This is a genomic window from Dictyobacter sp. Z7_2, assembly GCF_057551105.1.
The window spans coordinates 173,014-230,684 of the sequence record NZ_BAAJPE010000002.1; the positions used below are offsets into that span (position 1 = coordinate 173,014).

The 57,671-nt window shown below is 46.9% G+C and carries 45 protein-coding genes, 1 rRNA gene and 1 riboswitch (1 of these 47 running past the window's edge); of the genes, 26 read left to right on the plus strand and 20 right to left on the minus strand.

The genetic code is table 11. From position 1 onward, the window contains the following. Positions 1-11: 11 nt before the first annotated feature. Positions 12-890 (minus strand): ABC transporter permease, encoded by an 879-nt coding sequence (locus tag AC27N8_RS14305; protein ID WP_487068056.1) that lies wholly within the window; start codon positions 888-890, stop codon positions 12-14. Between the two features lie 194 nt (positions 891-1,084). Then, a riboswitch (FMN riboswitch) is annotated at positions 1,085-1,250 on the minus strand. Between the two features lie 156 nt (positions 1,251-1,406). Then, on the minus strand, positions 1,407-1,769 hold the full coding sequence (locus AC27N8_RS14310; RefSeq protein ID WP_487068057.1) for a DoxX family protein: 363 nt from the start codon (positions 1,767-1,769) through the stop codon (positions 1,407-1,409). 300 nt (positions 1,770-2,069) lie between these two features. On the opposite strand from AC27N8_RS14310, the gene cofE reads away from it, so the two are divergent. From cofE to AC27N8_RS14345, 7 genes are all read left to right on the plus strand, one after another. After that, positions 2,070-2,828: a coenzyme F420-0:L-glutamate ligase gene (gene cofE / locus AC27N8_RS14315; protein WP_487068058.1), complete on the plus strand. Its 759-nt coding sequence runs from the start codon at positions 2,070-2,072 to the stop codon at positions 2,826-2,828. A gap of 24 nt (positions 2,829-2,852) precedes the next feature. Then, a complete protein-coding gene (locus AC27N8_RS14320; RefSeq protein WP_487068059.1) occupies positions 2,853-3,539 on the plus strand; it encodes a nitroreductase family protein in 687 nt (228 codons plus the stop codon). Positions 3,540-3,548: 9 nt separating this feature from the next. Beyond that, positions 3,549-4,481, plus strand: coding sequence for a 2-phospho-L-lactate transferase (cofD, locus tag AC27N8_RS14325; protein ID WP_487068060.1), 933 nt, complete (start codon positions 3,549-3,551; stop codon positions 4,479-4,481). A gap of 74 nt (positions 4,482-4,555) precedes the next feature. Continuing rightward, positions 4,556-5,200: a 2-phospho-L-lactate guanylyltransferase gene (gene cofC, locus AC27N8_RS14330; protein WP_487068061.1), complete on the plus strand. Its 645-nt coding sequence runs from the start codon at positions 4,556-4,558 to the stop codon at positions 5,198-5,200. Between the two features lie 521 nt (positions 5,201-5,721). Further along, complete coding sequence (gene glnA, locus AC27N8_RS14335; RefSeq protein WP_487068062.1) at positions 5,722-7,155, plus strand: type I glutamate--ammonia ligase; 1,434 nt, start codon at positions 5,722-5,724, stop codon at positions 7,153-7,155. A 172-nt stretch (positions 7,156-7,327) separates the two neighbouring features. Next, positions 7,328-8,356, plus strand: coding sequence for a GTP 3',8-cyclase MoaA (gene moaA, locus AC27N8_RS14340; protein ID WP_487068063.1), 1,029 nt, complete (start codon positions 7,328-7,330; stop codon positions 8,354-8,356). Positions 8,357-8,599: 243 nt separating this feature from the next. Then, the gene (locus AC27N8_RS14345) at positions 8,600-8,827 is read left to right on the plus strand and encodes a helix-turn-helix domain-containing protein (protein ID WP_487068064.1); all 228 of its coding nucleotides are present in this window, start codon (positions 8,600-8,602) and stop codon (positions 8,825-8,827) included. 100 nt (positions 8,828-8,927) lie between these two features. Here AC27N8_RS14345 and AC27N8_RS14350 read toward each other — a convergent pair whose 3' ends face one another. Then, positions 8,928-9,470: a hypothetical protein gene (locus AC27N8_RS14350; RefSeq protein ID WP_487068065.1), complete on the minus strand. Its 543-nt coding sequence runs from the start codon at positions 9,468-9,470 to the stop codon at positions 8,928-8,930. Between the two features lie 227 nt (positions 9,471-9,697). Here AC27N8_RS14350 and AC27N8_RS14355 point away from each other — a divergent pair, with 227 nt between their 5' ends. Then, on the plus strand, positions 9,698-10,864 hold the full coding sequence (locus AC27N8_RS14355) for an aminotransferase class V-fold PLP-dependent enzyme (protein ID WP_487068066.1): 1,167 nt from the start codon (positions 9,698-9,700) through the stop codon (positions 10,862-10,864). Between the two features lie 61 nt (positions 10,865-10,925). Here the strand turns inward: AC27N8_RS14355 and rrf are convergent. The 3 genes from rrf to AC27N8_RS14370 all read right to left on the minus strand — a co-directional run bounded on the left by rrf (position 10,926) and on the right by AC27N8_RS14370 (position 16,043). Further along, positions 10,926-11,042 (minus strand): 5S ribosomal RNA (gene rrf, locus AC27N8_RS14360). Between the two features lie 109 nt (positions 11,043-11,151). Beyond that, complete coding sequence (locus AC27N8_RS14365; RefSeq protein WP_487068067.1) at positions 11,152-14,997, minus strand: AAA family ATPase; 3,846 nt, start codon at positions 14,995-14,997, stop codon at positions 11,152-11,154. Between the two features lie 89 nt (positions 14,998-15,086). Beyond that, positions 15,087-16,043 (minus strand): methionyl-tRNA formyltransferase, encoded by a 957-nt coding sequence (locus tag AC27N8_RS14370; RefSeq protein WP_487068068.1) that lies wholly within the window; start codon positions 16,041-16,043, stop codon positions 15,087-15,089. Between the two features lie 314 nt (positions 16,044-16,357). Here AC27N8_RS14370 and AC27N8_RS14375 point away from each other — a divergent pair, with 314 nt between their 5' ends. The 6 genes from AC27N8_RS14375 to AC27N8_RS14400 all read left to right on the plus strand — a co-directional run bounded on the left by AC27N8_RS14375 (position 16,358) and on the right by AC27N8_RS14400 (position 21,030). Then, positions 16,358-16,681: an oxidative damage protection protein gene (locus AC27N8_RS14375; protein ID WP_487068069.1), complete on the plus strand. Its 324-nt coding sequence runs from the start codon at positions 16,358-16,360 to the stop codon at positions 16,679-16,681. After that, positions 16,678-18,111: a CUAEP/CCAEP-tail radical SAM (seleno)protein gene (locus tag AC27N8_RS14380; RefSeq protein ID WP_487074695.1), complete on the plus strand. Its 1,434-nt coding sequence runs from the start codon at positions 16,678-16,680 to the stop codon at positions 18,109-18,111. Before AC27N8_RS14375 ends, AC27N8_RS14380 begins: the two co-directional genes overlap by 4 nt. Positions 18,112-18,255: 144 nt before the next feature. Next, positions 18,256-18,735, plus strand: coding sequence for a YbaK/EbsC family protein (locus tag AC27N8_RS14385; RefSeq protein ID WP_487068070.1), 480 nt, complete (start codon positions 18,256-18,258; stop codon positions 18,733-18,735). 52 nt (positions 18,736-18,787) lie between these two features. Then, positions 18,788-19,264 carry a flavin reductase family protein gene (locus AC27N8_RS14390; RefSeq protein ID WP_487068071.1) on the plus strand — a complete coding sequence of 159 codons (477 nt, stop codon included), beginning with the start codon at positions 18,788-18,790 and terminating at the stop codon, positions 19,262-19,264. 154 nt (positions 19,265-19,418) lie between these two features. Next, positions 19,419-20,060: an HIT family protein gene (locus AC27N8_RS14395; RefSeq protein ID WP_487068072.1), complete on the plus strand. Its 642-nt coding sequence runs from the start codon at positions 19,419-19,421 to the stop codon at positions 20,058-20,060. 118 nt (positions 20,061-20,178) lie between these two features. Beyond that, complete coding sequence (locus tag AC27N8_RS14400) at positions 20,179-21,030, plus strand: 3-hydroxyacyl-CoA dehydrogenase family protein (RefSeq protein WP_487068073.1); 852 nt, start codon at positions 20,179-20,181, stop codon at positions 21,028-21,030. A gap of 104 nt (positions 21,031-21,134) precedes the next feature. Here the strand turns inward: AC27N8_RS14400 and AC27N8_RS14405 are convergent, their stop codons facing one another. From AC27N8_RS14405 to AC27N8_RS14415, 3 genes are all read right to left on the minus strand, one after another. Continuing rightward, positions 21,135-21,926, minus strand: a complete 792-nt coding sequence (locus tag AC27N8_RS14405) for a hypothetical protein (RefSeq protein ID WP_487068074.1) — start codon at positions 21,924-21,926, stop codon at positions 21,135-21,137. A gap of 183 nt (positions 21,927-22,109) precedes the next feature. Further along, the gene (gene map / locus AC27N8_RS14410; protein ID WP_487068075.1) at positions 22,110-22,898 is read right to left on the minus strand and encodes a type I methionyl aminopeptidase; all 789 of its coding nucleotides are present in this window, start codon (positions 22,896-22,898) and stop codon (positions 22,110-22,112) included. 32 nt (positions 22,899-22,930) lie between these two features. Further along, on the minus strand, positions 22,931-23,248 hold the full coding sequence (locus AC27N8_RS14415; protein WP_487068076.1) for a helix-turn-helix domain-containing protein: 318 nt from the start codon (positions 23,246-23,248) through the stop codon (positions 22,931-22,933). 315 nt (positions 23,249-23,563) lie between these two features. Here AC27N8_RS14415 and AC27N8_RS14420 point away from each other — a divergent pair, with 315 nt between their 5' ends. Next, positions 23,564-23,854, plus strand: coding sequence for a MoaD/ThiS family protein (locus tag AC27N8_RS14420; RefSeq protein WP_487068077.1), 291 nt, complete (start codon positions 23,564-23,566; stop codon positions 23,852-23,854). A 248-nt stretch (positions 23,855-24,102) separates the two neighbouring features. On the opposite strand, the gene AC27N8_RS14425 is transcribed toward AC27N8_RS14420, so the two are convergent. Then, positions 24,103-26,184, minus strand: coding sequence for a protein kinase domain-containing protein (locus AC27N8_RS14425; protein WP_487068078.1), 2,082 nt, complete (start codon positions 26,182-26,184; stop codon positions 24,103-24,105). Between the two features lie 194 nt (positions 26,185-26,378). Between AC27N8_RS14425 and AC27N8_RS14430 the strand changes: the two genes are divergently transcribed. The 5 genes from AC27N8_RS14430 to AC27N8_RS14450 all read left to right on the plus strand — a co-directional run bounded on the left by AC27N8_RS14430 (position 26,379) and on the right by AC27N8_RS14450 (position 31,496). Then, entirely contained in the window at positions 26,379-27,302 is a 924-nt protein-coding gene (locus AC27N8_RS14430) for a hypothetical protein (protein WP_487068079.1), read from the plus strand. A 252-nt stretch (positions 27,303-27,554) separates the two neighbouring features. After that, on the plus strand, positions 27,555-28,349 hold the full coding sequence (locus AC27N8_RS14435; protein WP_487068080.1) for an ABC transporter permease: 795 nt from the start codon (positions 27,555-27,557) through the stop codon (positions 28,347-28,349). Between the two features lie 5 nt (positions 28,350-28,354). Continuing rightward, a complete protein-coding gene (locus AC27N8_RS14440; protein WP_487068081.1) occupies positions 28,355-29,179 on the plus strand; it encodes an ABC transporter permease in 825 nt (274 codons plus the stop codon). Positions 29,180-29,230: 51 nt separating this feature from the next. Continuing rightward, positions 29,231-30,286 (plus strand): ABC transporter ATP-binding protein, encoded by a 1,056-nt coding sequence (locus tag AC27N8_RS14445; protein WP_487068082.1) that lies wholly within the window; start codon positions 29,231-29,233, stop codon positions 30,284-30,286. Positions 30,287-30,413: 127 nt separating this feature from the next. Then, entirely contained in the window at positions 30,414-31,496 is a 1,083-nt protein-coding gene (locus AC27N8_RS14450; protein WP_487068083.1) for a hypothetical protein, read from the plus strand. 109 nt (positions 31,497-31,605) lie between these two features. Here the strand turns inward: AC27N8_RS14450 and AC27N8_RS14455 are convergent, their stop codons facing one another. Continuing rightward, positions 31,606-32,976 (minus strand): ABC transporter ATP-binding protein, encoded by a 1,371-nt coding sequence (locus AC27N8_RS14455; protein WP_487068084.1) that lies wholly within the window; start codon positions 32,974-32,976, stop codon positions 31,606-31,608. A gap of 11 nt (positions 32,977-32,987) precedes the next feature. Next, entirely contained in the window at positions 32,988-34,085 is a 1,098-nt protein-coding gene (locus tag AC27N8_RS14460) for a FecCD family ABC transporter permease (RefSeq protein ID WP_487068085.1), read from the minus strand. A 465-nt stretch (positions 34,086-34,550) separates the two neighbouring features. Here AC27N8_RS14460 and AC27N8_RS14465 point away from each other — a divergent pair, with 465 nt between their 5' ends. Further along, positions 34,551-35,177: a flavin reductase family protein gene (locus AC27N8_RS14465; RefSeq protein WP_487068086.1), complete on the plus strand. Its 627-nt coding sequence runs from the start codon at positions 34,551-34,553 to the stop codon at positions 35,175-35,177. 73 nt (positions 35,178-35,250) lie between these two features. Then, on the plus strand, positions 35,251-35,775 hold the full coding sequence (locus AC27N8_RS14470; protein WP_487068087.1) for a uracil-DNA glycosylase family protein: 525 nt from the start codon (positions 35,251-35,253) through the stop codon (positions 35,773-35,775). Between the two features lie 115 nt (positions 35,776-35,890). Here the strand turns inward: AC27N8_RS14470 and AC27N8_RS14475 are convergent, their stop codons facing one another. Both AC27N8_RS14475 and recD2 read right to left on the minus strand, forming a co-directional pair. Next, entirely contained in the window at positions 35,891-36,310 is a 420-nt protein-coding gene (locus AC27N8_RS14475; RefSeq protein WP_487068088.1) for an iron-sulfur cluster assembly scaffold protein, read from the minus strand. A gap of 66 nt (positions 36,311-36,376) precedes the next feature. Further along, on the minus strand, positions 36,377-38,692 hold the full coding sequence (gene recD2 / locus AC27N8_RS14480; RefSeq protein ID WP_487068089.1) for an SF1B family DNA helicase RecD2: 2,316 nt from the start codon (positions 38,690-38,692) through the stop codon (positions 36,377-36,379). A gap of 408 nt (positions 38,693-39,100) precedes the next feature. Here recD2 and AC27N8_RS14485 point away from each other — a divergent pair, with 408 nt between their 5' ends. Further along, positions 39,101-43,651, plus strand: coding sequence for a DUF6788 family protein (locus tag AC27N8_RS14485; RefSeq protein ID WP_487068090.1), 4,551 nt, complete (start codon positions 39,101-39,103; stop codon positions 43,649-43,651). Here the strand turns inward: AC27N8_RS14485 and AC27N8_RS14490 are convergent. The 3 genes from AC27N8_RS14490 to AC27N8_RS14500 all read right to left on the minus strand — a co-directional run bounded on the left by AC27N8_RS14490 (position 43,640) and on the right by AC27N8_RS14500 (position 47,424). After that, positions 43,640-45,259 (minus strand): hypothetical protein, encoded by a 1,620-nt coding sequence (locus tag AC27N8_RS14490; RefSeq protein ID WP_487068091.1) that lies wholly within the window; start codon positions 45,257-45,259, stop codon positions 43,640-43,642. The genes AC27N8_RS14485 and AC27N8_RS14490 overlap by 12 nt on opposite strands. Then, positions 45,256-45,843: an RNA polymerase sigma factor gene (locus tag AC27N8_RS14495; RefSeq protein ID WP_487068092.1), complete on the minus strand. Its 588-nt coding sequence runs from the start codon at positions 45,841-45,843 to the stop codon at positions 45,256-45,258. Before AC27N8_RS14495 ends, AC27N8_RS14490 begins: the two co-directional genes overlap by 4 nt. Positions 45,844-46,755: 912 nt before the next feature. Next, a complete protein-coding gene (locus AC27N8_RS14500; protein ID WP_487068093.1) occupies positions 46,756-47,424 on the minus strand; it encodes a Chromate resistance protein ChrB in 669 nt (222 codons plus the stop codon). A gap of 337 nt (positions 47,425-47,761) precedes the next feature. Between AC27N8_RS14500 and acs the strand changes: the two genes are divergently transcribed. The 3 genes from acs (at position 47,762) to AC27N8_RS14515 (ending at position 53,115) form a co-directional block, all read left to right on the plus strand. Continuing rightward, a complete protein-coding gene (gene acs / locus AC27N8_RS14505; protein WP_487068094.1) occupies positions 47,762-49,702 on the plus strand; it encodes an acetate--CoA ligase in 1,941 nt (646 codons plus the stop codon). Positions 49,703-50,019: 317 nt separating this feature from the next. Continuing rightward, positions 50,020-52,098, plus strand: a complete 2,079-nt coding sequence (locus tag AC27N8_RS14510; RefSeq protein WP_487068095.1) for an arginine--tRNA ligase — start codon at positions 50,020-50,022, stop codon at positions 52,096-52,098. Positions 52,099-52,248: 150 nt separating this feature from the next. Next, on the plus strand, positions 52,249-53,115 hold the full coding sequence (locus AC27N8_RS14515; RefSeq protein WP_487068096.1) for an LLM class F420-dependent oxidoreductase: 867 nt from the start codon (positions 52,249-52,251) through the stop codon (positions 53,113-53,115). A 607-nt stretch (positions 53,116-53,722) separates the two neighbouring features. Here the strand turns inward: AC27N8_RS14515 and pyrF are convergent. From pyrF to carB, 3 genes are all read right to left on the minus strand, one after another. Then, positions 53,723-54,586 carry an orotidine-5'-phosphate decarboxylase gene (gene pyrF / locus AC27N8_RS14520; RefSeq protein ID WP_487068097.1) on the minus strand — a complete coding sequence of 288 codons (864 nt, stop codon included), beginning with the start codon at positions 54,584-54,586 and terminating at the stop codon, positions 53,723-53,725. Between the two features lie 66 nt (positions 54,587-54,652). Beyond that, positions 54,653-55,321 (minus strand): phosphoribosyltransferase family protein, encoded by a 669-nt coding sequence (locus tag AC27N8_RS14525; RefSeq protein ID WP_487068098.1) that lies wholly within the window; start codon positions 55,319-55,321, stop codon positions 54,653-54,655. A 44-nt stretch (positions 55,322-55,365) separates the two neighbouring features. Beyond that, positions 55,366-57,671, minus strand: the 3' portion of a protein-coding gene (gene carB / locus AC27N8_RS14530; protein ID WP_487068099.1) for a carbamoyl-phosphate synthase (glutamine-hydrolyzing) large subunit. The gene runs 901 nt beyond the window's last position; only the last 2,306 of its 3,207 coding nucleotides appear in the window; its start codon lies off the right edge, out of view; the stop codon is at positions 55,366-55,368.

Genomic DNA, 57,671 nt, shown 5'->3' on the forward strand with positions numbered 1-57,671 from the left:
TCTCCATATCTTTAATATACCACTTCCGCCAATTTAACCAGCAGCCAGGTTGCACTGTAATAAAGTGAGGCCAGTACACCTAGCACAAGCACTGTCGCAAACATAAATGGCATATTATATTCATGTAATGCTATTTGTAGGAGAGCACCCAACCCTCTATCAGGGCTACAGAAGAACTCTCCCACCAGGGCACCGGTAATCGATAGCGTCAGACCGGTGCGTACAGCTGCGAGAATAGAGGGTAATGCAAGAGGGAATTCGATATAAGACAAAAGCGACCAACCAGATGCGCCCTCAAGGCGTGCTGCATCCAACAACTCGCGCTCAATCGTCTGCACCCCTAAAACAGTATTAATCATCATTGGAAACAATACTACCAGCATACAAATGATCACTACAGGTAGCACGCCCAGACCAACCCAGAGATAAAGGAATGGTGCCAGTACAATAGCAGGGATTGCTTGTCCGGCCGATAGATACGGCTGTAATGTATGTGCTAACAAACGCGACTTAGCAATCCCATAGCCAAGAGGCAAAGCCACGCATACAGCCAGGAGAAAGCCCAGCAGGCTTTCCTGTATCGTAATACCGATATGCACCCAATAGAGACCACTACTAAAACCATCGATCAAGCTGGCAAACACATCCTTAGGCCCTGGCAAGATAAAAGCATTGATACTACCTGAGGCAGTTGCCACATACCAGAGTAGCAAGATAATAAGTCCAAGTATAAATGGTGGAAGAAAAGAAAACGCTGGCGTAAAGGTCTTCCTATTACTACGCTGAGTAGATAGCAACAAGCTTTCGTTAGTGGTTGACACATCCTGTTCAAAACGATTTTTGCGCACAGAGAGTTGTGCACTATCATTCCTTGAAGTAGTTGCGTTCATAGAAATCATATCCCTCGGTCATAGCCAATACTGGCATACACTCATACAGACGAAAGAGCGGTAAAAGAGTGATGTCAATTTAACTAACCCAGGGGGACAAGTAAGGGAGATGTGATCAGATCATCATTGCATAGCGAGCTGATTCCATATGCAACAGTGCCGCTGATATTACTATCATCGGCTATGGTCCATAGTATAACCTTCTCCCATCCGGACTGTACCGTCGGCTTCGGAATCACACCGAATCTGTCGCATCATCAGTCAAGAAATAACTGCTGATAGACTCGCGGGCTTGATACATCTTTCACAAATCTGTACCATACCGCCGGTCGGGAATTTCACCCTGCCCCGAAGGTCTCTTTGTGTAAGTATGTCACATCCATATACTGTTATGCAAGGACATGAATCAAGTTATTACAGCTCAAAAAAGCCCATTTGTATCCCATCCTTCTCTTTACTGAAGCTATACAAATGAGCCTGCAACATTTTTATTTCTACATCTTCATCTATCTGATTTTAGTTATTCCTTTCGGACAGCACAAGCAAAAAGCCGCCAAGCGAAGCAAGATTCTTAAAAAATTGCACTGATTGAGTCCGACGAGCTTTGGCTTCTTTTTCTTTCCAAAAAGGATGTCCAATAATTGTTGTCGTAGTCACGGAACCAGTCAGGAGAGCAGCAGACAATCTCGGTAACACGCTGGATGCCAGCGTTGAGCCAGCAATCAACATCACTGCCGCATTCAAAATTGCCAATTGCCTTGGATAAGGTAAACCTTTAGCCTCAACCACTTCCGTCACGTGATCAGGATTAATGAATACTCCAAATCCTCCATAAATGCACAAAGAACCTAAAAATAGGTGCCCAAGGGTTTTAAACATGACAGCTCATTCCTTTCAAATCAAATCACTCATGCCTACGATAATATGAGTAAATTGAATAGCCATTTACTCATTGCCATATCATGACAGACATATTTCATTTTCACCCTGAGCCTCTTCAGGCCTGAATGAAGTCTTCATAGCAATGACGTTACAAGATTGAGCAATGTATACAAATGTAGAGACACGCAGCCAGGTATGATGGCTGATAGTTCGCTTAAGCAACAGACAAGCATCCAAGACCCATCTGGTCTGGCAGGATCTCGTCTAAAAAGATATAATACTCTCACGAGGAGGACTATGAGCACTGAACTACGCATTATTCCCATCACTGGTATTGGAGAGATTGATCCGGACACTGATCTTGGCGATCTTATCTACGCGGCACTCCAACACCAGCAGCTTACATTACAGCCAGGTGATGTGTTGGTCGTGACACAAAAAATTATCTCCAAAGCGGAGAAACGTGTCGTCAATTTGAACACAATTGAACCTTCGGAGTTCGCGAAAGCGTTCGCTGAACGTAATGATAAAGATGCTCGCCATGTTGAAGTGGTCTTGCGCGAAAGCAAACGTATTGTACGCATGGACCACGGTGTACTTATCAGTGAAACCCAGCATGGGTTTATCTGCGCCAATGCAGGGGTTGATGAATCTAATGTCGAAGGTGGAGAATTTTTGACGCTTCTCCCTGACGATTCCGATCAATCCGCACGGACAATTCGTACACGCTTACAACACTTAAGCCAGGAAGAAGACATTGCCATCATCGTTTCCGATACCTGGGGACGCGCCTGGCGCAATGGTCAGGTAAACATGGCCATCGGCGTCGCAGGCATGGAAGCGTTGGCTGACTATCGAGGACAGCATGATGCCTATGGTTACGAACTACGCGCCAGTATTATTGCAGTTGCAGACGAACTATCTTCAGCCGCCGAACTTGTCATGGGCAAAATTGATCGCGTCCCTGTGGCTCTAATCCGTGGATATCGCTACATACAGGGAGAGGGCACCGTCAATACATTGACACGTGATAGTTCCACTGATATGTTCCGCTAGTCTCAATAGGTTCACAAAAAATCCATGACAGAACCCAACCACACAGACAAAAAAGAACGGACAGCCTCCGTAGGAGAGACGCGTCAAGCGACAACGCTCCAACGTGTCGCCGATCTCAGTACCTTGATGAGCAGTCGTCGTAGTGTGCGTCAATTCCAAGAGACGCCGGTTCCGCGCGAATTCATCATGCAGATACTCGAAGCCGCCCGTTGGGCACCATCACCGCATGGTCGTCAGCCCTGGCGCTTTGTGGTCCTGACACAACCGGGACCGAAAAAACAACTTGCAGATGCCATGGGGCAAACCTGGCAACAAAACCTGGAGCTGGATGGAGAATCGTCCGATATTGTTGCCATCCGCCTGGAAAAATCTCGCCAGCGCATTCTCCACGCACCAGCCCTGATCATGCCTTGTCTCTACCTGGGTGACCTGGATCAATATCCAGATGCTCAGCGCCAGGAAGATGAAAGGACTATGGCCATACAAAGCATTGGTGCAGCCATTCAAAATATGTTGTTGACAGCTTATGATCTAGGACTAGATACAGGTTGGATGTGTGCTCCACTCTTCTGTCCTGAAATTGCATGTGCAGCACTCGATCTCGATACTCAACTTATCCCCCAGGCACTCATTCCTGTCGGCTATGCAGCAGCAGATCCGAAACGGCGCGCTCGCCTTCCTTTAGACAGTTTAATAGTTCGTTTTGATTGAGGTAAATATATGATTGTTGTTCTAGCCGGTGGTGTCGGCGCTGCACGTTTCTTACAAGGACTTGTCCAGGTAGTCCCACAGGAGGAGATTACAGTCATTGCCAATACAGGTGATGATCGTCTCTTTTATGGACTAAACGTTTCTCCAGATTCCGATATTGTCATATACACCCTGGCCGGCGTTGTTGATGAAAAAAATGGTTGGGGCATCCGCAATGATACAACCTATACAATGCAACAATTAACAAGCTATGGGAATGAAGATTGGTTTTTGCTCGGCGACAAAGATCTGGCCACCCATATTCATCGGACAGCCCGACTCCGTGAAGGAAAAACGCTCAGTGAGGTCACCGACGAGCTACGCCAACATTTTGGTTTGAAACTGCGCATCTTACCTATGAGCGATCAGCCCATCGCCACGCACATTCAAACGCCAGCAGGGCTGTTCCATTTTGAGGAATACATGATAAAGCGCCATTGTTCTGATGAAGTGCAAGGAGTTGTTTTTGTTGGAGCACAAGAAGCCAAACCAGCGCCAGAGGTCTTAGACGCACTTAAAAATGCTGATGCCATTTTATTGGCTCCGAGTAATCCAGTCGTCAGTATCGGAAGTATTTTAGCTGTGCCTGGTATTCATGATGTCTTACACGAAGCCAGCGGCATGATCGTCGCCGTCAGTCCTATCGTTGGGGGGGCACCTATCAAAGGACCTGCTGATAAGCTTATGCGTGGACTACATATGGATGTTTCAGCTGTGGGTGTAGCTCGTCACTATCGAGATTTCTTAGATGTGATGGTTATCGATGAGCAAGATGCACATTTAGCCGAAGCAATTGAAGATCTGGGAATTCCAACTTCTATCACGAACACGATTATGCGGGATGATGAAGCCAAAGCTGCTTTGGCACGCCATGTCCTGAGAGCTGCGGGATTACCATACTAATACACCATAGCCATCAGCATAGACAAAAACAACGTCAAAACGCTCTCACTTTGTTCAAAACACAGGAAATTATAGTGAAATATATCGCACTTGTCCCGGTCAAATCGCTTGACGAAGCCAAAAGTCGCCTCGCGACTCATCTAACATCCGAGCAGCGTGCCACTCTTATGCTTGACATGCTTCACCATGTCCTGTTGACATTGCAAAATAGCCACATTTTTGACCATGTATCTGTTGTCAGTGCTGATGAGCGCGTCTTGCAACATGCACAAAAATGGGGAGCCTGTGCTCTACTCGAAGAGGCCAAGGGACACAATCCAGCCCTTACAGCAGCGGCTACGCATGAATTACAGCAGGGAGCAACGGCTCTACTAACTATTTCAGCAGACTTACCCCTGCTTCAGCTCTCCGACCTTGAGAGTTTATATGGTGAATCTAAACATAATGACGTAATTATTGCGCCCTCACAAGATGGAAGTGGAACAAATGCCCTGTTAACACGTCCACCTTTAGCGCTTCCATATCGCTTTGGTATCAACAGCCGCTATCATCATCAGAGTGAAGCGGAAAGCAGACATCTTACCCATACATTCTACAAAAGTATTGGTCTGGCCTTAGACATTGACACTATCGATGATATCACGGCCTTCCAACATTACAATGAAAATAATGAAAATCGCGAGCACAACACAACCTGTTACACATCTTGTTATCTCTAATACATGTTTTTCGGACAAAAAGTTGCAGGCTAATCATAGATAAAATGTGTCCATTTCTTTGCTGCCCATTAGCAATTCAATAGTTACAAATTTGCTAATGGTCCGTTTCAATATCACTTTTCACCTCAAAGAAATTTCGCTGATGTTTTTAGAGGCCTAAACAATTTTTATCGCTTTTCATATCACACGGATGATTATATCTTATGTTCAGTATGCACATTATTTTCAGGTAAGGTTGATCTTTCTTAAATAATCGCATGCTAAATATGGCTTGAAAAAACAACGCCTGCCAGCACAAATTGTGCAGTATGCACAATAGACTGGAGGTAACTTTCGGATAAACTGTCTGTAGTATACTCCTCTATAAGCGTCATATTATAAGGGTAGATAGAAGTGGTCTCATTAAAGCCATATCCATACCTTGGTGCATTGCCAAAATCGCTTAAGGCATTACCGGGCAACGCCTGCCGCTACTTCCTGCAACGATGCGAGGATACCATGTTAAGAGGAGAATAACACACATGACCCCAGAGGAAGTCCTAAAGTTAGCCAAAGAGAATGGAGTCAAGATTGTAGACTTCAAATTTTCTGATCTACCCGGTACCTGGCAGCATTTTAGCGTGCCTGTACACGTATTATCAGAGGATTTATTTTCAGAAGGGCTGCCATTTGATGGTTCCAGCGTGCGCGGTTTCCAGTCCATTAATGAAAGCGATATGCTGGTCATTCCTGATGCGACAACCGCGTTTCTTGACCCATTCACAGCGGTGCCCACACTCAGCCTCACATGTGATATCGCTCATCCTGGCCCTGCCGGTAAACAAGTCCCTTACAGCCGTGACCCTCGCTACGTCGCCAAAAAGGCTGAAGCATATCTCAAGAGTACCGGTATCGCCGATACAGCTTTTTTCGGCCCGGAAGCTGAATTCTACATCTTCGACAACGTCCGTTATACCTCCAAAGACAATATCCAATATGCCGAGGTGGATTCCGTCGAAGCACAATGGAACAGTCAAGGTAAAGATTCTGCCGCCAATATGGGACATTTAATGAATGTCAAAGGTGGTTATTTCCCAGTCGCACCAAGCGATACTTATCAAGATCTTCGTTCTGAGATGGTACTCAACCTTGAAGCTCTTGGCATTAAAGTTGAAGCCCACCACCATGAAGTCGGCGCTGCTGGTCAGTGCGAAATCGACTATCAATTCGGAACCTTACTTGATACCGCTGACAAGCTTCTGCTTTTCAAATATGTCATCAAAAACACTGCTCGTAAGTATGGCAAATCGGTAACCTTCATGCCTAAGCCTGTATATGGTGATAATGGTTCCGGCATGCATACTCACTCAAGCTTGTGGAAAGGCGAGAAGCCTCTGTTCTACGAAGCCGGTGGCTATGCGAACCTATCGAAGCTGGCTCGCTACTACATCGGCGGTATCCTGACACACGCCCCGGCGATCCTGGCGATTGCGGCTCCTTCGACGAACAGCTACAAGCGTTTGGTTCCTGGTTTCGAAGCCCCAGTTAATCTGGTCTTCTCGCAGGGTAACCGTAGCGCGGCTGTCCGCATACCTCGCACAGAGAGCTCGAAGGCCACACGTGCAGAGTTCCGTTCACCCGATCCTACAGCCAATCCTTATCTGCTCTTCGCAGCACTGCTGATGGCTGGTCTCGACGGTATCCGCAACGAGATTGACCCTGGCCAGCACGGCTATGGTCCCGTCGACAAAGACCTGTTCAGCATGACACCAGAAGAGCTGAGCGAGATTAGCTCAGTTCCTAGCTCATTAGATGAGGCTCTCAAAGCTCTAGAGAACGATCACGCCTTCTTACTTGAAGGTGATGTCTTTACCTCTGACCTGCTTGAGAAGTACGTTGAACTCAAACGTGAACAGTCTGACCAGGTTCGCCTGCGTCCTGCCCCCATTGAGTTCTCACTGTACTACGATGCATAATTTCGCCATCCATTAAACACAAGAGGCTCTGAATACACAAGTACTCAGAGCCTCTTCCTTTTTTCGCAACTATACATGTATCTCATCCTTAATACTTCGCCCTACCCAAACGTCATAAGCATAGGATAAAACAATTATCATAAAAAGTGATATATTAGAGATGTCAGCATGTTTGTTTAAAGCAATTCATAGAGAGGCACTGAAGATGGATTTACTTGTAGATAGTTATGGTCGGCGTATCAAAAGCATGCGCATCTCAATTACAGACAAATGTAATTTTCGTTGCACTTATTGTATGCCTGCTGAAGGACTTCCCTGGCTAAAAAAGTCTGAGATTCTTTCTTATGAAGAAATTGTGCGCGTGGCACGTGTTGCCGCCAGCATCGGAATTGAGCAGTTGCGTTTAACTGGCGGTGAGCCTCTTGTAAGAAGAGATGTCCCTGCACTTGTCGAACAACTCAAAGCCATTGAAGGCATACGCAGCCTAAGCCTGACAACAAACGGGATTATGCTGAAACACCAGGCCAAGGCTTTAGCAGAGGCGGGACTTACCCGTATCAATGTCAGCCTCGACTCGTTATTACGCGAGAAATTTGCGCAGCTCACACGGCGCGATCAACTTGAGCATGTCCTGGAAGGCCTGGAAGAACTCGAAAAACACCCTTCGATTCATCCAATCAAGATCAACGCAGTTGCAATGCGCAATTCTACTGAAGATGAAGTGCTTTCGTTCGCTGATCTGGCACGCCGCAAAGCCTACGTTGTACGCTGGATCGAATTCATGCCGCTCGATGCTGATCAGATCTGGCGCAAAGAAGATATCCTTACTGGAGCCGAGATCAAAGCAATTATAGAAACAAAATACGGTGAATTGCAACAAATAAAGACTGGCGATCCATCTGAAACTGCACGTCGCTACACATTTAGTGATGGTATTGGCGAGGTTGGCTTTATCAATCCCGTAAGTGAACCCTTCTGTTCTTCCTGCGACCGTATCCGCATCACGGCTGACGGCCAACTCAGAACATGTCTTTTCGGTACAGAAGAGACCGATCTGCGCTCAGTTTTGCGCTCATCGACTGATGATGAAATCTTGATTCAAACAATTCGCCAGGCAGTTTGGAACAAAGAGTTAAAACATTACATTGGGGATAAAAGATTTAAAAGAGCAAGTAGGAGCATGTCTAGGATAGGTGGATAAATTAAGTAAACGATTAACACTCCATATCCTTTACATATACAAGTGATACGTTCCGTTTCTCACTTCTCCCATTAATACAGTGTAACCACCTGTAAAAAAATGTTACAAAAAAAGGGTAAGATCGTCATTATAGTCAAATAGACAAAATATATATTCTCTGAAATTCAATTTTGTCTCACATTACTAAAATCGTAATAGATATTTATGCGGCCTGACTAGAATTCGGGCCAGAAAGAGGACATTGTGGCAAACGAGGAAGCGGACTTACTCACAGTCGGCGAGGTTGCAAAACAACTGCGAGTCGATGATACAACGGTACGCCGTTGGATTAAAAGTGGTGTACTTGAAGCCATCTCACTCCCTCATAGTGGCATACGTCAGGCTTACCGAATTCGCCGTTCCACCTTAGAAGCTCTGCTTGCGTCTCCCCCGCCCCTACCTGATGACACAAGCGACGAAGAAACAGAATAAGTTTTTAGCTTCCGCACTGCTAGAGCATTTGCTGTCACTGGCAGAACGGAGGCTATTTACTGTCTTCTGTGACTTCTTCATTCTTGACATGAGCATAATACTATGAGTATAGTTCACCTCTATAAAGTTGCATTCCATCCACTACTTCATGTTGAACAGCCGTCAACGCATACTTCCCCGCCAGATAGCTCGATGCTTTATTAGCTAGCGGAAGAAGAGCCTCAAAATAGCAGCCAAGACCTGCACGTTCTGCTTCAAATTCAAACTCGGCAGCGAGAAAGCGAGCACGATTTAAAGCCCCTCCCAGGAGAGCTAATCCCGCACGTCTTCCGCGCTGATCAGGATGAACCGCTCCCTGACAGAGTAAATGATAGCCTCCAGCATCTTGTTGACATTGTAAAACTGTATACCCAACGATCTCCCCTTCTACTCCCTCCAAAGTCCCCCCCTGTCCCCAGGTGAGCATCTCATCATCATCGTCGGTCATCACAAAAACATTATCGCCACTTGCAGACACAGGATCGAGCAACCAGGAAGAGAAATCTTCCATGCTCATCTGAGGACACTGATCAGCCACCGCTGCCGCCTGTTGAATCAAAAAAAGAGCTGAAATATCTCCAACACGAAAGTTGCGGATACGCATACGTTTTTTCCACCTCTCGTCATATAAAAGAAACTCAATCGCTATCCATTCTATAAAGGATATTACAGCTCTACCTTATCACAGATGAGAAAGAGAGCATCATATCATTATATGCAAACCCATACACTCATAAGCTATACTATTAGCATATCTTTGTTTAAAGCTGCAACCACTACGTTGACAATTGCTTTTTACAGACGCATCTAAACTAGAGGAGTTCTTAGATCTTGGTTACACTGACACATCTTACCGATATTCGTCAAACATTACCCGTCACAGCCACACAAATTTATTTAAACAACGGCACCTTTGGCCCTTTATCAAGCGACGTGATTCAGGCCATGCAAACACGCCTACAAGATGAATGGCTACATGGCCGCTTAGGAGCAACGGCAGGCTTTCCCAGCATGTTAGCCATCGCATCCCAGACGCGCCAACAAATTGCCAAATTACTGCATGCTCACGAAAATGAAATTACTTTAACCTTCAGCACAACCCATGGACTCAACATTGTCAGCAATGGGATTGACTGGCAAGCTGGTGACGAAGTCATCATCACCGATCATGAGCATTTTGGTGCCTTCGCCCCACTTTATCAACTAAGGGATCGCATAGGCATCGTCATCAAGATAGCTGAACTGGGCGAGCAAGCCAACCGTCCTTTACGCCCGGCGATAGAAGCCCTGCTAACATCCCGCACCAAATTGATCGTACTTTCGCATGTCACCTGGACCACAGGAACGGTGTTAGACATACAATCTATCGGCAGGCTCGGTCAGGAACATCACGTACCAGTCCTTGTAGATGGAGCTCAATCGGCCGGAGCCATCGATGTCGACGTACACGAACTTGATATCGACTTCTACTCCATCCCTATGCAGAAATGGCTGTGTGGGCCAGACGGCTCCGGAGCACTCTACGTACGTGAATCTGCACGTTCCATCATCGCTCCAACATTTGTAGGATTTCCTTCAATCATCTTTGGCGAAGGCTGGAAACTCCAGGAGAATGCCAAGCGCTTCGAGGCAGGAGGGCCATCAACTTCCACCATGGTTGGTCAACATGCAGCATTACAATGGCTGGAAAATACAGTTACGCATGATTGGATGTTCCAACGCATTTCAGAACTCCATACGTATGCATACCACGCCCTCGAGACGATTGACGGTATCATCATACTAACGCCTGAGCCAGGAGCCAGTGGGATACTCGCATTTAAGATACCAGGGCTAAACGAGGAAGAGATTGTCAAGCGTTTGCAACAAGAATACGCGATCTATATTCGCAGTATTCCAGAAACAAAAGCACTACGTCTCTGTACTGGTTTTTATAATACTGAGGAAGAAATTGACAAATTTATCCATGCGTTCACAAGCATCATTGCTACTGCATAGAAAACAATAAATAAGAAAGGGGAGATAAAACACAACAAAAAAAGGCTTGCGTGGGCAGGTGAGACGGCGACTTCCTATTTTCCCACGCAGTTGCCCACGTAGTATCATCGGGGAGGAAGAGCTTAACTACCGTGTTCGGGATGGGAACGGGTGTGCCCTCTTCGCTAACGTCACCAGCTCGCCTGCACATGCAAGCGGTTTCTTCAACGAGGCTCATGATACTACAGGACGTAGTTCTTGTCAATACCTTTATCCAACGAATGGAACTTTTACTCACGTGTAGCTATTTATCGGCTAGTTGCAGCCACCTCATCAAGGCGTAGTGATAATAAACGAGAGGCGCTTTCACGCATAGTAACGCCATAAATAGCCTGAGCGGCAGTCATCGTCACACGATTATGGGTAATTACAATAAATTGTGTACGTTGGGCCAAGCGTTTTAAAATATCGCAGAAACGCGTAACATTTGACTCATCCAGAGCAGCATCCACCTCATCAAGCAGACAAAACGGTGGAGGATTAATTTCAAGCAGAGCGAAAAGTAAAGCGGCTGAAACGAGTGCTCGTTCGCCACCCGAAAGCAGCGAGAGGTCTTGAACTTTCTTGCCAGGAGGCTGCACAATGACGTCTACTCCGCCAGGCATACCTGAGGGCACAGCAGCATCGTCATCACTGCTACGAGCATTGACGAGCTCCAGGCGGGCCGTGCCTCCATTAAAAAGTGTCGTAAAATGATCGCGGAAGTGCGTATTGATAGCATAAAAAGTTTCTTCAAACTGCTTTGCCATGGTAATATCAAGTTGACCAATAATAACGTGCAATTGATGAGCTGCCTGATCGAGATCACCAATCTGATTGGAGAGAAACTCATAACGCGTTTTGGTCTCCTCATACAACTGAGGAGCCTGAGCATCGCAACCTCCGATAGCTTTCAGCCGCCCCCGCAACGCATCGATACGGCGACGATACTTGCGTAGCTGTGCCTCCTCTTCTTCAGAAAGCTGCTCGTTGCCTTCAACTACAGAGCTCCACCCATCTCTTTCTCTGGTATTCACATGTTGCTCATCCAATTGTGGCTTCTGAAGAGTCTGGGCGACACGTCCATTAGAGGCTACATGTATAGCCCGAATTTCAACCGTCTCATCCAGATTACTCTGATACTGCTGAGTCAACTCGCTTGGATCTGCAATATTCAGCTCTTCCTGCAATTGAGCCAGTAACGTTTCGACAGCATCTCGTGCTTTCTGCCGCTCTAGCAACGAACGACGATAGACAGTCTCCTGCTCTTTCACCACTTGCTGAATATTGCTACGTTGTTGCTCCTGGACTGTGATATGTTGATCCACATCGGATAAAGTGTGCTCAATAGTTAAGAGTTCTGTAGCGAGAGCTTGAGCCCGCTGGCGCTCCTGTTCGAGTTGTCCCTGCTGATGAGCAGTGGTATCCAAAAGAGACTGATGCTTTTGCGCAGCATCTTTCCCACGAGCAACCTGCTGTTGAATCTGATCCTTCATCTCCTGGACTTGCTGCTGCACGCTCAAAAGCTGTTGACGTAGCGATCTTGCCTCCTGACGCTTGACAGCCAAAACTGTACGTGCCCGACCTAGTTGATCTTGTTGCTGACGATAAGTGCTCGCACGCTCCTCCATATCAGCTTGAAGCTCTTCCACCCTCTCTGACATCTCACGTTGAGACTTTTCATGTGCGCGAATATGCTCCTGCGTACGTGCAACCTCCAATTCAAGCTCGGAGACATCGGTAGCTAGTTGTTGCTCCATAGCAGAGGATAAACGTATCTCAGTCTGCACGTGTTCAAGTTCGCGTTGCAAGCCGCGTATTTTTTTATGTGTTTCATTGATCACACCGGTAACTTTCTGCAATGCTTTATCGGCGCCATTGAGCTCAACGCGCTGCCCCTCCAGTTTGCGCTGTGTGGTACTCATCATGACATGAAGCTGCTCTATCATGCCATTGATCTCTTCGAGATGCTGAGGAAGTTCACGCAATTCCCGCTCATGGGCCAGCAGACCTTGCTGAGAACCACCTTTCCCTCCCAAACCAGTCAACCACCCATCGACATGCAGAACCTCTCCATTTAGCGTGACAATAGACCGTAGAGGGAGGTCGCTCTCTGAAGAGAGGCTTAGCTCCACAGCCCAATGAAATAATTGCTGGGCTGCGGCGAGATCTTGAGCAAGCACAATGCCCTGAAGCATACGATAGAATAACGGCATGTAACGAGGCTCGCACTGAATATATTTCCAGGCAAATCCAGAGATCCGCTCTCGAAGAGCTGGCTCAGTATCCAAAAAGCGTTGCAGCCCGCCTTCTTCAACCTGACCTTGCAGCGTACGTACCTCACGCGTATCGTCGTCCTCGTCATAGCGATCCAGCCAGACAAGCATCACACTACCCGTATGAGTTTGCTGCAAATACGCCAGACCGCGTTGCGCGTCCTCCAACGTCTGAACAACCACTGCCTGCATAAATAGTCCCAGAGCCGCCTCAAGAGCCTTTTCCATACTATCGGGCACCATCCCTAATTGAGGTACTGGACCCAGAATACCCGAGACTTTATCTCCTGGAGCACGTAGGAGCGCTCGTACACCATCGCTATAACCACTGAGGCTCTGGCGCCAGTTCTTAAGCATATTCAGACGATCAGCGGTTGTACGCTTACGTCTATCGGCCTCAGACAAAGTCACATTCATGCGTTCTATCTCTTGTTGAGAGTCAGCCATAAGCTTAGCAATACTCTGCTTCTGCTGTGTCAGCTGCCGCTCTTCATCATGGAGAGTCTCTAACCTGACATTCTCTTCTGACAACTGGTTCTTAAGCGTACCGACAGCCTGTTGTGCTTTCACTAACGCATCATGTCGTAACGCCAGTGCATCACGCCGCTCACTCAATTGCTTTTGTATGCGCCCTAACTCTAGCTGAGTCGTCGATAGACGAGCCTGGACCTGAACGAGGTCATACTGTGCACCACGTAGGCGACGCTCATCTAACTCATATTCTTTCTGAGCTCTAGCAACCTGAGTCTCCAATTCAGCCAGACTCGCTGCGCTATCATCAACAGATTCATCAGCGAGCTCACATTGCTCCTCCTGATCAATAGCTTGCTTTTCGAGAGCAATAGAGCGTTCGCGTAAAAGTCGTTCCGCATGTTGAAAATCCTGACATTGCCGCTCTAAACCGATCACGCGCTCATCATTCACCGCGAGCTCACGCTCAAGTCGCTGGACCCGATTAGCAGCCTCAGAGCAAGCCATACGAGACTCAGCAATACGCGTTTGCACATGGGCTCGCTGCTCGCGTAGAGTATCAGCCTGTCTTTGAATTGTCTGAAGAGCCAGTTCTCCCTGACGTACTTTGCGAGCCTGTTCCTGCTCAATTGCCTCAGTTTGTCCAAGATGGCCCTGCAAACGACGCCACTGCAACCCATACCACAACAGAAGCACTTCATGTAATTCATTGTTCAATTGTAAAACTTCTACCGCTCTCTGTGCTTGCTCGGCCAGAGGCACCAGACGAGGTTCAATTTCGCTTACGATATCCCGAAGTCGTTCAGTATTTTGCTCGGTCTGCTTGAGTCGATTTTCGGCATCGGCACGTTGCACTTGAAACGGTCGAATGCCAGCCGCATCTTCAAAAAGTGTCCGCCGTTCCTCAGCACGCAAACTCAGAGCTGCATCGATCAGCCCCTGTCCTACGACGGTATATGAATCATGTCCAATACGTGCCTGTGCTAGCAAGAGAAGTACATCTTTTAAACGTACTTTCTGCTTATTGATGAGATACTCATTTTCCCCTGAGCGATAACTACGTCGCGTTACCATAATCTCGTTATAGTCCGATGGAACCCAACCGGTACTATTATCCAGAGTAAGCGAGACTTCTGCCATACCGAGAGAAGCTTTTCCTTGCCCACCAGCAAAAATAATATCATCGCTTTTCTTGCCACGGAGTTGTCGCATGCTCTGCTCACCGAGTACCCAGCGCATAGAGTCAGCCACATTAGATTTTCCCGCCCCATTTGGTCCAACTACCGCAGTGATACCCGAACTAAATTCAAGCAATGTCCGTGCAGCAAAACTCTTAAATCCCAGCATTTCTAAACGTTTGAGATACACAACCTGACTTCATCCTCTTCGTGAAACATCTAACACAATGCACATCCTCGTCACAATGCTGATAACAATCTTCCAACCAGGCTTATTCATTACAGTATAACGCGCACACATCCATCACGGCATTCGACGCACCCCATCCTATGACTATCTTGCTGTATATCACCAATTGCTTCAGCCTGACCATAAAGGCTATAAGAAACAGCGTCGGCTGCCAACAGATATCGATCACTGGAGAGAATTTCTACTGGTCGCTCGCTACTCGCCACTCCACGAATAAATGTGTATAGATGACGGGCAGTCCATTCATGCGCTTGCACTACATAATCATCATCGGTTGGATAAGCATGATAGGTACTCATCATCTCGTCTTGAGGCTGTGGGACAATCTTTCTACAATAGAAATCTAGCACGGTACGCGCCAATAATCGCCCACCAGCATCGGCACAACGTTTCTCCAATTCCGCATAACGTATTCCTTCTGGAATGGGAAGTACTTCCTGCGCCAGAACAGGCCCGCTATCCAATTTGTCAGTCATTATATGGATTGTCACCCCTGTCAATTCATGCCCAAAACGAAAAGTCCAAAAGAGCGGCTGCGGTCCACGGTTATCAGGCAACAGCGAAGGATGTACATTCAGACAACCTGAGGTAGGCAAAGCTAACAACGATGGTGGAATACGTTTAGAAAAGCAAGCCACACAGATGATATCTGGTTGATAGCTTGAAAGCTGTGCCAGCGCCTCAGCAGCACCCAGCTTACGCACAGCCCAGACAGGAATATGATGCTCCCATGCCAGCGCGGTAAGAGATGTTGAAGGAATTCTTTTCATGGGCAATGAGCGAGCGAGCAGTTTGGGAGGCATCATTGGTAAGATCGTATGTGAAACTTGATTTCCGAACAACGCCGTTTCAGACATCGGAATAACAACAGCGCACACATTGATGTTACACTGCAACAAAGCTTGCAATGAAGGTAACGAAAAATCGCACTCCATACCAAAGAATATTACGCGTGGCCTATCCAATATGTCGGAAGTGTCTACCATTTGTTCTTTCTCATTCTACTCATCAACTATCACAATTCTGGTAAAGTTATATACATACAATGCGTACAAAAAATAATCAATCTCAGAAGTAGAATGCGACCCATTTCCCCGCCATCCTGATAGTTCGAAAAACCTACAAGCACAGTGTCATTCAACAGGAATGCAAGAGTGCCTCCCAACATAGTACAATAAGAAGGCGGATGTGAAGATGCGTCACGAATAATTTGAATCGATATCCATATCATAGTATTCCATCAATGCAATACTTGATGCTTCATTTATGAAGAACATTCATCAACAGGGAGAGATCACACATGCCAAGAACAGTTTACTGTGTCAAGTTACAACGAGAGTTGCCTGGATTAGAGAAGCCACCTTTTCCTGGAAAATTAGGACAGCGTATCTTTGAACAAATCTCCAAACAGGCCTACGATATGTGGCCCGCGCAACAGGTTTTGATCATTAATCATTATGGATTGAATATGGCTGATCCTGAATCTCGTCGCATTTTACGCGAACAAATGGAAGATTTTTTCTTTGGTGCCGATGCGGCCATGCCTTCTGGCTGGAGTCCTGAGACTGCCGGTGCTGGCTCCGGCCCACGAAGCAAAGGGGGAGGCGCACCACGAAGGAAATAAAGAACCGCGGAGACATTCTACTTATCTCCTGCTACGAACTGGGACATCAACCATTCCATCTCGCATCATTGTCGGCCATGCTCCAGCAAGCCGGCTATACACCTGTATGTGTCGACACCTCGCTTGACGATCTCCTGGATCAGGATATTTATCAGGCGCATTTTGTAGCCATCTCAGTGCCTATGCATACAGCGATGCGCCTGGGTGAGCAGATCGCTCGCCGAATTCGCGAACTCAATCCAGATGCGCATATCTGCCTCTATGGACTTTACGCGCTCCTTAACGCAGATCATCTATTGCAGGACACAATTGACTCAGCAATTGGTGGCGAATATGAGGTGCCACTATGCCAATTAATTGCCGCATTAGAAAAAGATCGAGGCGAAGATATCCCTGGTGTTCACACACGTACTCATCAGAGTGGTCCCTGGATACAGCGAACGCCTTTCGTCGTACCAGAACGCAGCCACCTCCCCGAGCTTGAGCGCTATGCCCATCTCGAATGGGGAACAGACTCACGTGTCGTAGGCTATACAGAAGCCACTCGTGGCTGTAAGCATACATGCGTTCACTGTCCAATTACCCCCATCTATCACGGACGCTTTTTCGCCGTTCCAGCCGAGATTGTACTCGCAGATATCAGAACACAGGTAGCTCGCGGAGCTCAGCACATTACTTTTGGTGATCCCGACTTCTGGAATGGACCCACCCATGCCATGCGCATTACGCGAGCCATGCACCAGGAATTCCCGGAGCTCACATTCGATGCCACAATCAAGATCGAGCATTTGCTCAAGCACCGCGACCTGCTTCCCGAGCTCAAAGAACTGGGCTGCATCTTTGTCGTCTCAGCCGTCGAATCGCTCAATGATACTGTCCTTGAGCAGCTTGCAAAAAACCATACAGCTAATGACATAGCTGAAGCATTTACAGAGATGGAACGCGTAGGCATCGCATTACGACCATCATTGCTCCCCTTTACACCCTGGGAAACACTCTCGAGTTACATCGATCTACTCAATTTTTTTGAGGAGCATCATCTCATTGAGCACATTGATCCGGTCCATCTCTCCATCCGCCTGCTGATCCCACCTGGATCGGCACACCTGAGCACGCCAGACAGCGACAAATGGATCGGAGAACTGGATACAACAGCGTTCGGATACCGTTGGGAGCATCCCGATCCTTGTATGGATCAATTACAGACTCAAGTCGCTACATTAGTTGAACAAGCTGACCTGATGAATACAGATGCCATCATGACCTTTTTTCAGATCAAAGCACGTGCGCTAGCCATGCAGGGACAAAAATTCTCTGCCTTTCGGGCGATGCGTCAGTATGGTGAGCGAAAAGAGTTGCCTCATTTATCTGAATCCTGGTTCTGTTGCGCTGAACCAACGAGTCGTCAGTTATGTGCCAAGCGAGGATAAGCCAACAAACAGCTCCAAATCTTGATAAGACAGGTGCGTGTTGTCAATTGCAAGTGCAAGGATAGGGCCTATGCTACAATAAAAATATTAAAGCCATGCGCTACCCGGTCTGCTTTATTCAAGATAACAGGAGGATACATCTTTATGGCGCAAGAAATGAAGGGCAAGGCTCAATTTGTACAAACGACCCTCCAGAATATGGGGTATACATCGCAGGTAGTTCAACTCGATGAATCTACCAGGACAGCCAAAGAGGCAGCAAAGGCCATTGGCTGCCAGGTATCACAAATCGTAAAGTCGCTTGTATTCAAAACACAACTGACCGAACAACCCATTCTCGTAGTAGCTAGCGGTTCGAATCGCGTTAATGAAAAACGCCTGAGTGAACTGATGGGACAAGCTATCGAAAAAGCTAATCCTGATTTTGTGCGGAAACACACTGGTTTCGCAATTGGAGGTGTCGCCCCACTCGGACACGTAGAGACAATCACTACATTCATTGACCAGGATCTTTTAAAATACGACCAGATCTGGGCAGCCGCAGGTACACCATTTGCTGTCTTTCAACTCACACCTCAAGAGCTTCAGGCAATGACAAAAGGACAAGTTGTCTCCATTGTCTAACGAGATAAGCGATCACAAGGGACTATCTCAGATAAAGGAAGGAAGGAAATATATGGATCAAGCAGTCAAAAAGCAAGCGCTACGCACATTCACATATGGCCTTTATATTGTTATGAGTAAAGAGGGTCAGGACATTAACGCCTTCACAGCCAACTGGCTTACGCAGGTCTCATTTGAGCCTCCACTTATAGCACTTTCCATCGAGAACGACGCAAAATCCCTGACCATGATTCAACGCAGTCACCTCTTCACCATCAATACATTATCGACAGAGCAGCGCGACCTGGCCGGAAAACTTGGCAGATCTTATCATAAGCATCCAGACAAGCTTTCGGGGGTGAATTATACCCTGGAGCAGAACTCCTATCCTATATTGCAAGATGCCCTCTCCTGGGTCGCCTGTGAGGTCCGTAGCAGTGTACTAACGGGAGACTCGACACTGCTCATCGCCGAAGTTATCGATGCAGGTCTGCTTTCTGAAGGAGAAGCTTTAACCATGAAAGAAGCTGGCTTCCGCCACGCCGGCTGATCACTCAAGATTAAAGTCGGTCACGGCCATATCTGCCATCAAAAATAGAGCATAGAGCTCTCTATCATAGACCGGGTTAAAAGCTATCTTGTATCCAGTCAGAAATACCATTATACTCAAGAGAAAACAACTGCAACAATAAGGAGTCATCCACATGCAACGTCAGAGCAGCGTCTCTACGGATGCGATAACCTTTGATCCCGAATGTGCCTTCTGCCAGATTGACGCCACAACGCACCTTGTGATGAAAGAAACAGCTCATTTTCGCCTCGTCGCCGACCATGCGCCGCTCCTTGCCGGACATATGCTTATCATTCCCCGGCAACACTATGCTTGTTATGGAGAGGTGCCCGCTCATCTCGATGAGGAACTGGCTTCATTAAAACGTGAAGTCATGCATTTCTTTCAGCGTTACTACGCACCATCAGTCTACTGGGAACATGGAGTCTTCCATCAAACAGTCTTTCACGCCCATCTCCATTGCTTCCCCATTGGACCTACCGTATATCCAGACGGAGAGGTCAAACATGGACAAGAGATTTTCAGTCAGGAAGAGATTCGCCAACAGTATAGCCAACGTGGCCATTACTTCTACCTGGAAGACGCACGGCATGCATTTCTCTTCCCTCCCGATGATGGCGTATATGCAGAGGTCGTCAGGACCTTGCTAGGGCCAAGTGTCTCCATTCACAGCACATTTACACGCTGGCGCACATCATCAGAAAGGCAGATAGACGGAAAGCCACTTATAGCATCTTTACTACAACACTGGCGGGAGTTCCAAAGGGAAAAATAATCATAAATTCGCCTACACGACCGACTTAAGAGGTACTTCATACAACACAAAGCATAAGAACACCTGGCCCAAGAGAGATATCATTTTCAATAGCATATTCACGAGGAGAAGAGCATCAATGGAAATTCGCAAAGTTGGCGTTATCGGATGCGGTCTGATGGGGGGCGGCATTGCTCAAACCTGTGCTCAAGCCGGTTATGAGACGGTCGTACGAGAGATCAACCAGCCATTACTCGATAAGGGATTGGCTCGCATCTATGCAGCCTGGGATAAGATGGAACGCCAGGAGAAAATCACGCATCAAAAGGGGATTGAGTATCACGAACATCTGCATGGCACAGTAGTTTTTGAGGATCTGGCAGATTGCGACCTGATTATCGAAGCTGTGATTGAGAATATGGAAGAGAAGCTCCAACTCTATCCTGCCCTTGACCGCCTACTCAAGCCAGAAGCCCTGTTACTTAGCAACACCTCCTCACTAAACATTACTCAGATGGGAGCAGTTACCAGGCGTCCAGACAAAGTTGCGGGACTCCACTTCTTCAACCCGGCTCCAGTCATGCAACTCGTTGAAATTATCCGCACCATCTCAACTTCCGAAGAGACACTGGCAACCGTTCGACAATTTGCACAATCGCTGGGCAAGAAGCCAGTGATAGCCAAAGATACAGCGGGCTTTATTGTCAACTTTCTACTCATTCCCTATTTAATCTCTGCCATCAGAATGCTCGAAAACGGCATGGCAACCCGTGATGATATCGACACCGCCATGAAGCTAGGATGTGGATATCCCATGGGACCTTTTACGCTGTTGGACTATGTAGGACTTGATACCACACTCTGGGCCGCAGACGCCATCTATCACGAATACAGAGATCCGCTTTACGCCGCCCCACCGCTCCTACGTCGCATGGTTCAATCTGGACAATATGGCAGGAAAAGCGGCAAAGGGTTTTACGATTATCAATAAAGAACGTGTAGTTATCAAACAGAGGAAATCTAGCAGAAGTAAGGAATAGTAGCCAGAAGAGATACGAAAGAAGGGACATGAAATATTATCACGTCCCTTTCTCATTAATCAGCGATGGCCTGGCGAGGTGGAATAGATCTGCGTGTATTGTAACTACGACGATCTCCCACATAGCGTTGAGGGGTAGGTCTGACTTCATCAGGATGATATGAGCCAGCAGCATCAGTATTTACACCTGGGAAATATGGTCCATAGTTATAATGGCCGGTCTCAGCAGGAGACAGTGGACCATTGGCAAACATGGGTACACCCTTCACTTGAGGGACTCCATAATCGGGTGCAGCATCATACAAATCGGCGGGCAAACGATCAAGATTGCGCTTCAGCAACTCTACCTCGCTCACCTTCAGGTGCACGACGTTATTATTCACCTCATCTTCAATAAAATGAAGAGGCACATAAAAAACCTTGAGCGTCAGGCCTCCACGATCAGCCAGGATATAGCGTCCCAGACGTGCCTGGATGGTTCCCAATGATACTCCATCCTTATCCAGAACATCTTGTCCAATCTGAAATTTCGCCATCGCTCCTGCTAATTGCGGAGAAGGAATATAAGTTTCCTTGGGTGCTGCCATCGGATCTTCTAGTGCCCATCCCATAATTCCAACAATGATGAAAATGGCACCAATGATCGTCAGATATGGAGCATCCGGAACGAACAACAAACCAATCACCGTCACCAGTATGGCAGCACTGAGAATGACAGGCCACAGACTGGGATTGGGTAGATGAATATGATGTTCCTCCTCAGCAACCACCTCCTCCTCATAATCCGAGTTGGACAGATCCACTCTATCATTTAAAGCGGGATTAGCACGTTGAAGAGAACTATCCATAAAGTATTTCCTCGTAAGAATGTAGTACGATCTGTGAGGACGAGTTTTCCTAATAAATTGTCCTGTGCATAAGATAGCACAACTCACAAAGTTTGACCAGAGCAATGTTCCGCGCCAGATGTTTTCTCAATCGCGCCGGCACCATTGCTCATGCCCACTCACCTGATTAGCACAGATGAAATACTAGATAACAGTCAGAAGCTCTGGCTCTCCATCGGTAATGGCCAGACTATGTTCATATTGAGCCGAACGCTTCCCATCAGCCGTCACAATCGTCCAGCGATCGCTAAGCGTCTTGGCCTCATAAACACCAACATTAATCATCGGCTCAATTGTAAAGACCATTCCTTTTTGCAGACGCAATCCCGTATGAGGCTTCCCAAAATGAGGTACGTTAGGATCTTCATGTAATGAGCGCCCGACGCCATGACCAACCAGATCGCGTACAACTGAAAATCCTTCAGACTCTGCGTACGTCTGGATAGCCGCTCCAATGTCTCCCAGGCGGTTATTAACACGTGCCTGCGCAATACCAAGATCCATACTTTTACGTGTAACATCCATCAGACGCTGCGATTCCTCATCCACCTCACCCACACCATACGTCATGCAAGAATCACCCACCCAACCATTCAACGTCACACCGATATCCACTCCAATAATATCGCCATTTTGCAAGATCGTTTTTGTGCTTGGAATGCCGTGGCAAATAACTTCGTTGACTGATGCACAGATCGTTCCAGGAAATGGTGGAATTGCTGGCCGCCCGCGGCCTCCGGGATGGGCTCCATACCCTTTATAAATCGGAATTGCATTCTTACTACGAATATAATCTTCCGCAATCTGATCAAGTTCAGCCGTCGACACGCCAGGCTTGACGTAGGGACGAAGCACTTCAAACGTCTGAGCTACTAGCCGCCCAGCCTCGCGTAACATATCAATTTCTTTACGTGATTTTAAAAGAACAGCCATAAAATCCTCTTCTTATTCATTGATTGCACTGATCACGCTAACGATTCTTTGGGAGAGACACTTACAGGATATGTATGATACTCCAGCGCGATGTCATGCTCTGGAATATCTTCCCATGTGAGAAGATCGTCGGTTGTGACTCGAAAATAACGATTAAAATAGGTGAGAAGATGATCAATCGTTGTGTAATCTATGCGCTGGCTTTTTCCCGTATGCAAAGCAGCCAGGACGCTTAACGATACGCCACTCTCATAAGCAAGGCGACGCAAACTTAATATCGGTTCGCCTCGTGTAGCTCGCTCCACATTCGCTTTAGCAAGCATCAGGCGTAGTTTGCAGGAAATTGTCAAGATCAACACCTCACGTTTTTGGTTTTTTCATTTCAACGTAGCTAAACTTCATTATAGTAGTGTCCGTTGTTGGATGTCAACACAATGTATGGCCTTATACATACAAAAGGTTCAGTACTCATTGCAGAGATCATCGTCGTGTGCAAAAAGGGAGCGTGACATACTTTTATCAAAATCGCGCTGGCCGAACACTTGCAATCTGATAAACTTCCTCGTATACTTGCACACAGCTATAGAATATGTGTATGTACATTTGTTCTTTTGCCAAAAACTCCCGCGAAAAAGCTATTCAGACAGATGCATGGAGAGGTGTATATGAGTGATGGCACAACAACCGCAACCTTACGTTTACCTTCAACGTTGAGTGCATATAGCGGTGGGAAGAGCCAGATTACCTTACAGGCTGAAACGGTGGAACAATTGTTATCTGCTTTAAAGCAAGAGCATCCTCTTGTCTGGGAGCGACTATGCACGGAGCAAGGCACAATTCGTGAACATGTGCGTATTTTTGTTAATAATCAATTGATCCATGGTGATGAGGGCTTAAAAACACCGCTGGAACCAGGACAAGAAGTGATCGTCCTCCCAACCACTTTTAATCTGTAGCAACCTGATGCTTGCTTATTCATAGATGACAGGCATTAACCCATCCTACTTGCGCTACTTTATATCCATCCTTGCAGAAAACGACCTTACTTAATCTATCTCTTTCTGACATCTCTAAAACGCTGTCAGCAGTTTTGTGTGGATAGCAGGATACATCAGGCCTCGGACTACACGAATCCGACTACCCACACAAAACTGATCGCACGATGACGCCAACGGGCCGGAAAACTACACAGGTACATTCCACCTTACTTTAGCTGGAGCGCATGCATTTCACCTGTACTAACAGTAATCAGGTTATTCTCAATCGAAGGACGATTGATTCTACCTTTGCCAACCTTCGCCACAAACAGGATATGACCATTTTTCAGATCAAGCCCATAAAGCTCTCGCCCAAAGGTGCTGACACAGACAATATTATCCCCTACCACGGGAGCCGATTCAATTTCATGTTTCAGATGCGCCACCCAGAGGATCTTACCGGTCGCAGCATCAATCGCATGGAGTTTCGTATTCGCTGAATCTCCCACAAAGCCACCATGAGATCCGATATAAGCCACGCCATTCTTCAGGACCAAATCACCTGAAACGTGTTTATCAAGCTGAATTGACCAACGAATCTCCTGGCTCTTCATATTAATAGAATACAACTCGTCCTCAACTGAGCAAATACAATTGATACCATCAACCGTCGTCTCAGCAGCATGAACATCGCCCATATCAGTAAACGTATCCAACTTTTGCCCGGTCAGGGCATCTAATTCATAACAATAGCCACGATCAGTTGTCAAATACATCGTCCCGCTAGCGATTACAGGTCGGCTAGACATGCCAGCTTTAATCGTCACACTCCAGCACTCACGCCCCGTATCGGCATCAAGAGCGTAAATGCCATGCTCGGGATAAGCATAGACGATATCATTGGCAATCGTAGGTCTGACTTTGATATATTCTTCGGTGGGAAACGACCAGCGTACTTGTCCAGTAGCCGCCTCAACCGCATAGACCTCGCCAGGTCGATTAATATTTCCCGTACAGACATAGACCACCCCGTTAGAAACGACGGGAGCATCATAAATTCCATAGGCTGTATTTACCGCCCAGATTTGTTGTCCCGTGGTCGCATCCAGGGCACGCAGCTGGTTCGCTTCTTTATTGGGATTATCAACCACCGTGGTATAAGTGCCAGCATAGACAATATCATTCAGAAGCGTTGGTTCTGAATAATAGGTATGATCAAAACCCGTCGCCACAGACCAGACTAGCAATGTATGGATGCTGCTACCACCTCCGGTAATCGGTCCAACCTTCCCACCGGTAGTAGATGCCGTGCGTTGCGTCCGATGAGGATCAGTCACCTGGCTGGCTCTTTTGATACGAGGTATAACACGTGCCGGGACCTCAGGATCAACATCCCATAAGTCGGTATCTGGAGCCTCGCTGGATCGAATTTCTGGTACAGGTTTTTCAGAGAGTGGCGGAAGTGGAGTACTAACGGTGATTGGTAAGCCTGCCGCCGTACGCAAGGCTTGCACAAAATCAGCCACGCTCTCATAACGATCATCGCGCTCTTTAGAAAGCGCCTTTAAAATGACCGCCTCAATCGAGGCTGGAATATCTGGATTCAGTTCACGCGGTTCAACTGGAGGTTCATAAATGTGCTTGTAACCAATAGTGTAAGGATCGTCGGCTGTAAAGAGTTGTTGTCCTGTCAACAATTCATAGGTGATGCAAGCTAAAGCATACTGATCGCTCTTCTTGCTCACCTTCCCTTTGAATTGTTCTGGGGACATATAAGGAGGCGTCCCAATCTCATCAACGCGCCGCGTCTTTTGCAGTTGGATAGCGATACCAAAATCAGCCAATAGAGCATCTCCGGCTGCATTAAACAAAATGTTTGCCGGCTTGAGATCGCGATGCACAATATCGAGATCGTGAGCATGCTGCAAGGCCAGACCAACTTGATTCAGCAAATGCATTGCGTCCATCAAATTCATCGTGCTATTACCAAACTTATCCAGGCGATCACGTAAGGAGCCACCAGGAGCATATTCCGCCACAAAAAAGGGATAGTTTTCGTAGAGGTTCGCATCTACGACCGGAAGAATATTGGGATGAGTCAATTTATCGAGAATCACGGCTTCCTGAAAAAAACGATCTATCTCCTCTTGCGTATTCAATGTCGTATTCAAGACTTTGACTGCAACAGGGGGTTTATGCTCCAGCAGAAAGTGTTTTCCCAGGTAGACACTGCCAAAAGCCCCGTGACCCAATACATCCACGAGGATATAACTACCCAGTTGGCTACCTAATAATTTATCGTTCACCATGCGCATCCTTTGCGTAGAGAGGCCTTATAGTAATGTACCATCTCAAATTATATACGATTTGCTAGCAATACATAAGGGGGCAAAGTAGAATAAAGTAACAAGACGTTGACACCTCGCTATGCTGTTCCTATACTAGGAACCAATATCAATACATACTATAAGATATGTGCAGAAGAAGGGAATGGTACTATCCGATGGCCTTCACGCAAGATGAATTACAATCACTCAACATGATTATAGAACAAAAACTATCGACACAACGTCATGATTTAGAACAAAGCTTTGAACAACGCACACAAACGTTGAAAAACGATTTCGAGCAACATGTTACGACGCTTCAACATGATCTGCTCGACACAATATCTACGCGCATGAACGACCGACATGCACAGACAATAGATATACTTCTGCGACGCATCGATGCGCAGCAGACCCAAACCATCCAGATGCTTGAGCAAAAAATCGAAAGACAGCATCAGCAGCCATCACAGGGCTACAAAGACACGCTTGAGAGTGCACTGGCAAAACAATTACAAGCTTTTGAAGCAATGATCAATCAACGCATCCCTCAATCGGGACTCCAAAATGATCTTACCTTAGCTTATACGGCTGATGGACAATCCGAGTTTGAAGCCATCGAGGTACAGACGGAAATCCCCTGGGAAGAACTGGCTGAAATGGTTGATCGTGCCCTTGAAGAGCGTCTGATTACGCTGAAAGATTCTTTTATCTCTTCCTTACAAACAATCGAGCAGGAAATCCTCCAGCAGATGCACACACTTCATACGACACTGGTTCAAATATCCTCCACATTTCACAGCGGCCCCGCTGCCATAGCAACCATCGAAACGCCTGCGATAGCCACAACCCAGGACGTACTCCACAGCATTGATCGTATTGAACATCTGATAGAATCCATGCAAGTAGCCATGACCTCCAATACGTCAATCATATCCAATCGTCTGTACCATCATCAGCAGCTCCCGCTAGAGCGTGCGCATCCGACCAATATTTCGCAGCCATCAGAATCATTATCGACGATAAAACCACCCACTACCTACTCAGAGGATATATATACGCAAGGATTATCATCAGATAACTCAGAACATGAAGAATAAAGATCGTTCTGGCCTATTTCTCATATATCGCCCAATCATAGCCCGCAAAGATATTGACGAAATTCTGCTTCCACGTTATACTACTCTTCCGTTCTACAACGACTGATCTTTCCAATATCATGCCTGCTGAACTAGCACGCACTATGCAACTTCTTTATTTATGCTAGCCTTGTAATTATTTGCCCAATCTGACCAGGACCCTTTTTGGTTGTCCTGGTCTTTTGTGCTGCTCTTTAGCGACAGGAGATGAAAGTGCTACGTTTCTATTTTGAAGTGGCGCGTATAGCATTTCGACGACAATTAATCTATCGCTGGTCAAATCTAGCGGGACTCTGCACGAATATCTTTTTTGCCTCAATTTTCAGCTACGTGATCATTGCCCTTTATCACACGCGACCCAGCGTGGCTGGCTACGATGTACAAGATACACTACGCTACACGTGGATGATGCAAGCCATCATTATGTTTATTCTGCCTTTCGGATGGAATGATCTCATGCAGACAATCCGAACCGGGGATGTCGTTGCGGACTTAAGTAAACCCTATGATTTCTACTGGTACTGGTTCAGCCGTGAGATGGGGAGCAACGCCTACTATATCCTCTTTCGGGGCCTACCTACCTATCTGGCGGGAATGCTCTTGTTTGGATTGGGCATACCACTATCATGGCAATCATGGGCCATCTTTTGCCTGACCTTGCCCGCAGGTGCCATTTTGGGCATTGCCTATCGTATTTTATACAACATCGTCGCGTTCTGGATCATCGAAGCCCGCGCAATGACTACGCTTGCCCTGGTAATTGCACAATTTCTCACGGGCTCCTACATACCGTTACCACTTCTTCCTCTATGGCTGCGTAACATTGTTGACTGGTTGCCCTTTCATAATTTCATGGATCTACCTGTAGCATCAGTTTTAGGTAAAGTACCTGGTAATACAGTATGGTTTGAATGCACGCGTCAGATTATCTGGTTATTCCTTTTGACCCTCCTGGTAAAACAAGTAACCAATATAGCCCGGCAGCGCGTAATCGCTCAGGGAGGTTAACACTCATGTTACGTAGTTTACGTAGTGACTTACATCTCTACTGGCTCTTAATAAGCATCCAGTTCAAAGCTCAAACCCAATACAAAGCGAACCTGCTGATTGATATCGTGACATATTTTGGCGTCACAGCGCTGGAGTTTAGTGCCTTGCTACTCTTTTTCATACCTTTCCCCTCGATTCTTGGTTGGCATGTGGGCGAGGTAGCGTTATTATCGGCCATTATGTCCATTAGCTTTGGAGTATCAGAATTAGTCGGAGCTGGGATAGATAATTTTCCTCTGCTCATTATGCAAGGAGAATTCGATCGTGTTTTATTGCGGCCGGTGAATTCTTTTCTGCAAGTGATTGGCAGTGATTTTCGCCTACGTCGCCTGGGCCGTATTACGCAAGGGATACTCGGCTTTTTGCTCGCGCTGCATTTCCTTGCTCCGACACCCATCCATTGGACGCTGGCGAAGGTACTCATTTTAGGAATTGGCATTCTCAGCGGAGCCGTCATTTTTACATCTATCCTCTTACTCGGAGCCACTGTCTGCTTCTGGACGATTGAAACCACCGAGCTTACAAATATTCTTACCTACGGCGGACGTGAGATGCTCAGCTATCCACTCACAATTTATCATCAAATATTGCAAAGGTTCTTCCTTTTTGTGGTCCCAATAGCCTTTGGCTCTTATGTCCCAACCTGCTATATCCTGGATCGTCCGCTGCCTTTCGGCCTACCAAACGAGCTGGCGTTTGCGGCCCCATTGGCAGCTCTTCTCTTCGCCTTTGTCGCCAGTAAGGTCTGGAGCATCGGTGTACGACATTATCAGAGTACGGGCAGTTAAACAACGGATTACTCGATGCTTCTGCAATTGTAACTATTTAAGGAGAATATCATGGACATAATGATAGAGGCCAAAGAATTAAGCAAGACGTTTCATGTCACCAAACGTCGCTCTGGACGCCTGGGAAGTTTACGTAGCATTGTTCATCCTGAAAAGCGCGTGGTTTTTGCGGTACAGGATCTCTCGATGCAAGTAGAACGAGGAGAAATCATCGGCCTGGTTGGTCCTAATGGTGCTGGAAAGAGTACAACTATCAAAATGCTGACAGGTATCCTGATGCCTACCGGCGGTAGCGTACAGGTCGCTGGATTAATCCCAATACGGCAGCGGCGTGAACTAGCCGCACGCATTGGTGTTGTCTTCGGCCAGCGCACCCAATTGTGGTGGGATTTACCCTTGATCGATTCGTTACAATTACTGCGTCACCTGTACCGGATACCTGAAGAACGGCACCGGGAAAATCTTCAGCAGCTACGCACACTACTGGATCTGGATGAATTTATCCATACACCTGTACGGCAACTTTCTTTAGGGCAGCGTGTACGTGGAGATCTGGCAGCTGCACTACTGCACGAACCCGAACTTCTCTACCTTGACGAGCCCACTATTGGTCTTGATGTTGTTGCCAAAGCGCGTGTGCGTGAATTTTTGCTCACCCTCAACGCCCAAAAAAAGACAACTATCTTAATCACCACACACGATATGGACGATATAGAAACGCTCTGCCCACGTATGGTCATCATAGATCATGGACGTAAACTGTATGACGGCACAGTTACAAATATTCGTGCTCGTTTTGGTGGCGAGCGCACTCTTATGGCCGTGCTGGATACAACCGAGTTAACAAGGATAGCTCATTTACCTCAAGATGACGCAGGGCTCCCCCTGCTACCTGGCTTACCTCAAGGCGTACATGTAGCGCAAATGGATGGTCCTCAACTTGGACTCAACTTTGGCCAGGATACTATTCCCGCCCATGAGCTGGTCGCCTGGTTAGGAGCACGCTATAGTTTACATGATGTCACTTTCCTTGAGCCACAGATTGAAGATATCATTCGGCGCATTTACGAAGAGGGCTTACTTCTCCAAGACAGTAAAGAACAGTAAATTTTCTGTCTTGTCCATTTCCTACGATTCGTGTATCCTTAGACATTGTTGGCAGGAATTATCCATGTAGTAAGACGAAACGGTGCAATAGACAATGTCAATATTGTTAATTTTATGCAGAATCATTATGTTTGCAATCGGGGTATGGATTGTAAGTGGAACTTTTCTTTCCGCCATCCGCACCTTCGTATTGCCGCGTAGCGCACCTGATTTTATCAGTCGTACAGTTTTTGTGTACATGCGTTACATATTTGAACTACGAAAACGTCGTCTCTTCACCTTCACTGAACGTGATCGAGCAATGGAGCTCTACACGCCAGTAAGTTTACTCTTACTTTTACTTACCTGGCTGATATGTATTCAAATCGGCTATATGGCGATGGATTGGTCTCTCAATGTACAATCCTGGTATGATGCTTTTAAGCTCAGCGGTTCTTCCCTGCTCACACTTGGCTTCACACTCATGGACAACCTTCCTACGATGCTTCTGACTTTTTCGGAAGCCACCATTGGACTCATATTAATCACTATCCTGATCGCTTATTTACCCACCATCTACGCGGCCTTTGAACGCCGTGAGTCTGCGGTCACTCTGCTCGAGACAAGAGCTGGATCGCCACCGTCTGCGCTTCAGATGATTATTCGCTACAATCGCTTAAAGCGCCTGACATTCCTGGGGGAAATTTGGGTCGCCTGGGAGATGTGGTTTGTCGATATTGAGGAGAGTCATACCTCCCTGCCAGCCATCTCATTTCTACGTTCCCCACAGCCCCATCGCTCCTGGATTACAGCATCCGGAGCAGTCTTAGACGCAGCCTCATTGACACTCTCAGCAGTCGATATCCCACGCGACTCGCAAGCCGATCTCTGTATTCGAGCGGGATATCTGGCTTTACGTTATATCTCTGACTTTTTCCTCATCCCATATAACCCTGATCCAGCACCAACTGATCCAATCAGCATCACCCAGGAAGAATTCAATACCGCTCTGGATACCTTAGCGGAAGCAGGTGTGCCACTCAAGCCTGATCGAGAACAGGCATGGGTCGATTTCAAAGGGTGGCGTGTTAATTATGACGCAGCATTATTAGGATTAACCGAACTAACCATGGCTCCGCTAGCTCCATGGTCATCTGATCGGAGTCAGGAAAGTCCACTCCATCTACAACATTGGCGCAAGACCAATAAGATGAGTCATGATACTAAATAGGTATTTTCCATCTGAAAAATAGCAGAGCAGGTAGGAATGCATGGAAAACAAAAATCACCACATAACACCTATAGACAATATCACACCTTTGTAAAGGCATCCAGAACTTTCAAAGCGTCGTCTGATAGGATATTATACGTTTCTTCACTTCATCGAGGGAGTCGCCCAGGGACGTCGTAACAATTGCACCAGTATTCAGAAGCTCTTCAACGTAGAGAAGACCCTGTCCACCGGTATAATCACGAGCAGCCAGATCACGTAGAAAATCCTCATGAGTAGATGGTATAGTCACATGATCCGCTACGCAAGTTGTATGTATAGGAATAGCGACAAGAATAACCATAAGGCCACGTCGAGCCGCCTCTACAGCCTCACGCATCAAGGCCAGGTTTCCCGGGCCAATCGCAGTTGGACAAATAATCAATACCTCAGCTTGCTTGAGCCGTTCGTGAACTTGTAACAACACATCTGATGATATTGGAGCAAAAGGCTGCTCGGTTATGACAGTCTCAGCTAAACGGAGAGCCAACGTATGATCGCTATCGCCAATGTTTAAAGCGCCGATGCTAAAACGAATCTGTGCATCTGCCAATGCTCGCATAATTAGTTCTCCCGAACCACCACCAGCAATCACATGAACCAATGCCGCAGGATGCTCTTCTTGTTTAGCAAGAACACCTTCCTGTATCGGAGGGAGAACGCTCAAGTGCTCCGCACCACGCAAAATGCCCACCTGTACCTGAACACCATACACTCGCCCCAACAAGCCGGGCTCTAAAACTTCGGCCGGGCTGCCATCGGCAACGATACCACGCTGAAAGAGAACAAGACGCGTAAAATAGCGTGCCGCCAGATTTAAATCATGCATGGCAGCCAGCACAGTCATCTTGTGGTCCTGATTGAGTTGTTGTATCAGCGCTAACGTCTCAATCTGATATTTAATATCCAGATGTGAAGTCGGCTCATCCAATAAGAGAATTGATGGTTGTTGTGCCAGCGCCATTGCTATCGTGACCCTCTGGCGCTCACCACCACTCAACTCATTAAAGACACTTTTCGCGAGCGGTGCCACTCCTGCTACATTCATAGCATCCTGTACCACATCCTGATCATATGTGCTATGGGAACCCCAAAAAGAGCGTATAAATGGAGTACGTCCAAGTCCCACCATGTGCTCCACAGTGAAGGAGAAGGGCATGTGAAGCTCCTGAGGCACGACCGCAATACGTTGCGCAATCTGTCGACGTCCCCAGGAAGGTAACTCGCAACCATCGAGTAAAATCCTTCCCTGCTTAGGCTGTAATACCCCACTTAGCAAGCGCAGCAACGTCGTCTTACCAGAGCCATTGGGACCGAGCAAACCGACCATCTCACCAGCACCAACTGCGACAGAAACATCATATAACAGCGTTTGTTGATTATATCCAAAGGACACGTCTTGCATCTGTAACAAAGGGAGAGAGCTCTGTCGAGCAATCATTGTTGTATCCTCTACCATTTATATTCTCGCTTATTGCGCCTCAATAAGTAAAGGAAGAATGGTGCTCCCACAAGGGCAGTAAAAATACCGACTGGCAGAACTGTCGGTGTCAGTAGACTACGTGCCAGCAGATCAGCCAGCGTCAAAAAGATCGCTCCACCCAAAGCCGCAGCGGGAACCAATATCCGATGCCGAGGCCCAATCATCAGTCGCATCACGTGCGGGGTTACTAATCCGACAAAACCAATAAGGCCGCTGATTGAGACTGCTGCCGCAGTTAATAAAGACGCAATGATTACGATCAGAAACTTTGCCCACTCGATATGCAATCCCAGATGTGATGCGGCATCCTCACCCAAAGCAAAGACGTCCAATATTTGAGACAGCATCAGCGCCCCCACCACACTCATCAGCACAAGTACCGCAATCAGAGCCAGCGATCCCCACCCGACCACAGCAATACCGCCAGAAAGCCAATTATACAATCCCAGAATACGTCCAAAATCATTTGAGGGCCAAATATTGATAATCAGTGTCTGCACAGCAGTCAACACGGCACTCACCACCACTCCACCTAACAACAACATTATCACAGGCGTTTGGCCACCTGATCGCGCCAGAGCATACACAAACAAGACCGTAATCAGAGCCCCGACAAACGCTAACAATGGAGTGAGTGAAAAAAAGGAGCCGTAGACAGTGTCAAAAGGGAGCACAAACGCCACAGTTGCTCCTAGAGCCGCGCCCGAAGAGGTCCCTATTAGATAGGGATCAGCTAAAGGATTACGCAATATCCCCTGAAATAAGGTACCAGCAACTGCAAGGGCCGCGCCCACCAGGACGGCACCGATCACCTCGGGAAGACGCACCTGGAGAATTATCACGGCAAGCGATGAATCGACAGGTACATGTATAATTCTAGTGCCGCTCACTAAAATCTGGAGAATGGTTTGTAAAGGAATCGCCACAGAACCAAAACTAACAGAGACCAGGATCACAGTCACTAACGCGACGACAAGACAAACGAACACAAATGATGTCGATAAACGTTGCTGGAGAAGGGTCTTTTGCAAGCGCGTTGATTGTATGGAACGTGTTAGCATTTTCATAAGATAGAGAAGCCCGATTTGATACTCGTGAGAGCAAAGGAGAGACAACAAATAATCATTTCTTCCACAGAGTATATCGACCCGCCTTCACAAAGTCAAGAAAACTTGTGCTCTTCAGACAGCCAAACAAAGTCCCATAGCTATCACAACGCATCATAGAAAGCCAGCATGAAATCAGAAGACACAAATTGCGTGCACACACAAGATGCAAGGGCAGAGATGCAAGGACAAAGATGCAAATTTAGCTAAAATAATATAGCCCAAATGGGATGGAAGTCATTGAAGCGACCTGTACCGATGTTCAGTTGACAAGTAGCAGCTCAAAGGGTGATACTTCTACTAATAACTATTCACCCTGCCATACTACGACGTTTGAGATACAGGGATGCCAGCATCGATCACTGCACTTAGAGCAGAAACAACAGCGTCACACTTTTCATATGTTTCTATTCGAAGGAATATTTTATGACTATCCAAAAGGCACTTTTCCGACAGGTGATGGGTCGCTTCACAACGGGAGTAACAGTCACCACCACACGTAATAAAGACTTCCTGGCAGGGCTTACAGTTAATTCATTTTGTTCAGTATCGCTTAACCCACCGCTTGTACTTGTTTGTGTCGACCTGAACAGCACGACGCTGCAACATTTTCGTGACAGTAAAATTCTCGCCGTCAACATTCTCACAGAGAAACAAGAACAATGGTCACGAGGCTTTGCCACCAACAGTCCAGAACGCTTTGAGCATTTCTGTCATGCCCCCTACCGCACAGCCGCCACTGGAGCCCCTATTATCGACGATGTATTAGCCTTTATAGATGCGAGAATTATTGCCGAGTATCCAGGCGGCGACCATGTCATCTTTATAGCTCAAGTTGAAGCCTTAGGTATGACAGGACAAGCGGCTTTCATAGACGAAAAAGGACAAATACAGGCAGAGGTTCCAGGTTTTGCGAGCGAGAACGAAGAGATCGAGTCAAATCCCCTTCTCTACTATGCCGGACAATATCGCCATATCACCCAGCATTTTCATGAACCCAGCCTGACACAATCTCAAGAAAAGACTATTGAAGAACCAGCACAAAGCAAATAAATCAGAAGCATTAAGCCTATTACAACAAAATATTCGTAGCTGCCGACTTTGTCAATGGCAAGGGTATATCCCCGTGGCACATCCCATCGTAAGTGGTCGTGCAACTGACCGTATCATGGTAATTGGACAGGCTCCTGGTCATCGCTCAATAGAACAGGATCGTCCTTTCAGCGGCCCAGGTGGGCGTATCCTACAAATGTGGTTAGAGGGAGCTGGATTTCCCCCCAACTATTTACATGATCATACGTACCTAAGCTCGCTTACGCGTTGCGACCCGGGTAAAAATCCGCGAGGCAGTGGGGATCGTAAACCTTCGCCACCCGAAATGGCATTGTGCCGTCCCTTTTTAGATGCCGAACTGGACATCATCCGACCCAGAGTTGTCCTTCTGGTTGGGACTATGGCAATCGAAGCCTTTTTTCACAAAGGCACGCTCGACACAATCATCGGCACGTATCAAGAAAACAATGGAGTATTCTTCTTACCACTCCCACATCCATCCGGAGTCAGTCGCTGGCTTAATGATCTCGAACATAAAAAATTGCACCAGCAAGCGCTAGAAATACTTTCTAGCTGGCGCAATCTTTATGATTTATAGTATTTTGTCGCTAAATTTAGATAAAAGCGAGCGCCTATACAAACCAATCACCAGTTATATGGCTGACCTGATAGGAGCGTCATCTCAAGAAATCTTAAAACTTTAAGCCACGCGATTAATGCTGATGATCGGGATAATGAGCATTGTCCGCACGCTGATGCATATCATACTCATGGACACCTTTTTTAAGGGTACCAAGAGCCAGAGTGGCACACGTAGGGCGAGTCATCACCACTTCGCGACCAAGCTGATTCATCAGATCTTCATAAGTAATATTCTCGATCTCTTCGGCATTTAATCCCTGGACCATCTCCGTCACATACGAAGCGGCAGCACGACTAATCGTGCATCCCTCTCCATCCCACGCTATCGCCTCAAGCTTGCCATCTTCACCGAAGCGAGCTTGCATTGTGATCACGTCGGCACAACCAGGATTGCCACCATTCAGGTTTACCTGGGGATGCTCAATCTCTCCCTGATTGCGTGGATTTTCGTAGTGATCCATCAGAAAGTCAATAGCTTCTTGACGATTCATTTACTTGCACTCCTCTTTTTTAATTACAAACAAGGTATTCACAATTCTTATTCCAAAGCATGTCCATTACGTGCGAACATCTCCTTGTACGTGCCCAAGCTCGAGCAAACGATCGGCCAGGCCTGTATTACGCAAAGCTACGCGATCATTCTGAACAGCATATTCCAGGGCAGAAGTTTGACCCACCAGGATACATAATCGCTTTGCGCGTGTAATTGCCGTATAGAGAAGATTGCGCTGCAACAACATTCGATGTTCTCGCACCAACGGCAACACAATCGCCGGATACTCACTCCCCTGACTCTTATGAACGGTAACTGCATAGGCCAGAACTAACTCCTCAAGCTCATGAAACAAATAATCAACTATGAGTGGTCCTGCTTCTTCTGCGAACTCAACTTTAACCAGCAGGTTTTCTTTATCAATGCGGCGAATAAAACCAACGTCGCCATTGAAAACACCCTTATCATAATTATTTTTTGTCTGCATTACCTTATCGCCGATACGAAACAGGCGATCGCTCCACTCAACCTGTCCCAGTGCCCTGGGATTCAACTCCGCTTGAAGGCGTTCATTTAATATTTTCACACCAACAGCCCCTTTATACATAGGTGCCAGTACCTGAATATCTGAGATAGCATTCAAATGATACTTCGCCGGTAAGCGCCTGTGGACTAAATCCAGAATAAGTTGCTGCGCACGAACGGGATCATCTTCTCTCATAAAGAAGAAATCGCTGGTAGCCTCGCTTTTAATGCTCGGCATGATCCCTCTATTAATCTGGTGTGCAGTAACAACGATCTTACTTTGTTGGGCCTGCCGGAAGAGATCAATCAACCGTACAGATGGAAGAGTGTTACTACGTAAAATATCGCGCAAAACGTTGCCAGGACCCACCGAAGGCAATTGATCGGCATCACCAACCAGCAAAAGATGCGATGTACGGGGCAACGCCTTAAGTAGATGATAAAACAGGAGAATGTCGACCATAGAAAACTCATCAATAATAATAAACTGATGAGGCAAAGGGTTATCTTCGTTACGCTGATAGCTGTTGTCATGAGGAGCATATTCAAGCAAGCGATGTAATGTTTTCGCCTGTACACCGGTAGCTTCCGTAAGGCGTTTTGCGGCCCTTCCCGTAGGAGCCCCCAGGGCAAAATCGACCTTACGGGTCCGTAAAAGCATCAGGAGAGCACGCAATGAGGTTGATTTACCAGTACCTGGACCTCCAGTTAAAACTGAGACTTTTTGTTGATACGCCACCTGCACCGCTTCACGCTGATGATCAGTCAATTCCATATGACGCACTTGTTTTAATCTGTCAAAGACAATCTCCCACTGCTTCTGTGAAGTTGGAGGAAGGCAACTCGGAGCACTTTGTAAAATCCGGAGCAGCCGCATTGAGCCATGTTCAGCATACCAAAAAGGGCCAAAGTAGATACGGGCCTCTGGCTTCTGAGGGCCATCTACGCTTGAACTATCAATACCTGTTTGCTCTCCCTGAGCAGCCAGACAAGCAACTTTTTCTGCCAGAGGAGATTCGTGTAGCAATGGCACTGGCTCTATGAAGACATCTTGCTCAGAGCGCAACTGTTCCACAGCCATCTGAAGTGTATCAGCAGGAACTTGCAAGATCTGAGAAGCTCGTTGAACCAGATCATTGCTCAGTAAAAAACAGTGCCCATCCTCATTGGCGGCCTGTGTAAGCACATATTTCAGGCCTGTTGCCAATCGAGGAAGGCTATCATGTGGCAGGCCCAGCTTCACAGCGATATCATCAGCTGTCCGAAAGCCTATTCCCTGTACGTCCTGGGCCAGTTGATAAGGATTCTCGCGCACGACGCGAATCGATTCACGTCCGTATTGTTTATAGACACGGGTAGCGACATGCATTGAGACTTCATGCGACTGCAAAAAGAGATGCAGTTCTTTGATATCAGACTGCTCCAGCCACGCTTTCTCAATACGCTCACAGTCCTTCGCGCTAATCCCCTTTACCTGTGTCAACATCTCCGGCTGCTGCTCAATAATAGCCAGAGTCTGCTCGCCAAAGTGATCGACAATCGCTTGAGCTTTTTTAGGTCCAATACCCTTGATCAATCCCGAACCCAAATAACGGATCATCCCCTCCACAGAAGCAGGCAGGCGCTGTACAAAAGTTTCCACACGCAACTGACGCCCATAGCGAGCATCGCTCTCCCATTCACCTTCAACAGACAGCAATTCGCCAGGATGAATACCAGGTAAGACACCTACAATCGTTGCTAAATCGTCACGAAAGAGCCTTCCACGATCGTTCAGGCGGAAGCGGGCAATAGTATACTGATTTTCTTCGTTACGAAAAACGATGTTCTCAACGGAACCTTCGAGCTTTGGCATACAATATTATTCCACAAAAACATACTTAAAGAGGAAAAATAGTTACCATCTATCATAGCATAGTATGCCCATTCACGTCGAACAAAGGCGAGCCAAACATAGCCAGGAACTTGTCTAAAAGATTAGATGACAGGACAAGACTTTATGTTTTATAATATATCTAGAAGTTCTCTGTCTCGGTGATGCACAATGAAAGTATAGCCAAACTATATATATGATCATCACTCTACACACACAAACTAGCTACATATTTTCTAGAGCAGATAGGCTATACCATTGTAAGCATCCCATAGACTAGGTTATAATGTTGAAGATTACAAGTAATCTGTCATTCACAGTTATATACTTTGGGATAGTTTAGAACATCGCTCCTCATAAAGCGTTCTGATGTGACAGCATTCTGATTGGATGACACATGTTCCCGATAAAGCTTCACGTATTTTTAATTTTCTCTCTCTCACAATTTGTCTCAAAGGGCAGATAGGCAAAAAAATGAACGGAAAAGTTACCTATCGCCAGCAATTTACCCGCTGCGGAAAACAACGCTGCCGTAAATGCAAAGAAGGCTCCGGGCATGGACCGTATTGGTATGCCTACTGGAGTGAAAATGGACGTACTGTTAGTAAGTACATTGGCACGGTATTGCCAGAACAGCTCAAAAAGGAGCAAGCATCACATGCTGCTTCCCTCAATACGTCTACAACATCTCCTCAAACGACAGTTCCCACCTTACGGGTCTATCTCCTTGGTCAGTTTCGCATTGAGAGGAAACAAGAAAATAACGAGTGGCAAACGGTTGATGGTCGCCTCTGGCATCGCAGACGTGCTCGCTCTCTACTTGGATGCTTGCTTAGTAGCCCGAACCGTCGCCTGGGACGTGAACAGGTCATGGATCTCCTCTGGCCTGATTTAGATACCGATATCGCGGCCAATCGTCTCAACGGAGCAGTACACGAACTCCGTCAAATGCTGGAACCTGACCTGGCGCGGCCAGCATCATCGCAGCTCCTGCGCCTGGAACGGGACATCCTCGAACTCGCAAACGTCAACTCCATCTGGGTTGATGCCGAAGCCTTTGAGCATTTAGTTAAAGAGGCCGACACCGCCACTGACCCCACTCAAAGCAGAAAACTCCAGGAAAAAGCGGCTGCGCTCTACCGAGGAAGCTATCTCCTTGAAGAATTATATTCAGAATGGGCTGCTCAGCGCCGTGATGCTTTACATCGTGCCTGGGTTGGTCTACTCCTCAATCTGGCGCAAAGCCAGGCAAATAATGAGGAGTATGCCAGTGCCATTGATACATTAGATCGTCTACGAACAGCAGACCCAACTAATGAGACTGCCGTCCAGCATTTGATGATGCTTTTAACGCAACGTGATCGTCGAGGAGAGGCCCTTCAGGTCTATCGCCAACACGAGATGATGTTACAGCGCGATTACGAAGGCGAGCCGCTACCAGAAACGTCAGAGCTTTATGAGAAGCTTCGGAGGGGACATATTCCCACCCTCTACAGCCAGCAAAGTGATAGCCAGGCCGAGATTCAAAAATCTCCACGAGAAGAACCTGAACAGAAAACCGAACCATTTTTTACACGACCCACATTTCAACGCGGTCGCCACAATCAAAGCCCACTGATTGGACGCGAACGTGAATTTAAAACATTGAATCAAGTCATGTGCTCTCTTGAAGAGCTAACAACCTCGGATAAAATATCACCTCATGGAACGCCCTCAACCCATCAGACACCTAACCAGCATTCAAGCTTTAAAACAGCCTCCATATCCCGATCACGTCATCCTCATTTTATCTTACTGCGTGGCGAGCCTGGCATCGGAAAAACGCGCCTGGCCGAAGAGCTCAGCCTTGAAGCTTATAAACGAGGTTGGACGGTAGCCTGGAGCCGCTCCTACGAGCAAGAAAGCTCTATTCCGTATCACCCCTGGACCGATCTTTTACGAACGCTCTTTAAAAGCATCTCAGCCTTTGCACAGCACAAATCACAGCAGCTATCAGCTTCTGACACGGATAGCAGCTCGGATATTTTCACATCATCGCTCAAGCTAGATCGCTTACGCGTACTTATTCCTGATATCGATATCATCAATCCGGCCGCAGCAACCAAGGCAGTTCCGACCGTTTCACTTGAGCAAGAACGCCTACACCTTTGGGAGGCTGCCCTAGGACTCATTAGCTTGTTTAGCAAGCAGCAACCACTCCTACTTGTACTCGATGACCTCCATTGGGCCGATGACAGTAGTATTGATCTACTCACATACCTCATTCATCATATTCAAGACCAATGCATTTTACTTGTTGGAACCTGCCGCGAAGGTGAGTTAGCGCCTCAACATAAATTACGCTCATTGATTGCGGACTTGCAACGAGAACAGGCGATTGTCACCGTACCGATTCTGCCACTTACACATACTCAGATTGGGACACTCGTCTCCTACCTACCGCAGAACATCGTCCAAAGCATCCAATCACAAGCAGCGGGCAACCCCTTCTTTGCGGAAGAGCTGGCACGCTATGTTGGTACACCCTCTAATGAAGAGATTGATACATTCTCTACAATGGAACAGCAATCGCCTGTAAGCTCCATGTACAATAGCTCAGCATATGCACATCAGCAGCAGCCTGAAACTACCACGCTTAATCAGACAGATCGTGATCATACACGCGATGCCGTCTCGTTACCCGAAGCGATTGCCGCCGTACTCGAGCGTCGTCTAGATAGACTTAGCCAGGGTTGTCAGCAACTCCTGGGTAAAGCCGCAGTCATCGGTGGATCATTTGAACTCCGCCAACTGCTTCCCATCGCCAATGAATACGACGAAGACACCGTCCTTGATCTCTTAGAAGAGGCGCTCAATGCCGGTCTGTTGATCGAAGAAGGTACAGGAGCCAATATTCTCTATCACTTCTGGCATCCATTAATTATCAACCACCTTTATCGCCGCCTCTCAGCAGCCCGTCGAGCGCAACTGCACCGCCGTGTAGCAGAAGCATTCAAATCCATTTATGCCAATCATCCTGAAAAATTTGCCGCCACCATTGTATATCACCTCAGCAAAGGTGGTGATGACCATGCGACGCTCGCCTATTATGCCGAAATATCTGGTAATCAGGCATATTTGCTCGCAGCCTATGTAGAAGCACAGCAATACTACATACTTGTCTTTCGAGCATTCTGTGAGGATGACATCGATGCGACGCCACAGACAGATGTACATCTAAATATTCAACAAATCCTCTCCAGAGGGATCGACCAATTGCCCTTCACGAATCCACTCCACCTCTGCTATATCCTCGAGCGGCTTGCCGAATGCAGCACCATCCAGGGTAACTTCGCAGAGGGACGACAAATCTATGAATATATTCTGGCGATACGCACCAGTAAGCGCTTCCAACACTACATCTATACCTCAACGCCCCGGGAGCATATAGAAGAGCGTCAGAAAAAAGAGGCTCAGATCCAAGCATTGCTCTGGCGTGAAATTGGTAATTCCTGGACATATACCACTGAATATGAACTCGCTAATCGTTGTTACCAACGTGGCAAGGAGGTTATGTCTCAGGCAAATGTTACCGATGGAGCAGCCTGGGCCTGTCTTCACCTTCAATATGGGGCACTGCTACGCTTAGAAGGTGACTATTATCAGGCTCGCCGCTATCTACAAGAAGCGCTTACGATGTTAGAAGAGATTGTCCGTCATACAACATCCTCATCTGAAGCCGAAGCGATACATGCTCAGCAGAAAGCTCAGATCCGAGATCATACCACGCGCAAGCTGGAAAACGTCAAAGACTTACCGCTCTCGCGTATAGAGCGTGCGCTCATAGGAGATCCGCTAGAAATTGGCTATGCACATGAACGCCTTGGCATTGTTGCAGCCAGCCTGGGAGAGGTCAATAATGCACTGGATCATCTCCTAACGGCATTGGCTATCTATGAGCAGAGTGAATTGATCTCTGAGATGGCCCGTGTCTGTGGAAATTTAGGAGCAGCCTACCTCTTTAAAGGTGCCCATGACGCGGCTCGCACATATATGCATCGTTCACTTGAACTTGCAGAGCGAGGAGGCGATCTACCCAATATGACGTTTGTCAGCTTTAATCTAGGAGATATGGCTCAGCGCTCAGGAGCCCTACAAGAAGCTGAAACATGGTTTACCCAAAGTTTGAACCTCGCAGAACGCATCAATGACCGTGAACGTATCAGCACAAGCCATATTGCACTAGCCTCGGTACAGGATGATCAAGGAAAATTACAAGACGCCGCCATTAGTGTTCGTCGTGCGATCAGTGTTAGCCGCTCTATCAAGAGCCAACGTTGCACACGTTATTCGCTGATAGGGCTAGCTGATCTGCGCATCTGTCAGGCATTAGCTCTCCAAACAAGACCAGATGCAGCAGTATATCATAAACGTCGGCTTCACCTGCTCACACGCGCCAAAGCCATGCTCCAACGTACAATCTCGCTCAAGGGAATGGAGATCGAACATATTGTCGATGGCAAACACCTCCTTGCGATGATTCACTTTTTGCTCGGAGATCTACCCACAGCACTCGAAACTGCCCAGCAAACACTCAAAGATGCCCAGGGATTCGAAACGCCTCGTATCATCGAACGTTTATATCGTCTATTGGGACGCATCCACGCAGCGCAGAAGCAATTTGTCCAGGCCACCCATTACTTTCAAGACGCCATTGAGATTTGCCACAAAAACGGTCTCCGACTCGATTACGCTCGGACACTTCATTGCTATGGATCTTTGTTACTGTGCCAGGATATACAACAACAGGAAACCAGAGCCGTTCATAACGATAAGTATCAACAAGGGCTTACCTATCTAAAAGAAGCCAGCCAGATTTTTCAAGAATGCCACGCGGCAATTGATCTGGCTGCAACAGAGCAATTACTTCTGCAATACGACCCTGTAGCATCAATTAACTAGCCATTTATCCCAACCAATCAATTGAATTGGTCCCTTCCCGGAGAGCGTCGGCAATAGTGTCGTCACTTTTTTGGAGACATCAATTGACCAGAGCTGATAATTTAGCGTTCCATTTGCTCTCCCTACCGTCAATAACGTTCCTGACGGCGACATTGCCAGACTATTATCGCAAATGGATCCGCTTGATGCTGTAACATTACACAACGATTGAGCTTTTCCTCCTACAATATTCTGGTAAATAGGTGTTGTAGAAGATATTTTCTGAAGATCAAAGCCGCCTGTAGCTTTATTCCAATTGATATACATCAGCGACCAACGACCAGAGGCCTCTCTGGTATAGCCGACTGGTGTGCCGACAAGATGCAATGACGAATCTTGTGAGGAAGGTGTGTTCTCCTGATGTTTATACATTTCATGTTGCACACCATAATTTTTTACATAGTAGATATCTTCCGAACCCGGATCCATCAAAAAAACGCTCGCACCTGCATTGGGCACAATAGACTGTTCTTGTTGCTGGGGATCATCCACGTTGAGACGATACAGAGATAGCCCACGCACATAATATAAAAAATGATTGCGGTAAAAAAGTAATCTGCCAACACGAATATCCTCAAAAAGATTTGTTGGCGCAGCACCAGGATCTTTAACATCCATCTTCCAGATCATACCAGCACTGGTAGCCACAAAGATTGTCTCATCATCGGTTGACCAGACCGCATTGAGCCCACGCCCATCTACCGTGTATTGTTCACCAGAAAGGAGAGAATATTGCGTCTCCTGTCGCAAGCTGTCATATGTGTGATAGATCAAATTCTCGCCACTATACGACACATTATCGACAATTGTATTCTCAGAAGTGGTAAGCAGTTGCATAGATTTCTGACTGCTAGGATTATAATTCTCCACAATCAATTGCTTGCCATCCTGTGACCAGTGTGTCAGGATGACCGATGACCAGAAATTCGTCGCATGTAAAGATACGCGAGCACGCACATTCATCGGAGCGACAGTAGTCACTGTTGTAAAGATCTTACTATGAGAAGTATTAAGCGTGGCTGACGATGATTGCAACGTCGTATCGCTCAGGTGGGTAAACATGCGAATAGAGGCAAAAACCACAATCACAACCAGAGTAAGAACAGAAGTTACGCCCCATTTTTGAGCACTTCTCATTCTATGCCTGACCAGGCCAGGAAACGCTCGCCCTTCAGTCTGCCGATCATCGAAATCGGTATCTTCTCCACGCATCAAACGCAAATGAGGCGAATGTTCATCACTTAAAGATGCAAGAATAGCCGCTGTCGCTGAAGGAACCTTCTCCCCCTCAGCCACAAAAAAAGTGTGCAACATCTGCTGCTGCCGCTCTCTCAAACGACGCTCGTTTCCTACTGCTACCTGACAAATATAGCAATATTGTAGATGGCGTGCCAGATACTCAACCTGCTCTTTTTCATGAATATTCTCGCCGTAATTGGCAAGTATCCAGTCAGGCAAAGCCTCTTGGGTGAGAGCATCAATTTCGTCGATGCGTTGAACACACTTCGCACTATTAGAACATCGTGGGAGAACAGAACTATACGGGTCAGGATACCAATCCTTCATCATCTTCCTTCCAGATCAAGACGGTTGTATATGCGTTGGAACGCTTGCCGTGCACGAGAAAGTCGGCTCCGCACAGCTGACAGTGAGTCTTGTAAAGTCTCTGCAATTTCATTATATGAGAATCCTTCAGCATCCAGTAACAGGCACATGACAGAGGATTCCGGTAGCTGAGATAGTGCACGTCGCACCAATTCGCGTTCCACAACACGATCCTCAAACTGCTCATCGCTTACCAGAAAATCCTCACCTTGCTCATCAAAAGTATTGTCATCATTTCCCTGTGGCGCAGGAAAGGGGACCATTTTGATGTGTTTGTGGTGTCGCCATTCGCTACGAACCAGATTTAATGCAATACGATACAGCCAGGGAGCAAAGCGCAACTCCTTATCCTCCATACGAGGCAAGGCCCGATAAGCCGCCAGAAAGGTATCCTGGCAGAGATCCTGCGTCAATTGAATGTCCTGAGTCATACCATAAATCATGCGTCTGATACGCGGCTCGTACAGCTTTACCAGAGACTCAAAAGCGGCTCGTGATCCAAGACGAGCATCATTTACTAACTGAGCCTCATTTTCAACTACATTCATTTAGTCCTATTGCCCAACCAGAGTGCCTGAAATCAGACCTCTACAAATAATAATACAAAACTCAGACCGTTTGTCTCGCTAAAAGGTATAACATTTGATGATAAATATATCCCCCCCTCAAATTTGCACTTTTTTTCACAGAAAAACAATGAAGCACTTCACAATTTGGCCGGAAAACTGTTCTGATGATATAATCGTAAATTTCCCTGAAGTGATACACACATAGGAGTTTAGGTTAAGAAAGCCAAACATAATCAGCAATTCTATAGTATTTTTGAGCTATCTTTGTGTCAAAATCTCAACAGACAAAAATGCGATCAGCGGCAAACCAGGCACAAATATTTCAAGTGTCGTAGATTTTACTTATTTTGAGAAATACAAGCAAGCCTATTCAAGAAAGTATCTCAGCATGAGCGACAATCATCATTTAGATTATAACAAAAAAAGACCAACCTTATACAGGTCAGTCCCTTTTTGTTTTGTTTTTTGTGCTCAGTGCCCAAAGATGAAATGGAGGGCTAGCGCGAGACCAGCAGATGAAAGGAGAGAAAGTAACATATAGAGGCGATATCGTGCATAACGTGCTTTCTCATCAATTGCAATAGCTTTTGCACCACTCGATCTTCGATCCTGGTTGAATCTTTGCATTGTCCTTCCCCCTGATATCAAAAAGTAGGAGGGTGGCCTACTTATTACAACATTTGTTAACTATCTTCATATACGATCAAAATAAGATTATGGTTGTAGTATTTTGAGTTTACACTATCAGAGAGTAAAAAGCTATGGTTTTGTAAGTACAATTATACTAAATAACTATTCACCCTTCCTCTAGACGATGATTCTGTATAGAAGAAGCAAGCTAAACCATCACGACTACACTTGCCTGATTCAAATCACGATGATGAGGAAAGATCAAGATGGGCGTATTGACAACGTGGCATCAGAGAGCGATGATGAGGCTTCTTCACAAGGAGATGACGTTTTTTCTTCCTTAGGAAGGTAAATCCATTCGTAGTTCATTTCTAACAGCCGTCGAGCTTTCACAAAATCTCGCACTTGCAGAATGCGAAAGACCTGCTCACAAAGTGCGATAGATTCTGCTGCGGACGCTCGTGCAATGGCTGTATATGATCCCAGCACATCGTGACGCTTGGCCGTGCGGAAAGACAGATGCACTTTTTCTAACACTTCTGAAAACTCGCTCTGGAGATCCTCATTCCATTCTTGACGCTCTACCAAGGCGACAGCATTGCTTAATAAGCGAGCACAGACGTCGACAGCTTTATTATAATCAGCATTCCGGCAATCCAGAAGAGCATGTAAGATACGTTGCTCATCAGCCACATCCAGTGCCACCACCGAGAAAATACTGGCCTCCCCACCCATTTCATGGATATCCTGAGTCAACTGGCGAAAATGCTTCTCGACCTCTTCAGAATACGGTAACAGATAGACAGAATTCTGTAGAGCGTACGCACCCAGATTTTGCAAACGCCGCCATACCCATACGCGTTTCTGCGATGGTTCACTGGGAACGCGATAGGTTAATTGCAACCAGCGCATCACTCCATGCTCTTGCATATCCACTACTCCTGCGAGAAACAAAAGAAACATCTTTGTATCAAGAGTTACTAATCACTGCTATCGTACTCTAAAAAAAGAGACAAAGTCAAGCAGCAAAACCATTTTATACAGCCTCGCTCTTTACTTATAAGAATATGATAGAATTAAATTTAACGAAGGGAAAGCATTAGTGCAGAATGGTAGGTAGATACTTCGTCAATAACTCAACTATCAAACTATGTCGTACATGGACATTGAAACTGTAACGCCACCTGTTCTACAATGGGGTAATTCTCTGGTTGGCCTCGGAAAAAGTTCCGTACAGTCCTTTTTGTATTGAGGAGGATACATCGGCATGAATAATAATCTTTTCGAAGACACCGATTCGATTCTATCTGAAGAACGTCTTTTCCCTCCTACCGCTGAGATGGTAGCAAACGCCAATATCACCGCTTACATGAAATCAAAAGGCTTTGACAACTATGAAGACTTTTATAAATGGTCACTAGCCAATCCCACTGAATATTGGGATGATTTGGCAAAGGAGCTTCATTGGTTTGAGCCATGGCAAAAAACCTTCGAATGGACCACGAAACCATTTTTCCAGTGGTTTGTTGGTGGCAAAACCAATATTGTCTATAATTGCCTTGATCGCCATATGGAGACTCCTGTACGCCACAAAGTAGCTTTCCACTGGGAAGGCGATGATGGTGAGACGCGTTCGATTACCTACGAGCAACTCTATCAAGAGACAAACCGCTTTGCAAAGGGACTGCAAAACATTGGCCTCAAAAAAGGCGATCGGGTTGCTATTTATATGCCCGCCGTCTTAGAGCAGGTCATTGCTGTGCTCGCAGTTGCGCGTCTCGGAGCGGTCCATACGGTAGTCTTTGGTGGATTTGCAGCCAATGCTCTCCGTGACCGTATCATCGATGCGCAAGCGAAGCTTGTCATTACCGCCGATGGTAACTATCGCGGAGGCAAGCTGATCAAGCTGAAGCAGATCGCCGATGAGGCAGTCGCAGAGACACCTACCATCGAAAAAGTTGTCGTCTATAACCGCCAGAAACTCGACGTCCCCATGCAAGCGGGACGTGATATCTACTGGCACGATCTCCTCGCCGATGTCCCAGAAGATACGGTTGTCCCCTGCGAACCCATGAGCAGCGAAGATCTCCTTTTTATCCTCTACACCAGCGGCAGCACCGGCAAGCCTAAGGGAGTCGTACATGTCCAGGGAGGGTACTCAGTTGGTGCTTACGCTACCACCAAATTTGTCTTTGATATCAAGGATGACGATATTTACTGGTGTACTGCCGACGTTGGTTGGGTAACAGGTCACAGCTATATCATTTATGGCCCTCTAATGAATGGAGTAACGAGTGTCCTCTTTGAAGGAACTCCAGCCTATCCCAATCCTGATCGCTGGTGGAGTGTCGCCGAGCGTTTCAAAGTCAGCATTCTCTATACATCGCCTACAGGCATCCGCGGCTTGATGCGCTTCGGCGAAGAATGGCCAGCCAAACATGACCTCTCTCATCTACGCTTGCTCGGCTCTGTTGGAGAGCCCATTAACCCGGAGGCCTGGATGTGGTATCGCCACAATATTGGTCATGATCAGCTTCCTATTATGGATACATGGTGGCAGACAGAGACTGGCTCCATTTTGATTAGCCCCACAATCATCCAACCATTAAAGCCTGGTAGCGCCACGCGACCTATGCCAGCCATTGAAGCTGACGTCGTCGATAAAAATGGTCAATCGGTTGGACTGGGTAAAGGTGGATTCCTCGTTGTACGTCATCCATGGCCCAGCCAGATGCGCACCATCTATAACGATCCGGACCGCTACCGCACTTACTGGGAGACCATACCTGATGTCTACTTTGCTGGCGATGCTGCTACTATCGATCCGCAGGGGTATATTCGCGTGCAAGGTCGCGTCGACGATGTGATTAAAGTGAGTGGACATCGATTAGGCTCCATGGAGATCGAATCGAGTCTGGTCAGCCATCCAGCCGTCGCCGAAGTCGCCGCCATTGGCAAGCCAGATGAACTTAAGGGTGAACATGTGAAGGTCTTCGTTATTCTCAAAAATAACTTTGAGCCATCCGAAGAACTCGCCAAAGAGCTCAAACTACACGTACGTGCAACTGTCGGCGCACTGGCCGTACCCGACGAGCTAGAGTTCACACCAAGCCTACCTAAAACGCGTTCGGGTAAAATCATGCGTCGCGTGATTCGTGCGAGAGAACTGGGAGAGCCGATTGGCGACATCAGCACACTGGATGCCTGATTAATAGATAGAAGAGATGCTTGAACCATTCTGCCTCGTTACACACAAGAGATGCTTGGTCTTAGAGATCGAGCATCTCTTCCGCGTTTTCTGCCCGCCAGAAGGCTAATCATAGGCAAGGAGTAGAGAAATCGCTCAAAGTGATAAGATTAGGCTATAGCAAGTAGAATAAAGCGTGAAAAAGACGCGATTACAGCCTGGAACAAGAATAGTAATTACACATGAGGCAGTTTAAGTTGCACTTACTCGATGCTTGACCACAGACACAACCTACGCTATAGTAAAGTGCAACATCCAGGTTGAAGAGAGAGGGAATAATGACTGTATCTAATGAGGCACATGCTATGACAGACTCGACGCCGCAAGATATCTACACGTATCTTAACGGCCTGATGCAACAAGCCGTTGTAACATATCTTGAACAAGAACATATCGACTTTGACACGACACAACTACCTATAGATTTACGTCTTTCAGCGCAAGCTAGTTTTGGTGATTATTCTATTCCCGTAATGGCCTGGGCAGGAAAACTCAAGCGTCCTCCATTAAAAATTGCGGAGGCATTGCAAGCGATTCTACAGACGAATCCGCAGCCTTCTATAGAAGAGATTACAGCAACGAAACCTGGCTATCTTAATTTTCGCCTGAGCCGCTCTTCTATAGGCAAGCAGATCGTGGCGCGTGTCCTTGATGCTGGTCCTGACTACGGACAGCGTACGACCAGTATCGGCACCAAAGTCATCGTCGAGCACACAAATATTAATAGTAACAAAGCAGCGCACGTTGGTCACCTACGCAACTCATGCATTGGAGACACAGTCGTCCGCATGCTACGCTCGCAAGGATATCAAGTTGAAGCTGACAACTATATCGACGACTCTGGTGTCCAGGTTGCGGACGTAGTCGTTGGCTTCACCATGCTTCAAAAAGGACTGCTTCATCTCGCAGAAGGAGATGAGCAACTCCCCGACGAATCATTTGATTATTACTGCTCACGTGTCTACACGACTGTAAGCAAAACGTATGACGATAAAGAATCTGAATTGGGGCAAACCACCGCACGTCTACGCAAAGAGGTCCTGCACGCAATTGAACACGGAGACGATGCCGAAGATGGCTCAGACTATCCAGCAATGGCCGCTGATGTCTCTCACAAAATCGTACAAGCGCACCTCAAGACGATGTCTCGTCTCAACATCACCTACGACTTACTTCCCTGGGAGTCTGCCATTCTTCATGCCGGACTCTGGCAACACACATTCGAAATGCTCAAAGAGCATGGATTGCTGGAAAAACCTGAGACAGGCCATGCGGCCGGTTGTTGGATTCTCCCCTTTGGCGAGGGAGATACGCAAACAAACGAAGGTGATCATTCCAGCGATAAAATCCTCGTGCGCAGCGATGGTACGGCAACGTATACGGCGAAAGATATCGCCTATCAGCTCTGGAAGTTTGGCCTCGCGGACCAACTGGGCGTAGAATTTCACTTTGTGCCCTGGGGTATTCAGCATGATGGGCGCAAACTGTGGACGATGCGCACACCTAACGATCCTATCCTAAAAAGCATCGCTGAGGAAGCCCCGGCCACCAGGTTTGGACACGCCAAAAGAGTCATCAACGTCATTGATACAAGACAATCCTATTTACAGCAAGTTGTCTATGAAAGCCTGCGGCGCCTGGGATACTCAGAACAATCCGATAACTCAACGCATCTCGCCTATGAAGTTGTCACACTTTCGGCGGCGACCGCCGCCAGCCTCGGCATTGACACATCAGATGGACGCGAATACTATGCCATGTCAGGACGCAAAGGCATTGAGATTAAGGCCGATACCTTGATCAATACAGCGATCGCCCGCATGAAAGAGGTCAGTCATCAAGAGAACAAAGATGACCTTACGGATGAAAAAGCAGCCATTTTAGCCTCATCGGCGATTCGCTACTTTATGATTCGCTTCAATCTTCAACAAACGATTGTGCTGGACATCGACGACGTCTTGCGCAAAAATGGTGATACTGGTGTTTATCTGCAATATGCAAATGCGAGAGCCAACAGTATCTTACGGCGTGTACGGGATACCGGATATGAAATTCCATCCGAACTGGATCAGCTACCAGAGAATTTAGAGCAAAGCGAATGGGATCTTTTACGACATATTGAGGTCTATCCGCGCCGTCTGGCAGAGTACACAGAACAGCTCACACCAGCAATGCTTGCCGCATATGCTTACGACCTGGCATCACACTTTAATGACTTTTATGAGCATACCGCGCCAGTACTTAAAGAATCCGATGAACGCATCAAAGCCTTCCGGGCCACGCTGGTACAGGCCACAGCCCAGACCATGAATAACGTCCTACGCGTCCTCGGCTTCGAGCCCCTGGATCGCCTCTAAGAGAACAGACACTGGCGAGGCTAGCAATAGTCTCGCCACCCCATCCCACTTAAATATCCTTCCTTGCACATACCCTGGACGTGGGGTAGACTGAAGAAGCGCCCACATCCTTCATTATTCACCCACACAGTGCAAAGGAGAGTAATCCTTATGACTCACCTGAGTTTCGGCATCAAGACCGCTCCTCAATGGACTACGTATGAAGATATGCTTGCAATCTGGCAAGCGGCAGACGCAGAGCCTACACTGGAGCATGCCTGGCTATTTGATCATTTTTATCCACTCACTCCCGATATGACCGGCCCCTGCCTGGAAGGCTGGACCGTACTTTCAGCCTTCGCAGCTATTACAAATCGCATTCGCCTGGGTCTGATGGTAACAGGAAACACATATCGCCATCCAGCGGTGCTTGCCAACATCGCCGCCACAGTCGATGTGATCTCCAAAGGACGGCTCGATTTTGGCATAGGTGCCGGATGGAATCAGTGGGAGCACGAGGCTTATGGTATAGAGCTCTACAAGACAGGAGAGCGCATTCGTCGCTTAGGAGAAGCCTGCGAAGTCATCAAGCTACTCTGGACAGAAAAGGCAGCCACATTCGACGGAAAATATTATCATCTCAAAGATGCATACTGCGAACCTAAGCCCATCCAAAAACCCTATCCTCCCTTCGTCATTGGCGGTGGAGGGGAGAAGCTCACCTTACGTATCGTAGCTCAGTACGCAAGCGTCTGGAACATGGCTGGAGGCACAGTCGAAGACTTCAAGCATAAAAGCGCAGTTCTCGATGAACACTGCGCCACCATTGGTCGTAATCCAGCCGAAATTGCCCGCTCAGTGCAAGTAACTATCGTCCCCGACAATCTTCAAGAGACCTATGATAATGCCCAAAACTTGATCAAAGCTGGGGCCAATCATATTATTCTTAACTTACGCCCACCCTATCCGGAAGGGATTGTGCGCCGACTCGTGACAGAAATAGTTGAGCCCCTCAAAGCTGAACTTGAACACGCTTAAGTTCCTCATTTTGATAAAGTTTTATGCGTCTAATCCTGGTCTTCAGGATTAGACGCATCCTCTGCTTTTAGAGACTTCAGAAATAAATCCTCAATTCTTCAACTGCTGTGATTATTTAAGCATACATACGTTATATATTCGAATAAATAAAATCATGGGAGATAACCAAATATTTTCTCATGTATTGCATGGAGGGCAAAAACGATTGTCTTATTTAATACGTCAGCTCTACTATTATATTTATATCAATAGTAAACCTTCACATCAAATCATATTTGGAATAGTATTCATACCATTAGGTATAGTCATATGCTATTTAGCAATCTATGGCGATCCAACTGGTTACTATCCATTTTTTATCTTCGCAGGAGTTTTATGCTCGTTTTTAGGTATATCGCTAATCGCCAAGGGAGTACGTGGGTTCAAAAAGATCAAGTCGAACCTACTCACTCTACAAAACACAGAACAATACGCTCCAAATTCAACACAAACGTATGAATAAGTTCCCCGCAATCATAATTAAATGACTTCACGGCTATCCAGGAATATATAAATGGAGAGAAAGCGCTATGCTCTCTCTCCCACTTCATCTCATATATCTTATCTTTTACTGACGATGGATATTTATCTCTGTTCGCAGAGCCCCAGTCGCTTTTCTAGCTGCCTGAGCGAAGTCTGGTCCATTTGAGGCATAGATGATACCCCGTGAAGAATTAATGATCATCCCTTGATCGTGACTATCTTTGCCAGCCTTCACTGTGGCCTCCACATCGCCTCCCTGAGCACCAATTCCAGGGATGAGCAAGGGTAGATCACCCACGACTGCACGTACGCGTCTCAGCTCCTCTGGATAGGTTGCTCCAACCACCAGAGCACAATTACCATGCGTATTCCATTGCCGGGCCACATTGCGTGCGACAACAAGGTACAGCGGCTCCTGTGCTTCTCCCACCAGCAAATTTTGCAGTTCGCCCGAACCAGGATTAGAGGTTTTTGCCAGCACAATGATGCCCTTATCGGCACGTGCCAGAAATGGTTCCAGAGCCTCTTTACCCAGATAGGGATGAACAGTAATGGCATCGACATGCATCAGATCAAAGGCTGATGTAACATAGCCAAGGTTCGTATTTCCAATATCCGCCCTTTTAGCATCCAGTATAATTGGAATCTCGGGATATGTTGCCTTACAATAAGCAATTATCTGCACCAGGACAGCAATACCATCGTCCCCTAATGCTTCATAAAATGCACTATTTGGCTTATACGCACAAACTTGATCGTGTGTCGCATCGATGATGGCACGCAGAAACACATTAAGTGCTTCTGCTTTCGATCTACCCTCTTTCACGGATGCAGGCAAACGCTCATATTCAGGGTCCAGACCAACACATACAAAATTTCCACCCTGCCATCGTTGCTCAAGCAGAGATTGAAATGTTGTAGCAGTTCGAGGCTGCTGTTGTACACTCATAATGGGATGCACCTCCCTATCAGATATCCATATAGGCACCGCAATGGAATCATTTCATTACTTTGCTTAAGCTTGGGCCTTTTGACGAGCCAGAAAAGCGCGTCCTTTACCCAGCTCAGTATTAATAGGCACATTTTGCTGGCAAAAAGGACATTCTGTCTCGCTATACGTCTGAAGCGATAGTGCGATCAGAGCATGAATAGGCACATCACCTACATCTGTAGGTTGGACGTTTCCACGGTTGCAGAGAGCACTAACGCCAATCACGTTTCCGCCATGACGTCGTACGAGATCCACCACCTGCCGTGCTGATCCGCCGGTGGTGAGTACATCCTCTACAACCAGAATATTTTTATCCGCAATATAGTGATCATAGCCACGATTAAAAGCGAACTGCTTATCCAGGCTATCACTACCTTTTTCAGCAAAGATCGCCAGTGTCTCACCAGAAGTTCTCTTCTGATTAAATTCATGCGCGATCCACTGGGAAAGGACCACCCCCCCGATGACTGGTCCGACGACAATATCGATCTGATCAGCCTTATAAGGCCGAGCCATCCGCTGGCAAAGCTGTGCAATGACTTCAGTATGCAGATAAAGCGCATCTTTATTTACATAGACCGAACTATGGCGTCCAGAACTATACACGAAGTGACTATCACCAATGATAGCACCGACATCAGCAAACAGCTGCATGATCTTTGGATCATTCACCTGCGTTGTTCCCTGTTCCATGACTGCCTCCTGGCAATATCTTCCCTTACGGGTCGTCATCACAACTAACCTGCCTGATATTCATTCCAAGACTTAATCGGAATGGTAGCTAAATCTTTCTCGGCAAGCGCCTTAATAAAGAGACGAGCCTGTTTAAGTTTGGTAAAGAGAGGGATATTATGATCGACAGCATAACGACGCATCGCATAATCATCATCCAACTCTTTATTAATATGCCCCTCTACAATGTTAATCGCCACATCAATCTTGTTATCAGCAAAGTACGTCAGCACGTTCGGCGATTTTTCCTCATGGATCTTATACAGCATCGTTGAGTCAACACCATTTTCTCGTAAGAACGCGCTTGTCTTCTCGGTTGCATAGATAGGTACATTGAGAGTACGTAGCAGGCGTGCGCTCTGTAAGAACTCTGCCTTCTTCTCATCCCCACCCAGGCTAATGAAAACGCCCTTCCTGGGAATAGTACCACCTGTCGCGAGAATGGCCTTAAGATAGGCATCCTCAAGATCGGCACCAAAGCAGGCCACCTCGCCCGTTGAGGACATCTCCACCCTCAGCACAGGATCGGCACCAGTCAGACGAGAGAACGAAAATTGTGGTGCTTTGACGGCAGTAAATTTTATCGGTGGAATTTCAACCGTCGGAATATTCTCCTGGAAGAGAGCATCCACAAACAGTTCAATAAAGTTCACGCCAGTTACTTTCGAAATGAAAGGAAAAGTACGCGATGCTCGAAGATTCACTTCAATCACATATACCTGATTATCTTTGGCTAGAAACTGCATATTGAAAGGGCCAGTGATCTTCAAAGCTTTGGCAACAGAGCGACAGACTTCCTCAATCCGAGCTTTCGTCGCAGCATTAAGCGTCTGTGGAGGCAACACAATCGTCGCATCTCCGGAATGGACGCCAGCATTTTCGATATGCTCAGAGATCACAAAAACCTTGACATCACCTTGTTGCGCCACTGCATCCAACTCGATCTCTTTGACTTTGCGCATAAACTTGGAGACCGTTACAGGATGCTCAGGAGAAACAGCAGCAGCTTCCTGAACATAACGTTCAAGCTCGGGTTGATTATAACAGACCTTCATCGCACTACCAGAGAGCACATACGAGGGACGTACTAACACCGGAAAGCTGACACGTTCAGCAAAGCGTGTCAGCTCTGCCACATCGGAAAAACTATCCCACTCTGGTTGACGAATCTCAAGTGAATCAAGCAAAGCAGAGAATTTATTGCGGTCTTCAGCACGATCGATATCGGTTGCATCAGTTCCCAACAGATGAAAACCATATTTCTGCAACGCTCGCGCTCGATTGTTCGGCGTCTGTCCACCAACAGAAACGATCACACCCAAAGGCGCTTCAAATTCGCAGATATCCGCGATGCGCTCAAATGTTAGTTCCTCAAAATAGAGGCGATTTGAGATATCATAATCCGTTGAGACCGTCTCAGGATTACAATTAATCACAATTGAGTTTTTCTGATACTTACGCAGTGCCTGGACCGCACTAACCGAAGTCCAATCGAATTCGACCGAAGATCCGATACGATAAGGGCCAGAACCAATCACAACAACACCCGTTTCACCAGTTGGTGTCACGTCATTATGCTGTCCATTATATGTAGTATACAGATAATTAGTTTCAGAAGGAAACTCTGCTCCCAGGGTATCGATCTGGAAGACAGATGGTAGCACACCCGCCTGCTTACGGATAGCCCGCACCTCTAAGCCAGTCATATCCAGAATCTCGCCGATGCGCTTATCGGATATACCAGCCTGCTTCAACGTACGCAACAGGGCCGGCGTCAACTCTGGGCGCGCCAACAAGTTTTCTTCGAGTCTGACAATATGCTTAATACGTTGCAAGAACCAGAGATCAATGCCAGTTATCTCATGAATGGTTTCGAGACTATATCCATGACGTAGCGCTAACGGCAAAACAAACATCCGCTTGGGAGTTGGCGTATACAGATACTTACTGATCGCCTCATCTACAGACTCGGCGGTCGGTGTCAAAGCAAAGACCTTTTCAGACGTTGCGCCCTCAAAGTCCAGATCCAGCATACGAATAGCTTTCTGATAAGCCTCCTCAAAGGTACGCCCGATCCCCATCACCTCACCAACCGACTTCATTCCGGTACCAATTGTCTCATCCACGCCTTTAAACTTATCCAGATCCCAACGAGGAATTTTCACCACCACGTAGTCCAGGCTGGGCTCAAAGCACGCTCTCGTCACGCCAGTTACATGATTAGTCAGTTCCGTCAGGCCATAGCCCAGAGCCAGTTTCGCCGCGACATAGGCCAGTGGATACCCGGTAGCTTTGCTGGCCAATGCGGAGC

Coding starts and splice junctions, on each gene's coding strand:
- AC27N8_RS14450 (WP_487068083.1), top strand. CDS start 30,414: ATGTTTGCAATCGGGGTATGGATTGTAAGTGGAACTTTTCTTTCCGCC.
- AC27N8_RS14310 (WP_487068057.1), bottom strand. CDS start 1,769: ATGTTTAAAACCCTTGGGCACCTATTTTTAGGTTCTTTGTGCATTTAT.
- AC27N8_RS14485 (WP_487068090.1), top strand. CDS start 39,101: ATGACACATGTTCCCGATAAAGCTTCACGTATTTTTAATTTTCTCTCT.
- recD2 (WP_487068089.1), bottom strand. CDS start 38,692: ATGCCAAAGCTCGAAGGTTCCGTTGAGAACATCGTTTTTCGTAACGAA.
- AC27N8_RS14525 (WP_487068098.1), bottom strand. CDS start 55,321: ATGGAACAGGGAACAACGCAGGTGAATGATCCAAAGATCATGCAGCTG.
- acs (WP_487068094.1), top strand. CDS start 47,762: ATGAATAATAATCTTTTCGAAGACACCGATTCGATTCTATCTGAAGAA.
- cofD (WP_487068060.1), top strand. CDS start 3,549: ATGATTGTTGTTCTAGCCGGTGGTGTCGGCGCTGCACGTTTCTTACAA.
- AC27N8_RS14385 (WP_487068070.1), top strand. CDS start 18,256: ATGGCGCAAGAAATGAAGGGCAAGGCTCAATTTGTACAAACGACCCTC.
- AC27N8_RS14425 (WP_487068078.1), bottom strand. CDS start 26,184: ATGGTGAACGATAAATTATTAGGTAGCCAACTGGGTAGTTATATCCTC.
- AC27N8_RS14515 (WP_487068096.1), top strand. CDS start 52,249: ATGACTCACCTGAGTTTCGGCATCAAGACCGCTCCTCAATGGACTACG.
- AC27N8_RS14460 (WP_487068085.1), bottom strand. CDS start 34,085: ATGAAAATGCTAACACGTTCCATACAATCAACGCGCTTGCAAAAGACC.
- AC27N8_RS14405 (WP_487068074.1), bottom strand. CDS start 21,926: ATGGATAGTTCTCTTCAACGTGCTAATCCCGCTTTAAATGATAGAGTG.
- AC27N8_RS14350 (WP_487068065.1), bottom strand. CDS start 9,470: ATGCGTATCCGCAACTTTCGTGTTGGAGATATTTCAGCTCTTTTTTTG.
- AC27N8_RS14420 (WP_487068077.1), top strand. CDS start 23,564: ATGAGTGATGGCACAACAACCGCAACCTTACGTTTACCTTCAACGTTG.
- AC27N8_RS14475 (WP_487068088.1), bottom strand. CDS start 36,310: ATGAATCGTCAAGAAGCTATTGACTTTCTGATGGATCACTACGAAAAT.
- AC27N8_RS14445 (WP_487068082.1), top strand. CDS start 29,231: ATGGACATAATGATAGAGGCCAAAGAATTAAGCAAGACGTTTCATGTC.
- AC27N8_RS14500 (WP_487068093.1), bottom strand. CDS start 47,424: ATGCAAGAGCATGGAGTGATGCGCTGGTTGCAATTAACCTATCGCGTT.
- AC27N8_RS14305 (WP_487068056.1), bottom strand. CDS start 890: ATGAACGCAACTACTTCAAGGAATGATAGTGCACAACTCTCTGTGCGC.
- cofE (WP_487068058.1), top strand. CDS start 2,070: ATGAGCACTGAACTACGCATTATTCCCATCACTGGTATTGGAGAGATT.
- AC27N8_RS14375 (WP_487068069.1), top strand. CDS start 16,358: ATGCCAAGAACAGTTTACTGTGTCAAGTTACAACGAGAGTTGCCTGGA.
- AC27N8_RS14370 (WP_487068068.1), bottom strand. CDS start 16,043: ATGGTAGACACTTCCGACATATTGGATAGGCCACGCGTAATATTCTTT.
- AC27N8_RS14430 (WP_487068079.1), top strand. CDS start 26,379: ATGGCCTTCACGCAAGATGAATTACAATCACTCAACATGATTATAGAA.
- AC27N8_RS14400 (WP_487068073.1), top strand. CDS start 20,179: ATGGAAATTCGCAAAGTTGGCGTTATCGGATGCGGTCTGATGGGGGGC.
- AC27N8_RS14465 (WP_487068086.1), top strand. CDS start 34,551: ATGACTATCCAAAAGGCACTTTTCCGACAGGTGATGGGTCGCTTCACA.
- AC27N8_RS14455 (WP_487068084.1), bottom strand. CDS start 32,976: ATGATTGCTCGACAGAGCTCTCTCCCTTTGTTACAGATGCAAGACGTG.
- AC27N8_RS14490 (WP_487068091.1), bottom strand. CDS start 45,259: ATGATGAAGGATTGGTATCCTGACCCGTATAGTTCTGTTCTCCCACGA.
- AC27N8_RS14495 (WP_487068092.1), bottom strand. CDS start 45,843: ATGAATGTAGTTGAAAATGAGGCTCAGTTAGTAAATGATGCTCGTCTT.
- AC27N8_RS14390 (WP_487068071.1), top strand. CDS start 18,788: ATGGATCAAGCAGTCAAAAAGCAAGCGCTACGCACATTCACATATGGC.
- AC27N8_RS14395 (WP_487068072.1), top strand. CDS start 19,419: ATGCAACGTCAGAGCAGCGTCTCTACGGATGCGATAACCTTTGATCCC.
- map (WP_487068075.1), bottom strand. CDS start 22,898: ATGGCTGTTCTTTTAAAATCACGTAAAGAAATTGATATGTTACGCGAG.
- AC27N8_RS14320 (WP_487068059.1), top strand. CDS start 2,853: ATGACAGAACCCAACCACACAGACAAAAAAGAACGGACAGCCTCCGTA.
- glnA (WP_487068062.1), top strand. CDS start 5,722: ATGACCCCAGAGGAAGTCCTAAAGTTAGCCAAAGAGAATGGAGTCAAG.
- AC27N8_RS14440 (WP_487068081.1), top strand. CDS start 28,355: ATGTTACGTAGTTTACGTAGTGACTTACATCTCTACTGGCTCTTAATA.
- pyrF (WP_487068097.1), bottom strand. CDS start 54,586: ATGAGTGTACAACAGCAGCCTCGAACTGCTACAACATTTCAATCTCTG.
- AC27N8_RS14510 (WP_487068095.1), top strand. CDS start 50,020: ATGACTGTATCTAATGAGGCACATGCTATGACAGACTCGACGCCGCAA.